This is a genomic window from Solirubrobacter ginsenosidimutans (assembly GCF_027587205.1).
Genome location: NZ_JAPDOD010000051.1, coordinates 1 through 57,252 on the forward strand (window position 1 = coordinate 1; position 57,252 = coordinate 57,252).

Here is a 57,252-nt window from a genome sequence, read left to right on the forward strand (position 1 = left end):
TTCAAAGCACAGAGCGGGCGTGCGGATCGGTCTGGGACCGCTGCCGCTTGGCGCGAGAAGCGAACGTCTCGTTGTCGACGTTCTCGCGTCATTCCTATCGACCCTGCCCGGCGCGTAGGGTTCAGACGTGGCTGACGAGCGGCCTGGCGCTGGTGCGTCGGCTTCCGGGGCGGTGCTCGAGCAGGAGATCCGGTTCTGCGAGGTGGATGGCGCGCGGGTGGCGTACGCGACGGTCGGCACGGGTCCGCCGCTGCTGCTGCCGGCGCTGTGGATCAGCCATCTCGAGCTCGAATGGGGCTTCGCCGAGTTCCGCGCGTTCGTCGGCGCCCTGGCTCTCGATCGCACCGTCGTCCGCTATGACCGGCCCGGCACCGGTCTGTCGGATCGCGGCGACGCTACGCCCGAGCTGACGGTGGAGGCCGAGGTCCGCACGATCGAGGCGATCGCCGACGAACTGGGGCTCGGAGAGCTGTCGCTGCTGGGGATCTCCTGGGGCGGCTGCCCGGCGTCGGCGTTCGCGGCGCGCCATTCCGAGCGGGTGCGATCCCTCATCCTCGTCGGCGCGTATGCGCACGGCGAGGCGATCGCGCCGGCGCCGCTGCGTGCCGCGATGGTCGAGACCGTGCGCGCACACTGGGGCGCCGGCTCGCGATTGCTGACTGACGTGTGGCTGCCCGGCGCCGACGCGCACATGCGCGAGCGGTTCGCCCGGCTGCAGCGCGCCGCGGCGACGCCGGAGGTCGCGGCCGCGATGCTCGAGGCCGTCTATGAAGCCGACGTCCGCGAGTTGCTCCCCAACGTGCACGCGCCCGCGCTCGTGATGCACCGCCGTGATGATCGCGCGATGCCGTTCGCCCAGGGCCGGGAGCTCGCAGCGCGGCTGCCGGACGCGCGGCTCGTCGCACTCGACGGCGACCTGCATCCGCCGTGGCTCGGCGACAGTGCGGCGGTCGTGGGCGCCGTGAACGCGTTCCTCGACGTCCACGATCCGCGGCGGGCGACGCCGTCGCGCGACGAGAGCGCGCCGCTGAGCTCTCGCGAGGCCGAGGTGCTGCGGCTCGTGGCCGAAGGGCTCAGCGACGCCGAGATTGCCAGGAGGCTGATCGTCAGCCCGCACACCGTGCACCGGCACGTCGCCAACATCCGCACCAAGCTCGGCCAGTCCTCACGCGCCGCGGCGGTGGCCTACGCGGCCCGACGCGGGCTGATCTGACCGGCGACCGCACGGCCGCGCTCGCGACCGGCGGCCATCGCGAGCGGCGCCGTGGCCGCGCTCATCGGGTCCGGACCCATTGCTTCGCGCTCCTCGATCGAGGCGTGCACGACCACCACGTTCCGCCCGTGCCGCTCGAGGCCCGCGACCTCTTCGCGCAGCGCCGTCAGCCACAGGCGCTCGGGACCCGTCGCGGCCGGATCGGCGGCCACCGGCGTGATGATGATCGTGAGCCAGGCGTCGATGCCGGCCAGCGCATCGGCATTCGTCGCCGACCCCAACGCACCGTCGATCAACGGCCGGCCGCCGATGGTGACCGGCGCGCGAAGCACTGGGACGGCGCGCGAGGCGGCGATCGCGCGCGCAAGCGAGACGCCGGCGCTGGGGTCGAAGACCACCCGCTCGCCGCTCCGCGCGTCGACGGCCGCTACCCGCAGCGACGCCGGCCAGCCGCCGCCGGGCAGCCGGCGGGCCACACTCGCCACCGCGGCCTCCTCGCCGCCGGGCGACTGCTCGACGGCGAGTCGCCCGAACGCGCGCCGGCGCTCGGCCGTCGACGCGCCGGCCGACTCCCACGCGGCGGCGAGCGCCACGAACGTCTCGACCTGGCTCCCGTGGCGGCCCGGCGGCGCTGCGGCGATGGCGTCGGCGTCAGCACGCGGGTCCACCCCGGCGGCCACCCGCGCGGCCACCAACGCACCGGCCGACGTCCCCAGCACCGCTGCGGCGCGGCGCGGATCGATCCCGCCGTCAACCAACCCGGCGAGCACCCCGATCTCCCATGCCACGACGCGCTCGCCGCCGCCCGCGAGCACGACCGCGATCACGGCGCCACCACTGCCGCGCCCGACACGAGCGGCGCCACGAGCGCCGGCATACCGCGCCAGCGGCCATCCGAGACGCGCTCCATCCGCAGGCCCGCGGCCTCGACCAGTTCCAGCGTCGACTGGTTGCAGCGACACCCCTGGGCGAACGCCGCCCACGCGCCGGCCATGCGGTCCTGCCGGCGGGCCGGCCGCGGCGCCGCGGCGCGTACGTGCTCGATCATCAGCAACCGTCCGCCTGGGGCGAGGACGCGTCGCACCTCGCGCAGCGCCGCCAGCGGGTCGCGCACGCTACACAGCACCAGCGTCGACACCACCGTGTCGAACGTCCCCTCGGCGAACGGCAGCTCCTCCGCGCTCGCCGCCACCACGCTCGCCGCGCCTCCGGCCCGCGCCACCCGCCGCGCGAGCCGCGCGCGCATCGCCGGCTCGGGCTCGCTCAGAACGAGCTCGCCGACCCCCGTCGAATAGTGGGCGAGATTGAGGCCGGTCCCCGCTCCGAGCTCGAGCACGCGCCCGTGCGCGGACGCCAACAGCTCACGCCGGCGCGCCGCCATCCCACGCCGCTCGCCCAGGGCCAGGGACGGGTCGTAGATCCAGGCCCCCACGCGAGCCCACAGCCTGCCAGTCGTCATCTCGTGCTCCAAATCGTCGAAGAACGGCACGGACGGGTTGTACGCGCGCACCCCACGACCCGCTTCGCCTGACCGGGCCATCCGACGCCAAGATGGCCCGATCCGGCCACGCCGGCGGACGGTCGTCATCGCGTGCCATGGTCCGCATGCGGCGATGCGGACGACATCCGCGCCGGACGGCTCTGCGACACAGCGAACAGCGCCGGGACATCGCCGAGACCGGCAGCGCGACTGCTCCTTTGCGCGACCGATGAAGTCAAGTCCCGGTCGCTCGCATGCGGCTGCTGGAACGCCCAGGTCCATGGTGGCAAGGAACTCGTTCAGGATCACTTCGTCGTGCAACGCCTCGCGAGTTCGTCGCGCTCAGGCTCACCCAAGCGGGAACTCGGCGGTAGAGTCCACTTGTGGGTCAGCTGGAGTTCGATCAGCGACTCGTCGAGCGGCTGGAGCAGCTCTACGCGACACGCGACGTGTTGCATCGGCGCGAATTGGTCCGAGCGGCGCTCGGCGCTCAGACTGGCGACCGCGTACTCGACGTCGGCTGCGGCCCTGGGTTCTACGTCACCGAGCTACTAGAGGTGGTCGGGCCCGACGGCTTCGTCGTCGGCGTCGACCTCAGCGCGGACATGCTTGCTGTGGCTGCGAAGCGTGCCGAAGGGCACGCCAACGTGGCCTTCCACGAGGGGGACGCGACCGCACTCTCGGTCCCGGACGCGAGCTTCGATCGGGCGCTCGCGGTCCAAGTCTTGGAGTACATCCCGGACGTGCCGGCTGCGCTGGCGGGGATGCACCGGGCGCTGCGTCCGGGCGGCCGCGTGCTTGTGTGGGACGTGGATTGGGCCACCGTGTCCTGGCAGGCGAGCGATGGGGAGCTGATGCAACGCGTGCTCGCGGCGTGGGACAAGCACCTGACGCATCCCTCGCTGCCGCGGAAGCTTGCGCCGCAGCTGCGCGACGCGGGCTTCGACCAGATCCAGATGGACGCCTACCCGTTCGCGACGATCGAGCTGATCCCCGATGCGTACGGCGGCTCGCTCGTGCCTCTGCTCGAGCAATACGTGGCCGAGCAGGGCGGGATGAGTCAACAGGACGCCACGGCTTGGGCAAATGAGCAGCGCAAGCTCGGCGAGCGCGGGGAGTTCTTCTTCACCGTCACCCAGTTCTGCTTGACGGCAAGCCGCCGCAGCTAGCCAGATCAGAGCGTCGGTTCTCGGTGACTCGGACGCGCTTCGAGGCACCGCTCCCCTCGCTGGTGGTATCGACGATCGGCGGCAGCACAGCGCGGCGGCAGCGAACCGAACGTCGCCGCTGCTCCATCGAGACAAGCGGAGAGCGACGCGCTCTCGCCCCGGCTCACCATGACCACTAGGCCGCCATCCGCCGTGAGCCGGCCGTCTCGCGCGTCGACGCGCCGATCGCCGAGCCCGCAATCGCTGCAGTCTCCCTCGCAAGCCCGTAGCCTGCGGTGCGCGCGTGCCTTCGAGATCCGAGATCCGAGACCACAACACGTCGACGTCGCCCGCGCACGCAAGCCGGTCGCCGACGGAGCCCACGGCACCGAAGTACATCGCGCGTGTCGCCCTCAGCTGCGGGCACGGCCATCCGCCGGGCCAGGTGCTTCACGCCCTGCAGCAGTTGCAGCCGGTCATCGATGACCGCCTGCGCCGCGATCTCGGCGATCGACACCAGCGACACGCGACCGAATCCTCCGGCGCCGACAAGCTCACGGTGACGCTCGAGCTCCAAGCACCGTCCCATGCCGACGCGATCCGAGCGGCCGGAATCGCCCTCGGCATGCTCGCCGACCTGATCGCCGACGTCGCCGGAGTGGATCTCGCGGGCGTCGCACTCGTCGTTCGCGCCAGGTAGCCCGCACGGGCCGCCGGACTCCGTGTCGATTGACCTCCGTGCAAGCAAACCCTGACGCGCCCGACTGGCCCTGGCAGAAGCGCCAGACAGCGCTGAACGTCACGATGCAGAGCGACGCTCAGGCGCTGATTATGTGTACAACGCCTGTTGGCCGCGGGCTCGGGCGCCCTAGGCGAGTCTCATGCTCGCGCGCTCTCTCGAAGCGATGAGGAGCGCAGCGCCGCCGTCGTTGCGGGCCACGGCGACAGCTGGCATTCGCGCACGTATCTGCGTGGGCAGGTCGGCTAGACCGCGCGCACCTGCCACAGCTGCGCGTTCTCGCCGATGAACACCTCCTGTTCGACGGGCGTGCGAGCCGTGCCGTCGCCGTTGCGAAAGGGCTTCTGCGTCGCGGCGCGCAGCGTCCCGACGTTCTCGAACTTCCGGAACGTTCCGCCGGTGAAGCCAGTCGCCCACAACTGGCGAAACCCGCCGTTGCAGGTCTGCACGGTCATCTGGTTGGAGGCCGGCAGACCGGTCAGGCAGAGCGTCTCGTTCTTGGCCCACTTGTAGATCGCCTGGTCGGCGGCGACGTCGACCTTGATCCAGGTCCGGAGCTTCATGGACGGATCCGACGGCTGGGCGGTGACGTAGCTGGGGCCCCAGGTGATCACGCGGCCGGAGCTCTGGTTGACGATCTCGACCTTGGTGGTGGCGGCCTGCGCCTGGCCCGCAAGCGGGACGACAAGCGTGGCGGCGGTCAGGAGCGCGGTGGCGATGCGTTTGCTGTTCATGCGTGGGAAGACGCCGCCCACGTGACGGCCATCCGTGGGGAATCCCCTTCCCACAGGGATACGGGGGTCGCGCGGTACGCCGAGCGCGTCACCGACGGACGCTCGAACGGGCCGCTCGCCGCTCTGCGTTCCTGCGACACGAGAAGGACTGTCGAGCACGCGCCCAGCGAGCACGGGACCTTGCCGCGTTGGACGACGATCCCGATACGGGCGCCGTCGTCGCGGATCAGGCCGCAGAAGCGCTCGGCCGCGGGGTGCGCGGCCGAGACCGCCAGCGTGGCCGACGACGAGCGCAAAGATGAGTAGGCAAGACGGGTGAGACGGTGCATCGTGGCCTCCGATCGGTTCTCTGTCGAAGGTCGTAGGCCGGTGCGCGGCAATCTCGCCCTTATCAGCCGCCGTGCGCGCCGCGTGGACACGGTCACGCGCTGCGAGACGATCTCATACAAGCCGGCCGCCAAGGGCTAGGGAACGCTCACGCCGCTTGGAAGCACGCGAGCGCCAGCAGCGGGCCGGCGTCGCCGCCGTCGACCGCCTGCACGGACTGCGTGGCGGAGAAGACGTACGTGCGTCCGCTCACCGCGCCGACCACGCTGACGGTCGCGTACTCCAGATAGCGCAAGTTCATGCTGCTCCCCGCGGGCACCGTCACATGCGCGGCGCGCACAGGGGGCGGCGGGGCGCTAGCCGGGGTGCGCGGCCGGCTCCATGCGGATGATGTCTGCGACCTGAGCGCCGCCCGCTTGTCTCCACAGCATCCCATCGGCGATCCCTTCTCGTGTGTCGATCATCGTGCCGGCCATCGGCTCGGCGGCGATCCGCTCGAGCAGACACGCGGCGCCCGAAAGCGCGAGCCAGGCGAGCGCCGCGTCCGCGCCGCGTGGCGCGACGGTGCGGGCCAGCGGTGCCGCGACCCACACGCTCATGCAGGCGAAGCAGTCCATCAGCGCGCCCGCCGGGCTGTCCCCCAGCCGGGCCCGCGCTCGCACCACGACGTCTCCGGGCCCGTCCTCCTCAGACAGCAGGTGCGTGACCCGCCAGGTGGCGAGCGCGGCGAGGACGAAGCGGGTCGCGGAGACGTCGCGGCGCATCCGGCTCAGCCCTTCACGTCGTTGCAGATGCAGACCGGGAAGTGGTGCGAGATCCCGTGATGCCCGCCGGGACCCGACGGCACGACGGAGTTGTCGAAGACCTCCAGCGTGATCACGTACCCGCAGCACTCGCCACGCTTGAGCGTGAGGTCCGGGTGCCCCGGGTTGCACACGTCATCGAGCTGGCTGAGGTCGATCAAGGTCAGCACGCCTGACGTCTCGGGCGGGATCGGCCCCGCCGGCGGATTCGCCGTCGTGCACCGGGTGCCCGGGTCGCCGACCCGGGTGGTCCCGAGAAATGGGCCGCCGGGGCCCGGAACCGGGAGCGGAACGCCCGGGTCGGGCGCGCCGTCCTTCTTGATCCACAGGCGGTAGCCGCCCTGGATCACGCCTCCGACCGCCGCGTAGTTGTCGCTCGGGATCGCGGTGTTGCCCTCCTCGATCAGTTCGTCGAAGGCGATGCCGCGAGCCTCCGCGAGCCACGGCGTCGTGCAGTCGCCGCCGTCCGCCGCGAAGTTGCTGAGATGGACCGTGTCGCAGGCCGGGACGTTGCCGATCTGCGTGATCTTGCCGTGGATGTCCTTGTTGTCGAACCAGATCTGCTGGGTGTCGTAGTAGTGGTTGCCGGCCGTGTCCTCGACGTCGAGGCGGAGCGTGTACCGGCCCGACTGGCAGTTCAGGAACGGCAGCTGCTGGGACGTCCAGATCGTGCCGGGATTCTGTGGGTCGACCGCGCAGCTCTGCGCTCCGCTCGGCGGGCCCGAGGGCGAGTACTTGCCCGACACCCAGCACGTCGGCAGCAGCGAGTCACGCGGAATCGTGAGCCCGGGCGGGAACGGCGGGCTGGGCAACACGACGGGGGTGTACGCCCAGCAACTCGTGAGGTCGAACTCCTCCGTGCGGATCTCCTTGCGCTGCAACGGGGTGATGTAGTCGACCTGCCAGGCGGGCGTCCACGTCCCCAGCGTGGGATCCGTCACGAAGCCCGGCTGATAGGCCAGCGTGTAGCGACTGATCTCCTTGCCCGGGCAGCGCCCGACCCAGGCGCGACCGAAGATGCGGACGCACGTGCCGAAGGAGCGCACCCGCGAGCCGGACATCAGCTGCGCGGTCGGAACCAGGATGCTCGGCGAGGGCGGGACACCCTCGACGTTGGCGATCCACACCCGCTGGCGGAAGATCTGGAAGTCGACGAGGCAGCACGTCGACGCGCCGGTGCTGGCGAACACGCAGAGCCGCACGGTGACGCTGTCGGGCACGTCCTGGCTCGTCGTGTCCAGCCAGCCGAGCGTCCCGTTGATCACGCCACACGGGCCCGTGGGCGCGCCGCCGGGGTAGACGATGCCGACCTGCGTGTAGGTACTGTCGGCCCACCCCGCCGGCTTCCATTCGAGCGTGTAGTGATCGCAGAACGCCCCGACGGCGGTCCCGGCGATCTCGACGCCCAGCAGGTTCGGGCCGGAGAAGAAGTTCTCGTCGACGCATTCCGTCATCGCCGGCCGGGCGATGTCACAGGTCAGCGGCTGAAAGCACCGGCGCAGGCAGCGCCGGTAGTAGGCCAGACAGCGCAGGACGTCGGTGAAGCGCCTGGCGCGTGCCAGGCAGCAGCCGAAGCGAATCGCGCACAGGCACCAGCAGCGGCAGAACCAGAACGACGCGTCCTGGCTGTGCTCCTCGAAGGCCTTGCGCCCGAGCAGCGCCGGTGCGATGTCCATCGTGAGCAGACGCTCGAACACCGCCGCCGTGTCCTGCTCGCCCTCGTCGCAGTCGATCGCGCCGGCGATGATCTCGTCGGGCAGGCCCGCCGCGAAGTCGAGTGACGCGAGCTGGTCGCCGAGATAGGGCCGGTAGGCGCCGGCCAGCGCCTCCATCAGCTTGGCGAGGTCCGCGCGCTCCTCGTCGTGGAGCGGGCGCCGCGAGGGCGGGTCCTCCGGGTTGAGCGCATCGCGCACGCACAGCCAGTAGCGGTAGAGGTAGTAGCCGAAGGCCTTGAAGGTCCGGGCGCGCCGGCAGACGAGCCAGCCGAAGATGAAGCAGCAGCGGATGTGCCCGAGACACCAGCGCCAGCGGTCGATTGGACCGATCCGCTCACGGGCTTCGGCCGGCAACACCCGCAGCGCGACCTCCTCGGTGAAGAAGCGTCCGAAGATGCGCTGGGCGAGCTCGAACTCCTCCTCACAACTCGGCGGGCGCTCGAGCGCCTCCGCGGTGAGCTCGTCGGGCTTGCCCGCGCGTGCCAGCTCGTCCTTGAGCACCGGCTCATAGCCGGCCAGCAGCTCGGCGAGAGCGAACTGGAAGTCGTCGTTTTGCACTTCGTCGGGCTCGAGACGATCCACATCGTCGTCGCGCTCTGAGGAGGCCTTGGCGTCGTCGAAATCGGCCATGACAGCTGCTCCGTCCTTTGAAGGTCGGGACGACGATCCCAGCCCGCCGTCACGCAGCTGTCACGCATTCATCACTGATTCTATATCGTTTTGGAAACCTTGCTAGTGAGACCCTGCGGCCGGGTCGCCCGAACGCAGTGTCCTAGACGGTCGCCGTGTAGCGCAGCACCACCAAGCGCGGGCGACACCTTCGCCACGTCCACCGCGACGAGCGGCGGAAGCCTCTGTGGAGTCGTTCAAACTGGGCTGAGTTGCCGGGTGGCGCGGTCGCCGAGCACTGCGACGCGCTGGACGAGCTGGCTCGGCCGGTCAGCGGGCGCTCACCGCGTGTCGCTTCTCGCGGCGGCGGGACGTCACCCCCACTCCGGTAACACGGGATCGGCGCGGCCCGCTCGCTCGCCCAGCACCGGCGGTGTAGTGTCGCTCGTGGGCATCCGCGCAACCGTCCCGGAGGCGCCCTGGCGCGCGGCTCGACCCGGCCCGCCCAACGAAGGGGAAGCCTGATGACTGGACTTGAGCCGGTGCTGCCGGCGGCCAAAGCCGGAATGACCGCACTGGGAACGCTCGACCAGTGGCGCCGCAACAGCGAAGCCGCCGCGCGGACCAAGCAGGAGAAGACCGCGACACGGCTGCTCTACAACGCGCAGCTGATCCCGTTCTGCTGCCGGGCGCTCAACGAGACCTTCAAGGATGTCAACGTGCGTATCCAGGCGCTCCCGGCGACCGCCACCGATGAGCAGATCGACACGGTCGCCGACGCCGTCGAGAGCCTCGCCGACCGCGAGGACATCGTCGGGCGCCTGATCACTGCGGTCGCATTCCTGAACCAATACTCGGCCTCGGCACCGGGCCGCTTCGGGAAGGTCCTCCGCGCGATCCAACGCCAGGACGCGCGCAATGTCGCCGAGCAGACGCTTACCGAGATCGCCGGGCTCGGCGAGCAGGCGCTCGCGATCGTCGGCGCCCGTGCGCACGACCCCACCCCGATCGGGGTCACCGAGCTGGAGGCGTGCCTGCGCGAGGCGCGTACGCCGGCGGAGATCCGGATGGTCAAGCAGCAGGCGGGAGGAGTGCTGGAGCGCATCGACGGCGTGCTGCTGCGCGACGCGCACGAGAAGATCGGCACGCTCACCGGAGCGCTCGTCCAGGCCTACAGCCTGCCACCTCAGGGGGAGATCTACTTCTGATCCCGCCGGCGCTGCCGTTCCGTGCAGTGCGTCAAGCGCCCTACGGGACCGTGGCATCTCGAGGAACCGCCAGATGAAGAACTGCCCCGATCGTGTGCGCAGCCGGTCGAGGCGTGGCCTTCGACGGCGACGGAGACGACGTCCGGCGTCTCACCCGCGACCGCTATTCGGCGTCCTCTGCGCTGTGCTGGCGTTCGTCGGCGAGTCCCAGCGCTCCTTTGCGCGAAACAGAGAGTCTCGGCGGGCTCAGGTCGTCGCCGCTGAAGCGGGAGCGCGCGGCACAAGTCTCGCCGTGCACCTAAGGGCGCGCGGCGCCTACGGCACTCGGAGTTCGATGCGCTTGGCGTCGTGGCCGGTGTAAGCGTGCTGGGCGCGCAGCGACACGTAGCGGATCGCGTCCGCGTGGGTGAGCGTCACGGCGAACGCCCGTTGGCCGTCCCGCTCGACCTTGTGGACGCTCAACGGCTCGACGGCCGCCCCCGGCCGTGCCGCGCCCGTGACCCAGAACACCGTCCGGAGCGGGCGACGATTGGTGTGCCAGCTGACCCGGATGCGGTCGCCGCGGCGCACGGCGCGCAACCCGACGACGCGCGGGTCCGGCGGCGCGGCCCGGAGATCCAGGTTCAGCCTGACCGTGCGTTGCCGCAGCTTCAGCGCGTTCGGCGCGCCGTAGCTGATGCGGACCCGCACCGGACCGGGACGGCCGAGCGTGGCCGCTCGCTGCCCGCCGATGATGTTGAGCCGACCACGCCCGGCGCGATCGAGCAACAGCGCACCCTCGCCGGCTGCGTCTGTCACCAGAACGTGCGCGCGCACGAAACACGGCCCGCTGCACGTGACGGCGAGATTCACGTCGCCGTCGGGGGTCAGCGCGTCGGCGGCCGCGCGCAGGTGCACGGCCGGCGACGGCGGTTGTGGCCCGGGGGCGGCACCGTCCGCCGCCAGGTGCAGACGGAAGTCGACATCTGGGAGGTCCTCTGCCCACACCACTGCCGGGCGGCCGTCGGCGAGCACGAGCGCGAGCGGGTTGCGGATGTCCGCGAACGCGCCGCCGGCGAGCGTGGTCTGCGCGGCGCCGCCGGCCAGCGCCATGGTCGCCGTACGCACGCTGCGCGTCGGGATCCCCCCGAGCGTGCGGCGATACTCACGTGTGAAGACGACGCGGCCGTCCGGGGTCAGCGCCAAGTCCTGCGCGTCACCGAAGAAGCCCGGCCCGACGTCCCCCAAGAGGGCGACCCACTCGGAGGCGTAGAACGGGTCGCCGGTGTACGGCCGCGGCGGATCGACGGCCACGGGGGCGCCAAACGCACCCGGCGCCGTGCGCGTCGCCATCCGCAGGCTGCCGTCGCTGTTGCCTGTCCAGCCGATCGCCGCGCGGCCGCCGCTGTCGCTCGCCACCTCCACCTGGTACGCGACCGGGTCCACCGCCGTGGTCAGCGGCACCGGCGCGCCGAACGGCGCGCCCGGCGCACGCTCGGCGACCAGCAGCGCACCCTTGGCCGGCAGCGCGACCAGCGCGCGACCGTCCGGGGCGACGCTCAGCGCCGCGCGGCCACGCCAGGCGATCGTGCCGAGCGACGTGCTGGTGAACGGCGCGCCGGGCGCGGCCGTGGCGATCTGGACCGGCACCTGCACCGGCACGCGAGCGCGATCGGCCGTCGCCCACAGCACGAACGCCTCGCCGTCGCCGCTGAACCCGGCGCTGAGCGCATAGGCATATTCCGTGGCAGCTCCGAGCGCCTCCGCGGCGCCGAAGCCGCCACTCGGCGAGCGCCGCGCCACCTGCAGCCGACGGGCCCCCGTCCCGTCGCCGGCCCACCAGGCGACCAGCCCATCGCCGCGGTCTGAGACCGAGACGGTCGGCTCGCCGTCAAAGGAGCCGAGGTTCTGGGCCTCGCTCCAGGAACCGCCGGGATCGCGCACGACCACCATGAGGTAACCGTCCGCGTCCACAGCGGCCGCGACGGCGGCGCCGTTCGGCCGGGCGGCGACGGCCGGGCAGCTGCGACCGGCCATCAGCGGCACGCGCTCCCCACGCGTGAACCCGGCGACCGCGGCCTGCATGAGCTGCGCCTCGTCGCGTTCTCCCAGGGTCACGAGCTCGCCCGGAACGCCGGTGGCCGCCAAGCAGCTGCTCCCACCGCCGAGCCGCAGCGGCGGCGCCTCGCTCCCCCAGGCCCGACCCGAGAGCACGAGCAGCGCGAGAAGCACGAGCAACGGCAAAGGCCGGGACAACACGCGCCCCAGCATAGTCGGGGATCCTTCACAAGCAGAAGCCGCCGGGGTCCTTCCGGTGTTCCGCAACGCCGACCCTGATGGGCTTCGGCCCGGCGAAGACCACCTGGTCGTCCTCTCCGACGCCGGCGACCCGGTCAAGATCGTCGCGTTCTGGCGCGACGCGATCCCCGCCGACGCCCGGACTGTGCCCGGGGCCCTGTCAGCTCGCACGGCCGCGGCGGTCACGATCGACTTCCCACTCGGCTGTCCAACAACCGATCAAGCGGAGTCCGGGGCCGCGTCGGGTGGTTGCTTTCGCCAGCGTGGAGCTCAGGGGATGAGGCGGCTCGGACGGCGAGCACCATCCGAGCCGCTGCGAGCGGTCACTTCACGGGGATGTTGATTCCCTCGGTGTAGATGTTCTGGTCGTTGGCCTGGGCTGCGTTGGGTGCCGAGGCGGTGCAAACGCCGGGTGGTTGAGTGACGTTGCCGGCGGAGTCGCGGCAGACGAAGAGGTCTGGGTCGCGGGTGTCCATCCAGGCCGGGTGGGCGACATCATCAGCGCTGAGCCCGCTGTAGTCACCGAAGAAGGCGCCTTCGAATTGCGTCGGCGGGGCCATCGAGCTCGTTGTCACGCGCGTCGTGCCGAAGGTCGAGCCGTCGCGGGTGCCGGACAGGCTCACATCCGAGAAGCCGGTCTGCTCGTCGTTTCCGTAGGCGCGGTCATAGAACGAGACGGCGAGTCGGCCGCGGGTGTCGAAGGCCGCCCACTGCCAGAACTGGTCGGCGCGCTCGTCGCCCTCGCGCGCGTCCGGCAGGGTCCGCACGTCGGTCGACCCGCCGGTGAATGACCTCCCGCCGTTGGTGGAGCGGCTGATCAGGATGTCGTTGTTGCATGCGCCTGGGGTCTTGACGCCGCTGTAGAGCGCTTGGAAGGTGTCGGGGTTGTAGCCCTGAGGCACGCACGGGGTGCGCTGGCGCTCGTTGGAGTGCCGGTTGATGTAGGAGCCGAAGGTCACGTCGATCTCGCGCGGGTCCCGCGGGTTGACGCCCGCCGACGGGTAGTTGACGGCGCGGAAGTACGAGTTCGCCGTCTCGCCCTTCTCGGGCACGCACGCGACGCCGGGGTCCTTGCCCTGGTAGGTCTCGCAGTCGGGCAGGTCGTAGTAGTCGGCGACCTTGACCGGCGGCGCGAACGTGTTGCCACCGTCGGTCGACTTGGCAAGCAGCACCTGGGCGCGGTTGTCGATGCCCACCGGCGGCGCGGCCCGGCGATCGCCGCCGTCACCGCCTTCGTCGCCCTCGCCCGGACGCACGCCGGTCAGGTTGTAGTTGTCCCAGACCACATACAGCGCGCCGTCGGGGCCGGTGAACGGTTGCGAGAACTGGTTGGTGTTGCACGTGCCTTGCGGTGTCGCCCCGCCGAGCGTGTTCGAGCACAGCGCGCTGGTCGTGCTGACCAACTTCGGCGCGCTGAAGCTCTCCGCATAGTCACGGGAGTACGCCTCATAGATGTAGGAGGTCCCATCGGGCGCGAACAGCGTCCACGTGACGTAGATCCGGTCCTGGAACGGGCTCCCGCGCTGGTCGTCGACGGTCATGTACTGCTTGTCCAGGAGCGCGTCGCCGGCCCCGGCGACGTCATTGAGCTCGGCCACCGGCCGCGCCGGGAAGTTCCATGACGCGCCGCCGCTGCCTGTCGAGCGGAAGACGTAGAACGCGCTCGACTGGTCCGGGTTGTTGGCGACGGCCTCGCCGCGCATGAACATCTGGCACGACAGGTAGGCGTTGCCCTTGGTGTCCCAGGCGACCGACGTGTCCCCGGCGGCCTGCCAGTACTCGCGCGCCACACCGCCGAAGTTGTCGCCGCGCGTGAAGCCCATCGGCGGCGTCGAGTCCTGCCAGCTGCGGCCTCCGTCGACGCTGTAGTCCGAGTAGCAGTTGGCGTCGCCGCGGCGATAGTCGTTCGCGGAGGACACCATCCGCCGCGGATCGCCCGAGTCTTGCGCGATCGCCGTCTCGTTCTGGGCCTGCCCGCGGCCCTGCAGGTCAGGGTCGGTGAGGTTCAGGCAGTTCTGGTTGACGCGCACGTTGGAACCGCGATTGGTCGGGCAGCCAGTCAGCGAGCTGCGCTGCAGTGACGCCGTGGGCTGCTGCGTGCGGGCGTTCGGGGCCAGGCCCGCGGACTGCTCGAGCGCAGCGCGCGCGAAGCCCGACACGAGTCGCTGCTGGATCGGCGTCAGCGCGGCGAGCCGTGTGGCCTGCGCCTCCGAAGTGGTCCCGCCGGAGCCGACGCCGGCCAGAGCGGCGGCCGCTCCGGCGACCACGAGTATCGAGGCCGGTAGTAGGAAACGCCGCATGCACTCCTCCTCCGTTGGCACCGCACCCGCCACCAGACCCGGAGACGGGCTACGACATGGCGAGCGTGACGCTACGCCTCCTGCACCGGCGAGCGTCACTCGCGCGGTCCGAGGCATGACCGACAACGCGGCGTACCATCCGGCCGTGGCCCAAACTCGCGTGACGCTCGGCGTCTGTCTCGCTGTCGCCATCGTCGCCGCGGCACCAGTCGCGGCTGCGCCGCGGCCGATGATCGCGCTCGTGCGGACCAAGCCAGTGCAGGTGCGCGCCAGCGGCTTCCAACCAGGTGAGCGTGTCCGGGTGACGGTCCACGCCGACACCGCGAGCTACACGACCGCAACCGCCGGGCGAGACGGCCGCTTCGACGCGCGCGTCCGCGGCGCCGCGATCTCTCACTGCCACGCGTTCGTGATCACCGCCGCGGGCGCGCACGGCGGCCACGCCGTCCTGCGCCGGCGTCCGCAATGCCCGGTGAGAACGAGCAGTTAAGCCGCTCGAACGATCGGCGGACCGTAGGCCGGCGTGCGTGGACCGGATGCATCAGCTGGTCGGCGAGGGCCACGTGGGGTCATCTCCACCGATCGCTCGGACGCGGACGCAACACGGCGAGGCCTGAAGCCCGGGAACACCGGCCGGAACGCTTCGCGACGTCCTATCGACCGGAATGGGACTTCCAGGACGCCGACGCTGAAGTCGACCGAACGGCTCAGCGGCCACGACAGGACACTTCGCGAGGCCCGCGGGCACTTCGACGCCCGCAATCACCGCCCGCGAATCGCACCGAGGCACCCCGTGCCTCGATGTGCCGTCCGCCTTCGTCGTGCAGGGCGAGACATCGGGCGACGGACCGGCGTGATCTCGGGTGAATGCCCGATGCGCAGGCTCTCAGGGCTGCCTAGCGTGGCGGTATGTGGACACGCTGGCTCGCTGCGGCGCTCCTGCTGGGAGCGCTCGCGTCGCCCGCCGCGGCGGCGCCGTTGGACCGCTTCTACCTGCCCTCGGTGGCGAATCAGGACCTGAGCGCCGTCGCCGCCGGCGGTGACGGGCGTGTGTGGGTGGCGTTGCGCGGGGCGATCGGTGCCGTCGATCGCGACGGGATGGTGACGACGTACGCGACCGGTGGCTTGACGCCGGACGCGATCGCCGCCGGACCGGACGGCGCGGTGTGGTTCGCCGCTGGCGGGACGGTCGCGCGCGTGGCCGGCGGCGTGACGGCGATCGTGGCGCGAGGGCTCGTCGACGCGGAGTCGATCACCGCCGGGCCTGACGGCGCGATGTGGGTGGCCGAGACGTCCGCGGGCGACATCGCGCGGGTGACCGCCGACGGCGAGGTGCAGCGGTTCCGGCTCGGGAGCGGGGTGAGCGCGTGGTCGCTGACCGCCGGCCCGGATCGGAACCTCTGGTTCGCGGGTGCTCTGGACGCGCAAGGGCTGGTTGGGCGGCTGACACCGAGTGGTCAAGTCACGACGTTCCGTTTTCCGCTGCTGCTGTCCGCGCGGGCGCCGATCATCGTCGCCGGGCCTGACGGCAACTTGTGGGTGGCGAGTGGACTCCCCAACGCCCTGCTGCGCGTCACGCCCGCCGGGGTCATCTCGACCGTCGACGTTGGCAGCCCGCCGCGCGCGCTGGCGCTTGCGCCCGACGGTGCGCTGTGGTTCTCAACCTTCGACGGGATCGTGCGACGCGCGCCCGATGGCACGCTCAGGCGCTTCGAGGACGCCTTCGGCGTCAGCTCGAATTGCGACGACTTCGCGTTCGCGCAGCCGGCGCTCGCGGTGGCCGGCGACGGGACCGTCTGGGCCTCGTATCCGCAAGGCGCGCTGGACCGGTTCGCGGTAGGCGCGGCGGCGCCGGCGCCGGTGCGTCCGGTGCTGTCGGCGCGCGGGCCGTTGCGGGCGCCCGACGCGATGGTACGCGCCACCGACGGCAGTGCATGGATGGCGATGCGCTCCGCACTCGTCCGCGTCGCCGCGAGCGGGCGGCGCACGGTGTTTCATCCCTGGCGCGGTCGTCACTTCGCCTCGCTGACGACGGCCGCTCACGGTGGTGTGTGGTTCTCCACCGCCAATACGAAGCTCTCGTCGCTCTCGCCGACCGGGCGGGTGCGCTCCTACCGGTTGCCGCGCGGCGCGAAGATCAACGAACTCGCCCCAGGCACGCGCGGCAGCGTCTGGTACGTCGACTACGGCCTTCACTCCATCGGCCATCTCGACGTGGCGGGGAAGATCCGTGAGTACCGCCTCGGACGCCATGCGCAGCCGTTCGGGATCGCCCCGCGATCCGCCGGCGGCGTCTGGGTGACAGACGCCAACCGCGCGATCGAGCGTGTCGGCCCGGGCGGCGACATCACCCGCTTTCCGCGCACCGGCACCAGCGACGTGCCGGCCATCGTCACCGCCCCCGACGACAGCGCTTGGTTCACCGACTTCGGCGCACGGCGCGTCGGACACATCACGCCGGCGGGGGCGATCCAACGGTTCCCGACGCACGGTCATCCAACGGCGATCGCGCTCGGCCCGGACGGCGCCGTCTGGTTCACCACCACCGCGGGCCCAGGGGCCCAGGGCGGGCTCGGACGCATCGACGCCGCCGGCCACGTGCGCGAGCTCCCCGTCCATCTGACCTGCACCGCGTCCTACCTCGGGCTGATCACCGGACCCGACGGCAATCTCTGGTTCGCCCAGGACGGCAGCCCGGTGGCGGTCGCCGAGCTGGACCCGCGCCGCCTCGCAGAAACTGGAGCGATTCCGACCGCCGCCGGAGATGCCTAGGCGAGCCGTCGCTCGTCACCGGAGAGCCTGCCGTCGGCCGACTCGCGCATCGGGCACCGGTCCACCCCGCCGCCACGGCGGCCAGTGACACCGAGTTGATCGCGCCGTAGCGACGTCAGGCGGCATTGACGAGCTTGCCGCACTCGGCCTCGTCGAAGATCTCGGTCACGCTCGGGTGCATCGCGAGGCGGCCGAACAGATTCGCGCCGAGCAGCCCGGCAAGTCCGATGTCATGCGCGGCACGACCGACCTGGCTGAGCAAGACGGGCGGGACGGGAACCGGGGGAAGCCATGCCCGCACACTGCCCACGCGGGCGCGGCTGTGAAACCGCTCGCCGCCCCGCCGGGCGCCCGAGCGCGATCAACGCGGCTCGGACCGGCGGGCCATGACATCAACCCTCACGCTCCGGCCGGTTGAGCGTGTCGTGGTGCGCGACGCCTTCGGCGAGTTCCTTCTGGCGCTCGATCTCGGCGTTGAGCTCCGCGCCGAAGAGCAGCGCGACGTTCGTCAGCCACAGCCAGGCGACGAGCACGATCGCGCCGGCGAAGGCGCCGTAGATCGCGCCGACGTCCGCGATCCTCGAGAGATAGAGCGAGAAGCCGTACGACGCCGCGAGCCAGAGCAGCACGCCGACGATCGCGCCGGGCGTGATCCAGCGAAACGACCGATGCTGGACGTCCGGGGTCACGTAGTAGATGAACGAGAACACGAGCATCGCGACCAGCACCGCCGCGGGCCAGCGCAAGTCGTTCCAGGCCCGCGCGACGTCCTCACCGAGTCCGAGGAAACCCAGCAGATCCTGCGCGAAGCCGCCGCCGACGAACGCCAGCACGAGGCTGACGAGGATCAGCGCCATCAGGATGACGGTCGAGGCGATGTCGATCGCCTTGCGACGCAGGAAGCTCCGCCCGCCGCTGATCTCGAAGACCACGTTCAACGCGCGGCGCGCTGCCTCGAGCACGCCGGTCGTGCCGTAGAACGCCAACACGACGCTGATGACGAGCGCCGTCGTCGCTGTGCCCTTCGCCCGAAACGCGCTCCGCAGCGATTGGTCGAGCGGCTCGAGCAGCGAAGCCGGGACGACGTCGCGCAGATAGCCGATGATCGCGTCGTAGGTCCGGGGGTACTCGCCCACCAGCCCCAGCAGCGAGATCGCCAGCAGCAGCGCCGGGAACAGCGACATCAGCGAGTAGTACGTCAAAGCCGCCGCGTGGTGCGTCATCTGGTCGTCGTAGAACGACTTCAGCGTGCGGGAGACAACTCGGCCAATCCGACGAAGCGCGGTTGGTGACTTCGCCGGCGTGATCACTCGATGAGCGGTCGCGGAGTCGGGTCCGAGCTCGCGCGGACCCCGAGGGCGAGCAAGACACGAACCGATCTAGATGGACGCCGCACGCATACCTCCGAAACCGCTCGACAGGTCGATGTGCGAAGTCAGGAGCCGATGCCGTCAGCCGACCGCAGCTCGCGGTGCCCTCTCGTTCAATGGTAATACGCCGAGGGAGCGGTCAGGCCTGCTGACGTGCACCGCCCGACGCCTGGACATCAGACTGGTCTCCGTCGGACTCGGGACGGCTCAACGACGGCGCGTCGGTGATCACGGAGATGCGACAACGAGGCGTCCGGCTCCCCGAGAATTACGTGCTGCTGAATCTCGCGCTGCGACTGCGAGACGATGGCCACCTCGAGCACAGCGTCTCTTTTGGCGGCGAGTTCGAGTCGACCGGTCTGATGTCTCTGCTTGGGTCAGCTCGAACGGATCAATTTCCCGGGCTTCCTCGCGACCGTACTCCGTCACCCCCGCGGCCGCCGGCGGCGTCCCGACCACGATCATCGCCGGCGCGGTCGACGCCGACCACGACGGCGTCAGCCCACCGACGGACTGCGACGACGCCAACGCGAGCATCCACCCCGGCGCCACCGACATTTGCGGGGACGTGAGGGTCCGCACTCGCGCATGAGGCGGCCCGGACGCGGCGCGCGCCGTGGACGCCGATGACAACGCCGCTCATGGCTGAGAGACTCGGCGTGGATGCTGGTGACGATCGTCGTGCCGTGCCACGGGCAAGCGCACTTCCTGCGCGAGGCGCTGGAGTCGGCGCTGGCGCAGACGTACTCGCACATCGAGATCGTGGTCGTCGACGACGCCGCCCCGGATGGAGCGCTGGCCGAGGCGATCAGCGGCGAGTTCGGGGTGCGCTTCCTCCGCACGCCGCGCACCGTCGGGCCGGGCCCAGCGCGCAACACGGCGATCGCGGCGACCGCGGGCACGTACGTGCTCCCGCTCGACGCCGACGACATCATCGCTCCCGACTTCGTCGAGCGCGCGGTCGCAATCCTCGTGGGTGCGCCGGAACTGGGCGTCGTCTACTGCGATACGCAGGGTTTCGGGCCGGACGGCGGCTGCACGTGGGAGCCGCCGACGGGCTGGACGGTTCGCGACCTGATCGCCGGCAACAGGCTGCCGAACTCCTCGCTCTACCGGCGCGCGTGCTGGGAGCACGCGGGCGGCTACCCGACCGACCTCTTCCTGTGCGAAGACTGGGACTTCTGGGTCCGGATCGCGCGCGCTGGATGGGGCTTCACGCGGATCCCCGAGTACCTGTACTTCAAGCGCCATCACGACGCGAACCTGACGCACCAGATCCACGTCCGCTACGGCGCCTACGCCCGGCAGATCCGGTTCCGGCACCGCGGCGCGGTGGGCGCGGACCGGGTCGTGGCGTTCGACACGCACGCTGCTAGCTCCGGTTCTCGATGAGCGCGAGGCCGAGCCCGCGCTCCTCCTCGACGGCCCCGGGGCCGAGCAGCCGCACGATGCCGTAGCCGGCAGCGGCGATGCGGTCGAGCGCGCGCTGGATGCCCTCCAGCCAGCGCCAGTCGTGCGCGAGGATCGGCGCGCCCGGCCGCACGAGCTGAGTGGCCAACTCGAACTCCGCCCACAGGTGCTCCTCGGTGTGGACGGAGTCCAGCAACGCGGCGTCGTAGCGCTCGCCGGCGTCGAGCGCGGCGCGCAGACCGGCGAGCGAGTCGCCGCGGCGCGGCTCGAGGGCGCCGCGCATCGACTCGGGCAAAGCGCTCCAGAGTTGCTCCGCGCCCGGGTAGACGTGCGTGTCGTAGGTCACCACGCGACCGCCCGGGCGGTGCGCGACCGCCGCCGCCATGCAGGCGGCCGAGACGCCATTGGCGGTGCCGGTCTCGAACACGCGCACGCAGCCGGACGCGCGGATCACGTAGTGCAGCAGCGCGAGCACGGGGAACGTCGACGGGTCGCGCGGCGGCGCGCCCTGCCCGTCCTGGGCGCCATAGAACGTCTGGGCGAGGCCGGGCACGCCGTGGCGCCCGAGCCACGGACGCAGCGCGGCCAGGAACTGCGCGTAGCCGTCGCCATCGCCTGGCCCCACGATCGGCTCGGCGACGTCGCCGTAGAGCCCGCGTAGCTGCGGATGGCGGTGACGGCCGTTCCCGCTGGAGTGGAGGATCCGCACACGCCGCCCCTGCCAGCGCACCTCCGGACGCAGGCTCAGGTCGTGCACCTCAACCTCCGCGGTGTGCGTCTGCAAGTTGTTGGTCGGGTCGAGCTCGACGCCCGAGCCGAGCCGAGCCAGCGCGAGGTTGAACAGGAACTGGTTGCGCCAGGTGATGTCGGCGCGCTCGTTGAGCCACTGCACCGTGCCCGGCATCGCGCGTAGGGTCGCGTCGAGCGCGAGCAGCGCCTCGCGCGTGCCGGCGAAGACGCCGTCGTTGAGGACGAGCGGATAGCTCCCCTCGCCATCCGCTTCCCCGAGGATGCGCTCCACGTCGCCCGCTTGGCCGCCGTAGATGCGCTCGAGGGCGTCGGTCAGGTCTCGGAAGGCATTCGCCTCGTGGCTCTCGCGGCCCACGAGGATGGCGTCCGGGCGGCACACGTCGAGCGCGCCGAAGAGTGGTCCGAGCTCATCGAGCACGAGCGTGTCCGCGTCCAGACAGAGAATCCTGCGAGCGGGCAGGACGCGCGCGGCGGAGTACAGGATCGCCTTGCTCCCGATGATGATCGGCCGCACCGGCCGGCAGCGAACGGGGATCGCGCGGTACTTGCCCACCACCTGCTCGCAGGCGGGGCTCGTGCCGAGCAGGAACACGACGATCTGCGCGTCCGGGCAGCCACCGTTGGCGACCACCGACCCGAGCATGTCGTCCAGCAGCTGCTCGTAGCCGGGCGAGACGAGCGTCGCGATGCAGCGCTCGGCGACGGGCAGCGCGGGCGGCACGCCGATCTTGGAGAACCCCAGGCAGTCCACGAGCGTGTCCGTCGGGAGCTCGTTCAACGTGCCGTCGACGCGCGGCTCCAGCCACAGCGTGTGGCAGCTGTCCCAGTGGGTGGTCGTCACGACCAGTTCGAGCAACTGCGCGCCCGCGATGTTGGCCGCGAGCGCGCGCGGCGGCTCGCCTGCGCACACCCCGCGCGCGGCAGCGATCTCGCGCCCGTCGGCGACCACTGCGAAGTCCGCCCACGCGCTCGTGTGGGCGACGTCGTCGTTGAACGCGACGCTGCATTGGAACCGGGTACTGGCGCCGCCGAGGTGGTAGAGAACTCGCGCGGGTGCGTGAGTCGAGAGGGCGTGCTCGAACGTCTGCCCCCAGACCACGACGTCCTTGCCCTCATAACCGAGCCGCCCGCCCACGCCGAGCGTCCCATAGCCGACCCGCGACTGGAGCGCTGCGTGAGCGTCGAGGAAGGACGTGGTCATGGGGCTCCTGTCTCCGCCGGAAGGTCCAGGACTGGTTGAGGCCACCGAGGTCGAAGATCGCGCGGCTGGAGGGAACGGTCAAGGGAGCCGCGAGCCGGCAGCCGATGTCGAGCCAAGGAGACAGGCATCACTCATCGCAGCACGAGCTGCACGAGCGTGCCGGAGAGCGCCTGAGTGCCGGCCGGCGGCCGTTGCTCGCTCACCCGGCCGCCGCGGCCGCCCGTGGCGATCGTCGCGACGCCGAGCCCCACGGCCTGCAGCTTGCGCTTCGCGAATGCGTGCGTGTAGCCGCGTACGTCGGGCACCACCACAGGTGCACCGGCATCGACGTTGCCGCCGCTGCCGTCGTAGTGCAGATCCACCGCGCTCCCGCCGGCCGCGGTGTCGAAGTCGAGGCCGACGGCGCCGTCCAGCACCACCGCGGCGCCCTGCAGGCGCAGCGCGAGCCCGGCGAGCCGCATCCGGCTCGCGCGGGTCTGCAACGCGGCGTCGGCTGATGCGAGCTGGGCGCCAACGCTCGCTGCGATCTCGCCGAGCTGCATCTGGCCGCTCACGCGGTCGTCACCTCGACAGTCCCTTCGGGACCGAGGATCGTGCCGGGCGCGGGCGTTTGCGACTTCACCACCGCGGTGCTCTCAGCGTCGGTACGGGCCGTGGCGATGCCGAGCAACGACAGTCGCGCACGCGCCTCCCCGAGCTGCAGGCCCACCAGCGACGGCACGACGCGGATCGCCTCGGCGGCGGAACTCGGCGGCACCGGCACGACGCGGAACTTCAACCGGCTCGACGCGGTGAGCGAGAAGTTGTAACGCGACGTATAGCTGGCATCGACCGGCGCGGCGTACAGCTTGAGCTTCGCACGTCGCGGGAGGATCTCCGCGCTCGGCGTCGTGGTCTCGATGCCGCTCACGCTGAGCGCGATCTGAATATCGCCCTCGGCTTCGGGGATGTGGTACCAGACGGGCCGGTAGCCGATCGCCTGCAGCTCGCGGAAGAGGTCCTCGTCGCTGCCGTAGATCTCACGCAGCGCCGCCATCGATGCCGAGTCGAGCGCGCGCTGCGCATCGGCGACACCGTGTCCCACCGAGGCGATCAGATCGCCGAGTGGCGCGGAGAGGACGTCGAGTAGCTCGTCGTCGATTGCCATCACGAAACTCCTGCGGCTTTGCCGATGAAGATCTGGACGGGCACCTCGGGATCGCCGGGACGACCGGCCGCCGGCGTCTGCCGAACCACCCGGCCGACCGCGCGTGGTTCGGTCACCACCTCACTGGCGACGGTGACCGCAAGCCCGGCCGCGGCGAGCTTGCGCGCCGCGAGATCGCGGGTGTACCCGGTGAGGTCGGGCAGCGGGTTCGTGGTCTCCGGCGTGACCGGCGTGTCGATCCGCCCCGCTCGGTCTGGGCGCAGCGCGAACGACAGCTCGGACAGCCCGTTGACGTTCTTTGCCAGGTCGGCCTCGGGAAACGACAGGCTGAAGTCGCTGCCAGAGCCCGACGGCAGGCCACGCACGGTCACGGTGGCGCCGGTGAGCTGGAGCCGATCGGCGGCCGTCGCCACGCCTCCAAGCTGCTTCGTGCTGCTGTCGAGCAGCACCCGCAGCGGCACCGCCTTCGCGAAGTCGATCGTGGTCTCGTGTGGTTGCTCCTCGACAGGCAGCTCCTCGACGGGCGGCTCCTCGACGGGCTGGGGCTTCAGCTCCGTCAGCGCCCGCGGCAGGCCGAATACGCGCCCTTCCGGCGCATGGAACGCGGGCACCCGCCATCCGTCCGGCGACGTCACGATCTCGCCGAGATCGATGGCGTCGGCGCTGGCCTTGACCGGGAAGGCGAGCACCGGCTGTCCGTCAAGCGCTAGCCCCCACGCCGCCGGCAGCGTCTCGTCGAAGGAGAGCGTGAGCCTGCCGCTCTTGACGACACCTGGGGCCAGCGAGCCATCGACCGTGACCACCTCGACCTTGACGCCGGAGACCGGCTCACCGCCCATCGTGATGATGCGCGCGACGATTCTCATGCCGTCACCTCGTACACGATCGCATCGGTCTGCGACAGCGCGTCGATGGCGATCACCAGCAGCCCTTTGGCCTGGCCCGCGGCGATGCGCAGCACGGTCTGCGCGGTGCCGCCGGCGTCGGTGACCAGCACGCCCTCATCGAAGGCGGTGCCGGCAGCGACCGCGAAGCCGACGCCTACGGCCTGGTTGAGCGCGACGCTCTCCTCGCGATCGACATTGAGCTGTACCTCGACCCCGGACATCGCCTCACCGGCGGCGTTGCTCACCGTGACGCGCACGGTCGGCGCCCGCGGATCGCTCGGGTCGATCAGGGTGCGCATCATCGGTGCCGGCAGGCCGTTGTTCGCGGGCACCGCGACGAACGCACCCTTCACTGTCGCCGCGATCTCGAGGGTGGAGCTCGCCTCTTCGGTGGTCAGCGGCTTGAACAGCAGGTGCTTGTCGTTGGGCCGGGCCGCCCGCAGGTAGCGGTAGCGCTGCGAGAGCCCCTGATCCTGCACGACCGTGAGGTTCATCTTCAGTTCGAACTCGACGCGCGGGAGCTGATAGAGCACCTGAGCGCCTGGCGGCCCGGAGACACCCGCGCGCGCGAGCTCGGCCTGCGCGTACGAGACGCCCTCGGCCAGGCTGAGCAGGAAGTCGTCGATCGTCGAGAACGCGTCCGTCGCGTCAGGCATCAATCAATCCTCGCTGCCGTCGAACGCCGCTGACGACCGTTCTCGGCGCGCCGATCGAGGTGCGCCTGGACCTCCCGTTCCTCACGCCGGCGGGCGTTCGACGCCTCCGCGGCGAGCCCGCGCAAGCGCTCGCTGCGTTCGTCGAACAGCGTCCACTCGGCTCGTCGCGCGGCCTCGCTGGCCCGTAGCGCGGCCCGGCGCTGCGCCGCCCAGCGCCCTCGGATGCCCTCCGCGACCCGACGCGCGCGCCCGGCGGCCTCGCGGGACTCCTGCCGCCTGCGCGCCTCGGCCTGCTGCAGCGCGTCGCGCTGGATCGCCGCGCGCTCCTGCAGCCGCTTCTGATCGATGCGCCGCGCCTCGTCGCGCGACTGCAGCCGCACACGCTCGAGGGCTCGCTTGACGGCCGCGCGCGCACGCTGCTCCTCGAGCGCGAGCCGACGATCTTCCATCCGGGATTCGGCGGTGTGGATCGGCATCGGGAAGCGGGCGTTCTCCCGCATCTCGTCGTCGGAGGCCGGCTCGCGACCGAGCAGCCGGTTGAGCTCGCGCTCGAGCCGTGCCCGCTCGGTGAGCAACATCGCCAGCCGTTCGTTGCTCGGCACCGCGACCGCGGACACCTCAGGCTCGTCGAGCTCTTCCCAGCCGATGTAGGCGTCCGCCATCGATCAGGTCCTCGCCGCGATCAGCGCCTTGATGCGCTGCTCGAGGATCGACGGCGGCGGCACCGGCGCGATCTTGGTTCGGATGAGGCTCGAGCCCTCGGCGCTGTAGTTGTACTTGTTCGCGTACGAGGCGCTGACCGAGCTACAACTCGCACCCGCCGCGAACAGTGCGAAGTAGCTGTTGAAGCTGCCGCTGAAGGTGCTCAGCGACGACGAGATCTCGGTCGACATCGTGATCGAGATCTTCACCTCGATGATGGTGTCGACGAAGTGATAGAAGGACGGCGTGAAGCCGAGCTCGAGCATCGACAGCTCGTCTTCGCCGAACTTGACGAGCAGATGCTCCTCGTGGGTTCCGTCGCCGTCGGCGTCCGGCACGTCGTAGCCCTCGCCCGCCATGATCTGGGCGATCCTCATCGAGGTGGTATCGAGCTGCAGCTGGGCCTGCGAGATCGCCTGCCCAAGACTCGACACCATCTCGCCGAAGGGCACATTCAACAGTTCCTGACCGATGGCCATGGTGATCCTCCTTTCGCCTTATGGCGTGGCGGGCTCGATGAGACGGCGAATCCGCTCCTCGAGGATCGTGGGCGGGGGCACCGGGGTGAGCTTGGTGCGCAGCAGGCTGGACCCCTCGGCGGTGTAGTTGTACTTCGAGCTGTAGGTCGCATCGACGGGCGTGGTGGTCACCGAATAGTCGATCCGCCCGTTGCCGAAGACGAGCCGTTGAGTCTTCTGCTCGCCCTTGATCGTCGTCGACGACGCAATCTCAGAGCTGATCTTGATCGCGATCTTCACCTCGATGATGGTGTCGACGAAGTGATAGAAGGTCGGCGTGAAGCCGAGCTCGATCATGCTGACCTGTTCGCCGTCGAACGTAACGCGGGTATCGGTTACTGCGCCGGTCGCTACGCCGCTGTCGTTGCGTTCCCTCCGGGTGCCGCTCATCATCTCGGCGACGCGCAGGCTCGATTCGTCGAGCTGAAGCTGAGCATCGGCGATGGCGAACGCCATCTGCCGGATCATGTCCCCCATCGGGACATTCAGCAGGTCCTGTCCAATGGCCATATGTCCTCGCTATCTGCCCGATATCAGGTGCGTTGAGGAAGGGTCGAGCGCAGAACTTCGTTGAAGATCGAAGGCGGGGGCACGGCGACGAACGTCGCGCGTATCGAGCTCGATCCGCTCGCGTCGAACGAGTATCGACTCGAGTAGTGCGCATTCACGGAGGCGGCGACGAAGTACACGGCGACTCCGATCGATGCGGCGACGCCCCACTCAGTGGTCTCACTCGAGCTGAACGCGACGCGGGCCTCGATCACCGCCTCGGTGATCTGAAAGAACGTCGGCGTGAAGCCCAGCTCGAGCAGCGAGCGTGCACCCTGGCCGAAGTCGATGCCTTGCTCGCTGTCGGCCAAGAGCTGCGCGATCGCCACGGAGTTCTTGTCCATCGCGAGCTGGGCCTGCGAAATCGCCACGCCGAGCTTCTGGACGAGCTCGGGCAGCGGTGCTTCCTGCAGCGCGGTCGTGACGCTGGTCGGCATGGCGGGCTAGTGACCGCTACCGATGCCGAAATTCGTCCGCAGCGCTTGTAGGAATGCGGGCGGCCCCGGTACCGCCACCAGCTTGGTCGACACCTTCGACGCCGCGCTGCTGTCGAATGCGTAGCGGCGGGTGTAGTCGGCGTGGAGTGTGACACCGAACATCGTCGAATTCGCCGCGCCGGCGAGGGCACCGCCGAGGACTGAGGTGCCCAGCGACGCGGCGCTCGATGGCGACCCAGCGGGCCCAGCGGGGCCAGCCGGGCCGCTGCCGCCCACCGGTCGCGTGCCGGTGCCGCCGATGCCGCCGATGCCGCCGGTGCCGCCGGTGCCGCCGGTGCCGCCACTGCCGCCGATCGGGGTGCCGAAGCTGATCGTGCCGCCGACGTTGAAGTCCTCGCTGGTGCGGATCGACAGCGCGACCGAGACGTCGATGGTGGTCTCGGTGAATGAATAGAACGTCGGCAGAAAGCCCAATTCGAGCAGCGAGCGGGTGATCACGGCACCGCTTGCATCGTGCAGATCGAGCGTGTTGAAGCCGAGCTCCATCGCCGTCTCGATGCTCAACACGTCGAGCGAACGTTGCGCGTTGGCGATGGCTCGCGCCATGCGCTCGACGATGTCACCCATCGGGACGTCGAGCAGTGCCTGGCCAAGCTGAGTGTCCGGCACGGATACCTCCGTTCGCACGCTGACATTCGCCTTACGGCGTCCCAGGATCTTGTTCGACGGTCTCGGGCCGCACGCAAAAGTACCTGTAGCGGCGTTGCTCCGCAAGCATTCGCTCGGGGCTTACGAAGAGCCCACGTCGCAGCCAGCCGCCGAGCGCTTCCGCGAGCGGCAGGTGTGCGGGTGCGCGTGCTGCGATGTCGATCGCCTGCTCGAAGGCGACGCGAGCCGGACCCACGTCTCCCTGCTTGAGCAACACGCAGCCGTGACGCTGGTGGATCGACGCCAGATCGAGCCAGGCCACGGGATGTGCCGGCGGATGCTCGCGATAGTGCTCGACCGCTCGCTCGCAGTACTCGATCACGCTGCCGAAATCGTTCATCAATTCGAGCGACTCCATGGTCGCCTCGAGGTAGTGGCGGAAGAACACTTCGGGCGCGCCGGAGCTCACCGCCAGGTGCATCGCCTCGCGGTAGTGCCCGAGCGCGGTGGTGTGATCGCCGCGCAACGCCGCCCGTTTGCCCGTCTCGGCGATCGAGAGATGTGCCCGCGCACTATCGAGGCTCATCGTTCGACCAGGTGCGAGGCGATGCCGTGCTTGCGCAGCTCGTGCTGCAACCATCGAGCCTGCGTCTTGGTCAGGGGACCGGACAGGGCGTGGCAGTCGGGCACCGAGAATTCGCTCGCGGCGGTCGTGCCCGCGATCGCCTCGACCCAGGGGCGTGCGGCTGTTCGGTCGCCTCCCGGCTTGAGCGCGAGCCCGAAGCTCGCGAGCGCGAGCAACGACGCGCTGGCCCGACCGCCAGAGGTGCGCACGGCCTCCAGCAGTTCGACCATCCGCGGGCCACGGACGTTCTCGGCGAGCACGAACGGCACGCGCATCAGGGCCCGCTGCGCGCGCTCTTCTGACATCGAGGTGGTCGCGGTCAGCAGCCCGATCGTCGCCGGCGTTGCGGGAGCGGCCTCGAGCCGTACGTCGAAGCGCTGGAAGTCTCGGTTGATCACCCGCACCTTGGCCGCGGTGCGCGACAGCTCGCTCCACAGCGACTGCGCGGCGGCGGCATCGAGCCCCGACGCGTGGAACACCCCGCCGTCCGCGCCGAAACGCGAGCGGTTCGCGTCGGGCAGCAACTTCGCGAGCACGCGCGTGGTCGTGTCGTCGTCGGCCTCGGCCGCAAGGTCGAACACCGCCGAGGCGTGCCGCGACGCGTCGATCTCGGCCCCGAGCGGCGCAAAGCGCCGGGCGAGGGCGTCCGCCGTCGCCTGAGACACGGCGCCGAGGAGCACCGCCGGGCTCGCGCTGACCATCTTCATCGCCGCCGCGTGATCGACGCCGAGCACCAGCATCACGACTTCGACGATGCCGAGCATGTTGTCGAAGCGCTGCACCGCCAGTGCGACCTCGAGGTCGCCGACGCCGGCCTCGAAGGCCTCGTCGGCGTCGACGAGCTCGACCTCGAGGCCGGCGGCGCGCAACACGTCGACCAGCTTCGATCCGGTGTCGTGATCGACGTCAGCGAGCAGCTCCGACGGCGCGCGATAGATCAGCGCCGCCAGCTCGGCATCGCTCCCCACACGTAGCGGTCGTAGCGAGTGCACGATCGCCGCGTCGGCGGTGCCGATCGAGCGCACGATCAGCCGGTATGCACCGGCCGAGCGGACGACGCCATGTCGGGGTCCGTCACTACGCGAAGCGGCCATCGGCGCCCTGGATCGTCAGAGTCGACACCGGCAGCAGTCGCTCAAGCGCGGTGCTCCACTCCAGCGTGAGCCAGCGCGCCTCGCGATCCTCGTGGCCGTAGCTCAGCAAGAGCCGGCCGTCGCCCAGATCGCAGAGCCCGGCCGCGTACTCGATGCCCACGTGATCGAAGTGGAACGGCCGGCTGAACGCCACGATCCCGTCGCGCTCGTCGATCTCGACGAAGCGATGGGCGTAGGCGTTGCCCTGGGGTCGAGTGGCCACGTCGTGCGTGAGCAGCAGCCAGCGGCCGGCGCGGTCGGGAATCGGCACCGGCGGCGCGGAGCCGCGAAATCCCGCGGCATGGATCGCCGGCGGGCAACGCTGAACGAGCTCCGTCGCGCCGCTGACCTCGTCCACTTTGCGCACCTCGAACGGGTCGTAGCCGTAGACGACGAACAGGTCGCCGTCGCGCGACCACGGCAGCCAGTTCTTCTCGGCATCCCGCAGCTCGTCGCGCTGCAGCGGCACCAGATGATCGATGCCGTCGAGTGTCTCGTTCATCCGGCCGAGCACGCTGTGGCAGCGATCGGGTGCGAGCGGGCTCTGGTGGGTCGCGGCGGTGAACCACACGCGGCCGGCGTGCAGCGTCCAGCGCATGTTCTCGAGGCCGAGCTTGTTGGTGGCGGTCGGCCAGTCCGCGGGCACCCCCGCGCTCTCGCGCGCCGGACCACATGTGCCCGTCCGCGGATCCCACTCGACGGTCGCATTGCGGCTGCGGAACACGCCGTCGTCGGTCGGCATGTAGCGGCGGCCGCCTTCCTGCTCATGGTTGACCAGCCGCACGTTGAAGACCACACGCTCGCCGATCCGCACGACCGTCGGGTTCGTGCCTGTGGAGTTTCCGTCGGCACCGTTGAGCAGCACTGGATCGACGTCTATGGACCCGGCACTGAGGCGAGGGATCGGCGCTTGGTAGAACGACTCGTTGGACCTGACGTAGTTGTAGAACTCGTCGTCGTGGCCGCGGCGCAGCAGCAGGCGCTCGCACGCGGCGAAGCCGAGCTCGTGGTGGCCCGGGACGTACCACGCGCTGATCATGATCTCCTCGGACACCTTGTACGCGTAGACCTCGGTCTCGACGAAGAGTTCGTCCTCGGTGGGAAACGGAATCCGCAGCGCCTGCTGAGCCAGCATCAGCGCCGCGTGATGGCGGCCGTTCTCCCGGTGGTGGCGGGCCAGCACCCACAGCGGCTCGGCGCGGCTCGGCCGCGCATCGAAGGCCTCCAGCAGCACGCCGGCACCGCGCAGCGCATCGCCGCAGCACAGCAGCGCGACGCCCTGCATGTAGCGTGCGAACCAGCGCTCCTCCTCCCAGCCGTCCAGCGCCCAGCGCCGGGCGTACCACTGCGCCGCCTCGACGAAGCGCCCCGCGTCGAAGTACGTCTGCGCCAGATAGAACGTGTGGCGCGGATTGCCGGGGTCGCGCGCCAGTTCCTGCTTGAGCAATCGATAGTCGCGCATCAGCTTATGGTCCTTGCTGCCGCCGTCGCCCGCGTCGCGGATGCGCAACGTGTCGAGTCGCTCGCCCAGTTCGCCGCCGTCGGCCTGCCAGTACTCGTGGGTCGCACCCACCGCGTGCCATTCGTGCGACAGGCACGCGAGCCGCGTGTTGAGATACGAGAGCGCCCCGGTGTCCTGCACCAGCTGGTAGTACGCGGCGTCGAGCGCCTGTTTGTCGAACTCCGGTGTCGTCTCGAGGATCATGTCGGCGTCGAGCAGCAGCAGGTAGGTGCGCCCGCGCGGCCAGCCGCACGCGTCGGCCCACGCCCGCGCCTCCTGCGCCGACAGTGTGCGGTTGAAGCCGAAGTTGCGCCACGGGTGGTGCACCATCCGGCCCGGCTTGGCCCACCGCGCCGTCACGCTGTGCACGATCTCCACCGTCGCATCGGTCGAGCCGGTGTCGCAGATCACCCAGCCGTCGGCGATCGGCAGAGCGCTGTCGAGACAGCGCTCGATGATGCGCGCCTCGTTCCTGACGTTCATACACAGCACGACGCGCACCGGCTCCGGCACGCGCGAAGGCTATCGCGCAGCTCGGTGTCCGTCCTTCGCCGAGCAGCACGCGCTGCTAGGGCGCGAACGGTCCCGCCGGCGGGACACGGGGTGAGCTAGGAGTCCGCATGCTCGAGCAATGGCTCGGGGCCCTGGACGGCGTTGCTCGCGGCCGCGTCCCCAGCCTCACGCACCCACTCGTCGAGCTCTTGGGAAGCCGCGGCCGCCGCTTGCCGCCAAGGAGTTCGCGCGCGTGGCCGTGGCTCTGAGTTCAAGGTCAGTGTCTCGTGACCGATCAAGGGATTGTGAACTCCGACCTCGGCACCCTTGGCTTCCCGCGCACGCCCGTCACCACGACTGCACGTGGTCCGTGGCTTGAGCATTGGCTCGAGACCTGCCGCGACTTGTCGGTGTTGCGGGCCACGCATCCGATGATGGACGCGGTCATCGACGAGGTCGACGGACGCATGATCAGGGTCGGCGGTCATTGGTTGGCCGATTTCGCGTCCTGCAACTACCTCGGTTTCGACCTCGACCGCGAGATCATCGAGGCCATCCCGGCCTATCTCGACGCGTGGGGGACACATCCCAGCTGGTCGCGCCTGCTCGGGAGTCCGGTCCTCTACGAGGACATCGAGGACCGCCTCACGGCGTTGCTCGGCAGCGAGGACTCACTGGTGCTGCCGACGATCACGCACATCCACATGTCGGTGATCCCGCTGCTGGCGGCCTCCGGGACGATCTTTCTCGACTCGCGGGCGCATAAGACCGTCTACGACGGTTGCCAGGTCGCGCGAGCGCGAGGTGCCGCGGTCCGCCGGTTCCGCTTCGAGGATCCCGCCCACCTGGACGAGCTGCTCGGTGCCGAGGCCGACCCGACGCGCCTTGTCTGCATGGACGGTGTGAACAGCATGACCGGAAACGCTCCCGACCTTCCGGCCTTTGCCGAGGTGGCGCGTCGCCACGGCGCGCTCCTCTATGTCGATGACGCCCACGGGTTCGGCGTGATCGGCGAGCGGACGAGCGACGAGTCCTCCCCCTACGGAATGCGCGGCAACAGCGTGATCCGCCATGCCGGGGAGACCTACGACGGCATCGTGCTGGTCGGTGGCTTCTCGAAGGCCTACTCCTCGCTGCTCGCCTTCATCGCGTGCCCGACCGAGGTCAAGCAGCTGCTCAAGGTGGCGGCGGCGCCATACCTGTATTCGGGGCCGTCACCGGTCGCGTCGCTGGCGACGGTGCTCTCCGGCTTCGACGTCAACGAGCGCCGCGGCGACGCGTTGCGCGCTGACCTGTACGCGCTCACCGCCCGAGTCCTCGACGCCCTTCGCCGGCTCGATGTCGAGACCCCGAACCGGTCGGGGCTGCCGATCATCGAGATCCCGCTCCGCGATCACACGCAGATCGACGCCGTGGGACGCTTCCTGTTCGAGCGCGGCATCTATGTCACGCTCGCGGCCTATCCGCTTGTGCCCAGGGACGAGGTCGGTTTCCGCGTCCAGCTCACCGCCGCCAACACCGTCGAGGAGGTCGACCGGCTGATTCTGGCGCTGGAGGATCTCGTCGATCGCGGCGAGCTGCGCAGTGCCCGCGTTGCGGCCGGGGCGCTCGAGAGCGCCGCATGACCTCCGCCCGCCCCGGAGGCGGGAGGCCGCCGCTTCCTCTCTGGGGCGCCTACCTTCTCGTCGGGGCGCTGGTGTGTGCCGTCTACCTGTTCGCGCCGCCGCTGAAGGGCAACGGACCGGTGATGAACCTGGTCGGGCTCTCGCCGGTGGTCGCCATTCTCGTCGGAGTCCGCCTGCATCGACCGGCGTCGCGCCTGCCGTGGCTGTTGCTGGCCGCCGGCTCGGCGCTGTTCTGGCTCGGCGACCTATATACGTACAGCTACCCGCACCTGCTCGGGGCCGAGGTGCCGTTTCCGTCGCCGGGCGACGGTCTCTACGTGCTGATGTACCCGGTGATGATGGCCGGTCTGATGCTGCTGGTCCGGCGGCGCAGCGGCGGCCGGGACCGCAGCGGCCTGATCGACGGGCTGATCCTCACCGTCGGGCTCGCGTTGCCCTCCTGGATCGCGTTGATGGCGCCGTATCTGCACCAGGACGGGCTGTCGGTCACGGCCAAGCTCGTGTCGGTTGCCTACCCGCTCGGGGATGTGATCCTGATCGGCGCCGCGCTTCGTCTGGCGCTCGACGCGGGCCGGCGAGAACCCGCGTTCTACCTGCTGACGGCCAGCATCAGCCTGCTGCTCGTGACCGATTTCGCCTACGGGCTGCTGACGCTCTACGGCCTCTACGATCATCAACTCTGGCTCGACGCCGGCTGGATCGGGTCCTACCTGCTCTGGGGCGCCGGCGGTCTGCACCCGTCGATGGCGCGGCTCGAGCAGCCCGTCCCGGGACGCGAGGTCGTCCTCACGCAGTTCCGGCTCGGGCTTCTTACCTGCGCGTCGCTCGTGGCGCCGGTGATCGGCATCATCCACGACCTGCACGCCGGCGACCTCGACTTTGTCGTCGTCCGCTCCGCATCGATCCTGCTCTTCGGGCTCGTGGTGCTGCGGATGGCCGGGCTCGTCCGCCAGCAGGAGCGTTCGCTCGAACGTGAGCGCGTCCTCAGTGGAGCGGGAGCAGAACTCGTCGCGGCTACCAGCCGAGAGGAGATCGACCGCGTCGCCGTCACCGCTGCCAGCGCACTGGCGTCTCGCGGGTCCGCCGCCGCGCTTTGTGTGCCCGACGCCCAGGGGAACCTGTGGATCGCCGCCTCGTCTGACGGCTGGGACCTCGCCCCGGGAGAGAGCGTTGACAGCGCAGGGCTTGCCGCCGCGGCGGCCGCGGGCGGCGGGGCCGAGCGCTTGAGCGACGCCGAGGTCCTGGCGGCGGGCCTTCCCGCTGGTCACCACCGTGTCCTCGTCGTGCCGCTTGCCCCCCGACGGGCGCAGCCGGCCGTCCTGATCATCACGGGCGACGCCGTCGCCTCCAAGTCCGAGCACGCCGCGGCGCGCGCCTTGGCCACGCAGGTCGCGCTCGCGCTCGACAGCGCCGTCCTCAACGAGGAGGTGCACCGCCGCCGCGGCGAGGCCCGCTTCGGCTCGCTCGTACGCCACGCCAGCGACCTGATCACGGTGATCGATCCCGACACCACCGTCACCTATCAGAGCCCGTCGATCGAGCGCATCCTGGGCTATAACGCCGAGGCCATGGTCGGGCAGCGTTTCGACCGGCTCGTCGCCCCCGGCGACCGCGCCCGCCTCGCGGGGCTCATCGCCGCGGCCACGGCCGGTGAGGACGTCCAGCCGATCGATTGCGCCCTGGTGCACGAGGACGGCAGCACCGCGCATTTTGAGATCCTGTTGACGAATCTCATCCACGACGAGCACGTCGGCGGAATCTTGCTCAACGCCCGTGACGTGAGCGAACGCAAAGTCTTCGAGGCCGAGCTGACGCACCAGGCGTTCCATGACACGGTCACCGGCCTGGCCAACCGCGCGATGTTCTCCGAGCGGGTCCGTCACGCGATCGCGCGTAACCGCCGTGAGGGTCTCAGCCTCGCGGTGATCTTCCTGGATCTCGACGATTTCAAGACGATCAATGACTCGCTCGGTCACGCGGCCGGCGACGAGGTGCTCGTCGAGGTCGCGCGCCGTCTCGACGCCAACACCCGCGGCGCGGACACCGCGGCCCGGTTCGGCGGCGACGAGTTCGCCATTTTGCTCGAGGACGTTGCCGGCAGCCACGAGGCAGCCGATACGGCGCAGCGGATCCTGGAGATGCTGGCCCGGCCGATCCGGGCGGGCCATCGCGAGATCACCCTGCGCGGCAGCCTCGGTATCTCGGTGGCCACCGTCGGCGATCCCCGCAATGCCGATGAGCTGATCCGGGACGCCGATGCCGCGATGTACATCGCCAAGCGCGGCAAGGGCGGCTATCGCCTCTTCGAGCCGGCGATGCACGAGGGCGTCCTCGCGCGTCTGGAGTTGCGCACCGACCTGCAGCGCGCGATCGCCACCGACCAGCTCGAGCTGCATTACCAGCCGATCGTGCACCTGGCGGACGGGTCCGTCTCGGGCTTCGAGGCGCTGCTGCGCTGGCATCACCCCGAGCGAGGCATGGTGTCGCCCACGGAGTTCATCCCGATCGCCGAGGAGACCGGGCTAGTCGTCCCGATCGGCCGTTGGGTGCTGCGCGAGGGCTGTCGGCACGCCCGCCGTCTCGTGACTGCAAGTCAGGGTGCGGCGCCGCGCATGAGCATCAACCTGTCGCTCAAGCAGATCCAGCACTCAGACATCGTGGCCGACGTCCGTGACGCCCTGGCCGAGTCCGGGCTTGCGCCGGAGCGCCTGGTTCTCGAGATCACGGAATCGGTGCTGATGGACGACACCGACCTCGCCGTCGGGCGTCTGCGCGACCTCAAGGCCCTCGGCGTCGGCCTGGCCCTCGACGATTTCGGCACGGGCTACTCATCACTGAGCTACCTGAGCCGGTTCCCTGTCGACATCCTCAAAATGGACCGCTCGTTCTTGAGCGAAGGGTCCTCGCCCGACGTCCGCAGCCTCGCCACGGCGGTCGTCGGCCTGGGGGCCACGCTGGGGCTCGAGGTGGTCGCCGAGGGCATCGAGCTCGCCGAGCAGTGGGACGCGCTCCACGACCTCGGGTGCGGCTTGGGACAGGGCTTCCTCTTCGCGCGGCCGATGGACGCCGAGGCATCGCTCGCGTTCCTGGCCCGAACGCCGTCCCGGCTCGCCAGTGCACCATAGTTACGAGTCCCTTGACCGCGTCGGCGGGGTCGCGCGGCACGGCCTGCTGGCTCCCCTGCGCCACCGCGAGTTCCGGCTGCTGTGGCTCGGCATGTGCGTCTCGCTGCTCGGCGACGGCGCCTTCATCGTCGCCCTCGCATGGCAGGTCTACGCCCTCACCGACGCACCGACCGCGATGGGCATGGTCGGCATCGCCATGACCGTCCCGACGATCGTCTTCCTGGTCATCGGGGGCGTGGCCAGCGACCGCTTCGATCGCCGCCGCGTGATGATCGCCGCCGATGCCGCGCGCTTTGTCGCCGTTGGCGCGCTCGCGGTTCTGTCGCTCACCGGCATGCTCGAGATCTGGCACGTGATCATCGTCGTCGCCGTCTACGGCACCGGGCAAGCGTTCTTCGCTCCCGCCTTTGACGCGATCGTCCCAGAGCTCCTCCCCGAGCGCCAACTCGCCCAGGCCAACGCTCTGGATCAGCTGGTCCGCCCGATCGCGCTACGCATGGCAGGCCCCGCGTTGGGGGGAATCCTTGTCGGCGTCCTCGGCGCCGGAGCCGCGTTCGCACTCGACGCCGCGTCCTTCGCCGTCTCCGCGGCGGCGCTGGTGCTGATGCGGGCGCCCGCGCGCTCGGCCGGCGGCGCAGCATCGTCGATGCTCGTCGATCTTCGTGAGGGCTGGCGCTTCGTGCGCGGGCGGTCCTGGCTCTGGGCCACGTTCGCCAGCGCGGCCGTCGCGTACCTGCTGTTCATGGGACCCGTGGAGGTCCTCGTGCCCTACGTCGTCAAGCACGATCTAGGCGGCAGCGCGACGGACCTCGGGCTCGTGTTCGCCGCCGGCGGCCTTGCCTCGGTCGCGGTCGCCGTCGCCCTGGCCCACCGCGGACTGCCGCGCCGGAATATGACCTTCATGTACCTCGTCTGGGTGATCGCCACCCTTGCGGTCGCCGGCTACGGGCTCGGCACCACCGTCTGGCATCTCATGCTCGCGAGCGCGGTGTTCAACTCCCTCGAGACCGCCGGCACCATCGTCTGGATGACGGCCAAGCAACGCCACGTCCCCGCCGCCATGCTCGGTCGTGTCTCGAGCCTCGACTGGCTCATCTCCATCGGCCTCCTGCCACTCTCGTTCGCCCTCACCGGGCCGGTCAGCGGAGCCGTCGGCGCCCAAGCGACCCTGATCGGGGCCGGTCTGCTCGGCGCCGCCGTAACCCTCGCTGCCCTGTTCGTCCCCGGCGTACGGGCGATCGAGGGCGCCAACCCGCGCCGACCGGCGCCGAACCCGGAACCGATTTCGGTCTAGCTTGGTCGAAGCCGCAGTTTGACCATTGTGCGTTCGATGACACGACGCTCTGGCATCAGCCGAGCAGGTGCCAAACCGGCGCGAATGTGCCGCTTCTCGACGGACTCGTGACTCTGGCTTGGGATCGGACGCAGGATGGTGCTTTGTATGAAGGCAGCAGTCGCCGAGCCGGGTCAGCGACATGCCGAGGCTCGTGTCGGTGTGTGCGGGACACGGAGCCCTTCTCAAGCGCGCGCGGGCGGTGGGATCGTCGCGGTCACGACTGTGCCGCCGCCGGGCGGGCTGTCGACGGTCAGCGTGCCCTCGAGCGTCGCCACCCGGTCGCGCAGCCCGATCAGTCCGCCGCCTTCGGTCCGCGCCCCGCCCCCGCCGTCGTCGCGCACCTCGATGCGCAGCGCGCCGTTGTCCACCCGACTCGTGACCGTCGCGTGCTGCGCGCAGGCGTGTTTTGCGACGTTGGTCAGCGCCTCGGCCACGACGAAGTAGGCGGTGGCCTCGATCTGTTCGGGCAGACGGGGCGTGGAGACATCGATCTCGACCGGAACGGTCATCCGTGAGGCCAGCGAGCGGATTGCCGCCGGCAACCCGCCGCGTGTGAGAACGCCGGGGAGGATGCCGTGGGCGAGCTCGCGTATCTCGGCGCTGGCGCCCTGGGCGTATCCGAGGGCCTCCTTCACCAGCTCTGACGCTCGGCCCTCCTGGTCCTGCAGCTCGCTCTGCGCGAGCTTGAGCGTGATCACCGTGTGCACCATGCGCTGCTGGGCACCGTCGTGTAGGTCGCGCACGACGCGCCGGCGCTCCTGGTCGGCAGCGGCCACCAGGCGGGCACGCGAGGCGGCAAGCTCTGTGCGCGCCTCGGCGTTCGAGATCGCGGTCGCGACGAGCTCGGTGAAGTGCTGGAGGCGCGACTCGGTCTCGGCAGGGAACGGGTTCGGCCCCTTCGAGGTGGCGATCATCACGCCCCACGGCCGGCCCTCCACGGAGATCGGGACGCCCACGGAGAAGCGGATCCCGATCTGCCGGATCGTGGCCGCGATGACGCCGGGCGCGTCCTCGTAGCTCTCCATGCGTGCCGCTTGCCCAGTCCGCAGCACCCGTGCCGACACGCTGTCGCCCTCGAGCGGAAATCGTGCCCCGACCCGGACGCCCGCGTGGCTGCCCCACTGCGCGACGCTGACGACCGTGCCGTCTGTGTCGTAGCGTCCCAGGTGCGTAGCGTCCACGCCGAGTACCTCGCCGACCTCGCGCCCCACCGCGGCGAACACGGCGTCGGGCGAGGTCTCACGAGCGACCAGCGTGGCCACCCGCCGCAGCGCGGCCTGCTCCTCGGCGAGCACGCGCAGTTCGTCGCGACTTGCTTCGAGCAAGCGCTGCGCCTCGCGCAGCTGGGCCTCGGTGCGCCGGCGCTCGGTCGTGTCTCTTGCGACGCCGTACACGACCCCCCGCTCCGGCATCGTCCGCGTGTTCCACTCAAGCCACCGCACCGAACCGTCGGCGCACACGACGCGCGACTCGAACCCGACCACATCGTGGCCCTCCCCGAGCTGCGCCAGCGCGTCGAGCGACGGCTGCACGTCGTCCGGGTGCGTGATGTCGAAGACCGACCGCGAGAAGAGCTCGGCCTTCGGATATCCCAGCGTGCGCTCGAGCGACGCGTTCACGCGCTTGAAGAAGCCGTCAAAGCCGACGATGCACAGCAGGTCGACCGACAGGTCGAAGAACTCCTCCAGCTCGGTCCCGGACTGCGGCAAATGCGGCAGCCTGTCCACGTCGACACGCTCCTTCTGCTCCCTGCGAGTATGCCGCAAGAGGAGCAGACGACAGTGCCGCACGGGCACGCCACTGGCGAGACCCATCTGCGCGTTACGCCAGCCCTGGGCGACTGATGACGGGTCCGCGGCTGAGCGCTGGGCTCGCTACGCGCGTCCCTGGTCTATGCCTCGTCGTAGCACTCGAATGTCCCGGCCCAGATCGTGTGATCACGAGCCGCTTGAAAGCTGCGGGTCGCCTCGACCTCCGCCCGCCAATTCGATCCCTCCGAGCTCGAGTTGGCGCTTGAAAGCCAAGACGAAGGCTGGCCGGTCCTCTCGGTACTCCGAAGGAGGAGCAAGATCGAGAAACGCCTCAAACAGCAGGAGGTCGCCGACGACGGCCTCCTGAGCCCCGGTCGGCGAGAGTCGCGTCTCGGGCCTGGTCGCCGGCTTAGCCGATCTCGGACTGATCCCGTGATCCGGGAGATCGCTCGCTGGCATCGATGGCAAGCAATTCGATGTGGTCGATTGCCGCACCGAGCGAGGCTTCGAGAGCGCGCGCGTCTCGATGCGCCTGCGTGAGGAGGTACCCGCCCTGCGCAGCAGCGAGCAGCGAGTAGGCGAGCGCGTCAGGGTCCGCGTCGGGACGGAGGTCGCCGCGCTGTTGCATCGTCAGCAAGCCTCGACGCAACAAGGATTCCCAGCGCTCAAAGCCGGCTGCGAAGTCCGCTTGTAACTCGGCGTCTGACTCCACCAGCTCGGCGGCGAGCGATCCGAGCCGGCAGCCCCCCTCGAAATTCTGCGCGCGTTGCTGCTCGACGATCCGCTGCGCCCACGCGCGCAGCGCCGCGACGCTGTCCAGATTCCCGACGGCCGGGTCGTGGTGGTCGGCCATGACGGCGTCGGCCTGGTGGGCGATCACGGCACGGATGAGGCTCCGCTTGTCGGCGAAATAGTGCGACATCTGCGAGCCACTGGCCTTCGCGGCCTTGCGGACGTCCTCGAGGCTCGTGTTCGCGGCGCCGTTCTCGTACATCAGCCGAGCCGCCACGTCGACGATCCGAGCACGCGTCGCACGACCCTTCACGGTCAACCGCGAGCTCGATGACGCGGCGCGGGCCATGTGACGCAGCGTATCGACGTCGCGACCGCCGTCTGGACCCGAACGCCCGCGTCGGACGTCGGCATGCTCTCAGGCGGTCGGCAGACCGTCAGGCAGCATTTCTCGCTCGAAGGATTCGCGTCCCGACTCGTCGAACCGCGCGCAGAGCTCCTGTACCTCGTCCTTGAGAAGTACGAACTGAGAGAAGCCGACCAGTTCGCCGTTGACCCGGATCGGTGAGACCGTGACCAGGATCGTGGTTTTTCCGTAGGGCCTGGCGACGTAGCGCACCGGCTCGTCGCGGCCCTCCTCGAAAAGCCGGAGCATGGCGTCGAAACGGGGATTGGTCACCGCTCGGCGATGCCGCTTGCGGACGTCGTTTCCGATGTGTTCGGGCTTCCGGTCGAGGTGCTCCGAAGCCCACTGGTTGTAATACATCACCGTTCCGTGGCGGTCCAGGATGGTGACTCCGACGCCGGCCTGCTCGAGAATCCGGTCCGCCCACTGGTCCAGGCCCCAGTCCGTGGCGGTGCGGCTTTCGGCGACTTCGGCTGGCTCGACCTGAGATGACATTGATACCTCCGAAGCGGGGATTGGTGGATACCTGTCGTACTGCCGGGAACTCCCTGCGTGATTGCGAAGCAAAATGGGCTGCTTATACCCATATCCTACCGACCCTTACTGCCGCTGCTGTCGCCAGGCGACGCTGAAAGAGCGACACAGCACCGCAAGTCGGTGGGACCAGTACATCATCCGAGTTGGGTATCGATGACCCACTCGGCTAGCCTTGAAGGATGGCTTCGCGCTCACGTGGCTTGTGCGGGCGCCCCCGCGACGACGTCGATCCGTCGCGGATCCCGCCGGTAGAGGACGACGAGCGCGGCTGCGGCAGGAACGTTCTCGTGACCGGCTGCCGTGCAGGTGAGAACGCAGAACAGGGAGGGTGCCGGATGAAGGCAATTGTCGTGACTGACCAGGCTGCGGGAACGGCCGGGGTGACGCTGGTGGAGCGGCCCGAGCCGCGGCCGGCGATAAACGACGTCGTCGTTGAGATTCACGCGTCGGGATTCACCTCGGGCGAGCTGACGTGGCCCTCGACCTGGACCGATCGCCTCGACCGTGACCGCACACCGTCGATCCCCGGGCAGGAGCTGGCCGGAGTGGTCACCGCCCTCGGCTACGGCACGACGGGGCTGTCGGTGGGACAGCGGGTGTTCGGTCTCACGGACTCGTATCGCGACGGCGGGCTGGCGGAGTATGTGACGATCGAGGGACGCAACCTCGCGCCGCTGCCAGGCGACGTCGACTTCACGGTCGGCGCCAGCCTGCCGATGCCGGGTCTGACCGCATGGCAGGGACTGTTCGAGCACGGCCGTCTACAGGCGGGGCAGCGTGTGCTCGTGCACGGCGCGGCCGGCTCAGTCGGGTCGATGGTGGCGCAGCTTGCACGTGAGTTCGGCGCCTACGTCATCGGCACCGGGCGCGCGGCCGACCGTCAGAAGGCGCTCGACTTCGGCGCGATGGAGTTCGTCGACCTTGAGAACGACGCGCTGGAAGACGTCGGCGATGTCGATCTCGTCTTCGACGTCATCGGCGGCGACATCCAGAAGCGATCCGCATGCCTGGTTCGCGCCGGAGGAACGCTGGTGACCATCGCCGGACCGCCCGAGGCGCGGCCCGCGGACGGCTTGGCGATCGACTTCGTCGTCGAGGCCGATCGTGCCCAACTGGGTGAGATCGTCCAGCGGGTCCGGGACGGACGACTGCGGACGAACATCGGCACCGTCGCGACCCTCGACGATGCCGTCGCCGCCTTCAACCCGGCCGAGCGGATCAGCGGGCAGACGATCATCCGCGTTCGCCCGTGAGCGAGCGGCGATCGATGCACCAACGAGACCAATGACCGAGGAGACAATTCCTATGAAGGCGATCGTGGTGACGGATCAGGCTGCGGGCACGGCCGGGATGACGCTGGTGGAGCGGCCCGAGCCGCAGGCCGCGATCAACGACGTCGTCGTTGAGGTTCATGCGTCGGGATTCGTCCCCACTGAACTGGCGTGGCCCTCGACCTGGACCGATCGCCTCGACCGCGACCGCGCACCGTCGATCCCGGGGCACGAGCTGGCCGGAGTGGTCACCGCTCTCGGCTATGGCACGACGGGGCTTTCGGTGGGACAGCGGGTGTTCGGCCTCGCGGAGTGGCATCGCGACGGCACCCTGGCCGAGCACGTGGCCGTCGAGGCACGCAACCTCGCGCCGCTGCCGGGCGACGTCGACTTCACGGTCGGCGCGAGCCTGCCGATCTCGGGCCTCACAGCGTGGCAAGGGCTGTTCGAGCACGGCCGCCTTCGGGCGGGACAGAGCGTCCTCGCGCACGGCGCCGCCGGCGCAGTCGGGACGATGGTGACGCAGCTCGCACGCGAGGCCGGCGCATATGTCATCGCTACGGGGCGCGCTGGGGACCGTCAGAAGGCGCTCGACTTCGGCGCGCAGGAGTTCGTCGACCTCGAGAACGACGCGCTGGAAGACGTCGGCGGAGTCGATCTCGTCTTCGACGTCATCGGCGGCGACATCCAGAAGCGATCCGCATGCCTGGTTCGCGCCGGAGGAACGCTGGTGACCATCGCCGGACCGCCCGAGGCGCGGCCCGCGGACGGCTTGGCGATCGACTTCGTCGTCGAGGCCGATCGTGCCCAACTGGGTGAGATCGTCCAGCGGGTCCGGGACGGACGACTGCGGACGAACATCGGCACCGTCGCGACCCTCGACGATGCCGTCGCCGCCTTCAACCCGACCGAGCGGACCAAGGGGAAGACGATCATCCGCATTCGTCCGTAGGGACTCGCGACGCCGAACGGTCCTGCCGCCTCCTGGATCAGCGTCAACCGCGTGGCCACGCGGTGAAGGACCGATTGGTCCGCCGCGGAGTCCGGCGTCCGCGAAACGCTCCAACGCCGCCCAGTCGGCCCTGAGGTCGACGCGGCGCGACGACGCCGCACGTGCCGGGTCAAGGCAGGTCGATGTCGGCCCCGATCGCAGCGTGATCGGATGCCTGGTCGACCTTCTCGGTGATGGTGTCGAAGAACGGCCACCGGTCGCTGGCGCCGAAGACGCCCTTCGGTCCGGCGGGCGTAGTAGCGGCGTGGTTTGCCCCGAACCTGCGTGTGCCCGGTCATGTACTTGACGCGGCCTCAAGGGCCGCTCAAAGGACCTCTAGAGAGTGCGGTAGCGAGTAGACGTCTTCGGAGGGGTAGGACCCCGTGGCGTGTTTTGGCTCTACTGCGCGGATTGTGCGATGGGCCAGGGAGGGATCGAACCTCCGCGCGTCGGATTATGAGTCCGCTGCTCTAACCGCTGAGCTACTGGCCCGATTGAACGGCACAAGGCTAACCGTGTTCTTACGCTTCTCTGACGCGACGGCGGTTGACTGGCTCTCATGTCCAACTCCGCCAAGCGTAAGTTCGCGGCAGGTGCCGTCGGTCTCGCGGTCCTTGCGGGAGGCGGTGGCGCGTACGCCGCCGGAACCTCTGGCACGATTTCCAAGACGGCGAAGCCGGCTGACCGTGCCGCCGAGCAGAAGGCGTTTCTCGACGACGTCGCCAAGCGGCTGAACGTCACACGCGACCAGCTCGACGCCGCGGTCAAGGGCGCGGCCGAGGCCCGGATCGACGCTGCGGTCACCGCCGGCACGCTCACCAAGGACCAGGGCGACGCGGCCAAGAAGCGGATCGAGAGCGGCGACGTCGGCGGGCTCGGCGGCGGGCTCGGCTTCGGCGGACCCGGTGGCCCCGGCGGCCCGGGTGGCCCTGGCGGTCACTTCGGCGGGCGCGGGTTCGGGTTCGGCGGCCTCGACGGCGCGGCCGCATACCTCGGGCTGACCGAGGACGCGCTGCACACGCAGCTCGAGAGCGGCAAGTCCCTTGCGGATGTCGCGAAGGCGCAGAACAAGGACGTCGCCGGCCTCAAGGCGGCGATGAAGGACGCGCTGACCAAGCAGCTCGATCAGGCGGTCACGGACAAGAAGCTGACCGCCGATCAGCGCACCAAGATCCTCGCCGACGCCGACAAGCGCCTCGACGACATCATCAACAACACCCGCCCCAAGGGCGGCCCCGGGCCCGGCGGGCCTGGTCGCGGGCACTGGCGCTAGGCGCTCGCCGCAACTCTTCGCGCGAGCGCCGGGGTGGGCGCGAGCACGAGCGTGACGGTGTCGCCGTGGGCTTCCACGGTGGCACCGTCGACACGCGCCACCGGCGCGGCGCGCAGCGCGGTCTCGAACTCGCGCGCGTCACGCGGAGTGTCCCACCGCCAGCGCATGACGAGGACGTCGGCGGCGCGGCACGGCGGCGGTGAGCCGCAGCTCGCCGCGCCCTTCTGCCAGAGCTCGTAGCGATCCCCTCCCCACCCGGCGGCCGCCGCCTCGGCGTTCCCTCCGAGCAGCTCGTTCGTCTGCCACTCGCCCCACGTCCCGCTCAGCGTCCGACGCCAATCGTCGTGCAGCGGCACCGCCAGGCGCACCGGCAGGGGCGTTTCCACCGCCACCCACTTCTCGGGGTGCATGACCTGCTCAGTGCTGTCGGGCACCCGCACGCGGTCGGCGAGATCGACCAGCTTCCAGGTCCCGGCGCCCTGCTGGCGCAGCGCCTGCGCGAACTGCATGCCACCGACGTAGGGCCAGAGCAGCTGATCCTGGAGGAACTTCGGGAGGTCCGGCCCGGTCTCCAGCGCGGACGCCAGCGCGCCGGAGAGCGCCTTCTCGGCCCCGATGTAGCGCAGCAGGTACTGCTGCATGACGAGCGTCGCGGTGCCTTCGACCAGGGCGAGCCGGGCCAGCGCGGCGTCGTCGCTCTCCCCCTCGCTCAGCGCGAGCCCGAAGCGCTGATCCTCCAGCGCGTGGGTCAGCTCGTGGGCGAGGACCATTTCGCTCAGCGCGTCGGGTGTCGTCCCGGAGACGATCCGCAGCCGCTTGGAGCGGGGGTCGTAGTAGCCGGCGACGCCTTCGCCGAAGACCGACGCCGAGATCGCGCGCAGGTCGACGCGCGGCTCGATCAGGCCGAGCAGCTTGAGCACCTCCTCGTCGGCGCGGCGGCGCGCCTCGGGGTAGGAGCGATCGAGATCCTCGAGGCCCTCGCGGCGCGCCTGTGCGGGGGAAACGGACTGCGGGACCGGGCGCGAGCGGAACCGCAGCCCGCGCAGCACCTCGACGCGCGAGGCGATCGTGGCGACCGACGCGGTCTTGGCCGCCGGGCGGGGCGCCGGGGTGTCGTCCTCCAGCACGAGGAGCCCGATCAACCCTGCAAGAACGATCGCAAAAGCGGCCCAAAGCGTGCGCATTCGCGCGAAAGCGTAGGACCCTGTCAATCACAGCAAGATCCCGCAGCGCGCTGCGTTGGAGTGCTCAGTAGGCTAGTTCGAGCGTTGGCGGGCACCGATGGTGAGGAAATGAGCGCCGGAACCGGTGAGGAGACTGTTCCCCTGCTTCGGGCACGGCTCGAACGCACGGAGCAACAAGCAGCATCCCGTCAGCGCCAATTGGAGCGCTACGCCGCCGACCTCCGAGAGGTCTTCAAACAGGAGCGCGCCCGCGCGCAGGAGCTCCGGCGCTCGTATCGCGCGACCGTTCGGGCACTTTCGAACGCCGTCGAGGCGCGCGATGCGTATACCGGCAAGCATGCCGAGCGCGTCACCGCCTATGGGATGGAACTCGCCCGCGCCGTGGGGATCTCCCTCGAGGAGTCGCCGCAGATCGAGTTCGGCTTCCTGCTGCACGACATCGGCAAGGTCGCGGTGCCGGACGCGATCCTGTTCAAGACCAGCCGGCTCACGGATGAGGAGTACACGCTGATCGCCCAGCACCCTGTCGTCGGCGCAGAGATCCTGCGCGACGTCGACTTCCTCGGCGAGGGCAAGCTCGTCGTCCGCCACCACCACGAACGGTGGGACGGCACCGGCTATCCGGACGGGCTCGCCGGCGAGGAGATCCCGCTCGCCGCCCGTGTGTTCTCCGTCGCCGACACACTCGACGCGCTGACCACGGACCGCCCCTACCGTCCGGCCTCGGACTGGGCGCACGCCCGCGAGGAGATCCGGCGCGTCACCGGCACGCAGTTCGATCCCGCGGTCGTCGCAGCGTTCGACGCGATCCCCGACTCCGAGTTCGAGCGGCTCCGAGCGGGGGCGATGTGACCCGGACGATCCTGATCGTCGACGATGACCCGATGATCCGCAAACTGATCGCGACGACGCTCGAGGACATCTCGGGCTATCGCCTGCAGGAGGCGGGTGACGGGGTCGAGGCGATCGAACGCGCGGTCACCACGAAGCCGGAGATCGTCTTCCTCGACGTCGACATGCCGCGCCTGAACGGGATCGAGACGTGCCGGCGCCTGCGCTCTGACCCCGCGACGGCGGGCGCGACGATCGTGATGCTGACCGGCGATTCGGGCGACGTGGTCGAGCGCGGGGCGCAGGACGCGGGTGCGGACCTCTTCCTGACCAAGCCGTTCTCGCCGCTGCACCTGCTGCGGCTCGTCGATCGGATCGGCGCGGCGCGCTAAGTGAAGCTCGGGGTCCACATCGGCTATTGGGGCCTCGGCCTCACCGCGGCGCAGCAGCTCGAGCTGGTGCTGGAAGCCGAGCGGCTCGGCTACGACTCGGTCTGGACCGCGGAGGCCTACGGCTCCGACGCCGCGACGATCCTCGCGTGGCTGGCGCAGGCGACGACGACGATCAAGCTCGGCTCGGCGATCTTCCAGATGCCCGGCCGGTCGGCGGCGATGACGGCGATGACCGCCGCGACGCTCGACCAGCTCTCCGACGGGCGGATGCTGCTCGGGATCGGCACCAGCGGCCCGCAGGTGGCCGAGGGCTGGCACGGGCAGCGGTTCGCTCATCAGTTGCAGCGCACGCGCGAGTACGTGGCCGTGGTGCGCATGGCGCTCGCGCGCGAGCGGGTCGTCTTCGACGGCGAGACGCTCACGCTGCCGCTGCCCGACGGCCCGGGCAAGGCGCTGAAGCTGACGATCTCGCCCGTCCAGGAGCGGATCCCGATCTACATCGCCGCGATCGGGCCGAAGAACACGACCCTGGCGGCGGAGATCGCCGACGGCTGGCTGCCGACGCTGTTCTCCCCCGAGCACGTCGGCGAGTTCCTGCCGCTGCTCGAGGACGGCTTCGCCCGCGCCGGCGGCGGCAAGGGCTTCGCGGACTTCGACATCGTCCCGACGGTCACCGCGATGGTGTCCGACGACCGCGACTCCGCTCGCGACGCGATGCGCCACTACGTCGCCCTCTACGTCGGCGGGATGGGCTCGCGCAAGCAGAACTTCTACAACGCGCTGGTGCGACGGTACGGCTTCGAGGAGGCCGCGGACACCGTCCAGGAGCTGTACCTGGAGGGCCGCAAGGACGAGGCGGCCGCCGCGCTCCCGGCCGAGCTGATCGACACGCTGTGCCTGGTCGGGCCGCCGGACGTCGTGCGTGAGCGACTCGCGGTCTACCGCGACGCGGGCGTCGGCACGCTGATGATCTCGCCGATGGCGTGGACGTTCGAGGACCGGCTGGCGCAGCTGCGCGCGGTCGCCGAGCTGACGGAGTGAACCTCCAGCCCCTGACGCGGGGCAACATGGGCGCGCTGACCGAGCTCGCGCGCATGTGCGACGAGAGCTATCTGGAGTGGACGGCCCCCGGCTGGGTCGTCCCGGTCGCGCCGCTGCGGTGGGCGGATCGCTACCTCGAGGCGGATGCGTTCGCCCTGCTCGGGTGGGATGACGACACGCTGATCACCTCGGTCGCGTTTCGCTCCTACTCGGCGACCGTGGCGCATGTCGGGCTCGTGTTCGTGCGCCCTTCGCACTGGCGGCGGGGCATCGCGGGGCGGATGATGGGGCTCGCCGAGAGCGAGATGCGCTCCCGCGGCTATGAGCGCGAGCGCCTCTGGACGCCGCTGGGAGCCCCCGCGGAGCAGTTCTACCAAGCGCAGGGCTGGGAACGCGACGGCCGTCGCGAGTGGCACCCGTGGGTAGGGCTGGAGATGATCGGCTATGCGAAGGAGCTCGGCGCGTGAGGGTGCTGCTCGGGGCGTTCGGCGACCCGGGGCACGCGTTCCCGATCATCGCGCTGGGCTCGGAGCTGGTCACCCGCGGGCATGAAGTCGCGATCGAGACCTGGCAGCGCTGGCGTGAGCCCTGCGAGGCCGCGGGCGTGGTCTTCTCCCCCGCGCCGGAGTATCAGGTCTTCCCCACCCGCGAACGGCCGCTGAAGCCCTACGAGGCCGCCGTGCTCGCCGCGCGGGTGACCCAGGCGTTCGTGCGCTCGTTCGAGCCGGACGTGGTGGTCTCGGACATCCTGACGGTCGCACCCGCGTTGGCGGCGGAGCTGGAGGGCGTGCCGGTGGCGACGGTGATCCCGCACGTGCACCCGGACCTCCCGCCGGGCTTCCCACCGTTCTCGATCGGCGCCCGCAAGCCGCGGACGCGGGTCGGCGCGGCGCTCTGGAAGCAGACGGACCGCGCTGTGGCGGTCGGGCTGGACCAGGGACGACGGGAGTACAACGACTGCCGGGCGCGATTGGGGTTGCCGCCCTTGCCCTGGACGCACACGGGTCTTTCCCGCTCGCTGACGATGGTCGCGACGCTGCCGCAGCTCGAGTACCCGCGGGAGTGGCCGTCGTGGTGCCGCGTCGTCGGTCCGCTGCTGTGGGAGCCGGGCGGGCCGCTGGTCGAGCCGGTGCCCGGGGACGAGCCGGTGGTGCTGGTGGCGCCTTCGACGTCGCAGGATCCCTCTGGATCGCTGTTGCGGGCGTGCTTGGAAGGCTTGGCCGATGAGCCGGTGCGGGTCGTGGCGATCGGCGCGTCAGATGCTGTGGCCGCACCCGCGAACACCGTTCTGGCGCCGTGGATGTCCTACGCGCGCACGATGCCGCGCTGCGACCTCGTGATCACCCACGGCGGCCATGGGACGCTTGCTCGGGCGCTCGTGTCCGGCTGCCCGGTGGTCGTCGTGCCCGCCGGGGGCGATATGGCGGAGAACGCCGCGCGGGTCGACTGGGCGGGTGTGGGCGTGCGGCTCGCTCCGCGCTTCTGCACCCCGTGGGGCGTGCGGCTCGCGGTGCGGCGGGCGCTGGGGATGCCGGAGCTGCGGGCGCGGGCGGCGGAGATCGCCGCGTGGTCGTTCGCGAACCCGGGTACCGCCACCGCCGCGGCCCAGCTGGAGCGCTGGGCCGCGACGACAGGCGTGGCTACGGCGCCGGCGGAGTAGGCGTCGGGGTCGGGCCCGCGCTGGGCACGATCCGGACCTGGGCGCTGCCGGTCAGGCCGGGCGTGCCGCCCTCACCGGGGTCGGTGTAGGAGGCGACGAACACGGCGCTGAGGTTGGCCGCCCCGGTGTGTCCACCGTCGAGGAACGTCTTGATCGACCCGGTGCAGCCCGCGGTCGAGGACTGCGGGTGGCCGTGGGTCTCATGGCCGAGGACGAACGCGACCGTGACCTTGCTGCAGTCGACAGGCGTGTCGTCGATGACCTTGACCGTGTAGGTCACGGTGTCGCCGAACTGGAACGGTCCCTCGGCGGGCGGCGTCGTGGTCAGCTCGACCTTCGGCTGGGCGTTGCCCACGAGGACTAGGACCTCGGCCGACGCGGAGCGCCCGGTGCGGTCGGTGACCTTCAGCGTCGCCCGATAGGTGCCGTTGGAGGCGTAGACGTGGGTCGGGTTGGCGTCGCCCGAGTCGACCTTGCCGTCGGCCTCGAAGTCCCACGCGTAGGCGAGCGGGTCGCCGTCGGGGTCGTTCGTGCCCGCGCTGGAGAACTTCACGGTCAGCGGCGCCCGCCCGCTGACCACGTCCGCCGCGACCTTCGGGATCGGCGTGTGGTTGCCGCGGACGAAGTTGATCTTCGCCAGCTGGGCGTCCGGGTTCTCGGCGAAGTAGCCGTCGCCGTACTCGAGCACATAGAGCGCGCCGTCCGGGCCGTATTCCATGTCCATCGGGTTGTCGACGAACGTCTCGAACGGGCGGATCTCGGCGAGCCTGCGGCCGTTGAGCCGGAACTCCTTGATGTAGTCGCGCGACCACTCGTAGAAGAGCGGCGTGCCCTTGAAGTAGTTCGGGAACCGGAAGGGCGAGCTGTTGCCGGGCGTCGGGTCATAGGCCGGCCCGCCCATCGGGGCGATGCCGCCGGGCGTGTTCGCCGGCCCGAGCTCGGGGAACAGCGGCGACGTGTCATAGGAGTACCAGACGTCGGGCTGGGCCACCGCGGGCAGCTTCTTCAGGCCGGTGTTGTAGGGCGAGTCGTTCGTCGGCGCGTTGCAGTTGAACTGCTCGCCGGAGGTCTTGGTGGCGAAGTCGTAGTCGACGTACGGCATGTCCGGCGTGGCGCAGAACGGCCAGCCGTAGTTGGCGGGTCGCTTGATCAGCATCCAGCGGCCCTGGCCGGCGGGGCCTCTTTGTGGATTCGCCACGCCCGCGTCCGGCGAGTAGTCGCCGAGGTAGACGTCGCCGTTCTTGCGGTTCACCGCGAAACGGAACGGGTTGCGCAGGCCCATCGCGTAGATCTCGGGCTTGGTGCTGGCCGTCCCCTGCGGGAAGAGGTTCCCGAGCGGGATCGTGTACCCGCCGCCGTCCTTCGGATGGATCCGCAGCAGCTTGCCGCGCAGATCGTTCGTGTTGCCCGCGCTGCGGCGGGCGTCGTAGACCGGGTTGCGGTTCGGCGAGTCGTCGATCGGCGCGTAGCCGTCGGACGCGAACGGGTTCGAGTCGTCGCCGGTGCTCAGGAACAGGTTGCCTGTGGCGTCGAAGTCGATGTTGCCGCCGACGTGACAGCAGATGCCCCGGTCCACCGGCACCTGGAGGATCTTCTCCTCGGTGTCGAGCTTGAGCGTGTCTCCCTGCAGCTTGAACCGGCTCAGCTGGAGATAGCCCTTGAAGGGGGCGAAGTCCACCGCCGTGCCGGTCTCAGGCGCGTCGCCCTCGTTGGTCACCGGCGTGCTCGGATCGTCGACGGGCGTGCTCAGCGGCGGCGAGTAGTACGCGTAGACCCAGCGATTGGTCTCGAAGTTCGGGTCGACCGCAACGCTCTGCAGGCCCTCCTCGTCGTGCTGATAGACGTTCAGCTTGCCCGCCAGGGTGTTGAGCCCGGTCCGCGGGTTGTGCAGCCGCACCTCGCCCGCGCGGGTCGTGTGCAGCACCCGCCCGTCGGGCAGCACGGCCAGATTCATCGGCTCACCCGGGAAGTCGTCCAGGGTGACCTTCTCGAAGCTCGTCGCCGGTGGCGGCGACTCCTGGGCGCTCGCGCTGGTGGGCGCGGCGATCAGGGCGACGAGCAGCGCGGCCGCAAAGGCCTGCTTTCGCATGTGGTACCTCCCGCTCGATTCAGAGGCGGGTGTGCGGCTCCCGACGCACTGGACCCCCGCCTCCTTACAAGGGGGGCATATCCCGTGAACCGAGCGAACTAACGCCGAACTTCGGACAGATGTCCCCGAGATCGCTCATCTGGCCAACAGGTCGGTCCCGGCCGACGAGGTGCGGCGCAGGTCCGAAAACGACTGAAGCCGCCCGTTTGGGCGGCTCCAGTCCTAGCTCGGGGGGTGGGACTCGAACCCACAACCCTTCGATTAACAGTCGAATGCTCTGCCGATTGAGCTACCCCCGAATGTGGCCGCCGAAAGCGGCCGCGCCTCATAGTAGTAACGCGGCGGGCAATTTCGCAGTCCCGGCCTCAACTTCCGCGTGGCAGTTGGAGCAGAGCAGCACACATTTGGCCGCCTCGGCCCTCGCTGCGGCCAGTGATCGGGTCACCCCCTGGCGCGAGAGAGCGAAGGCTTTCTCCTTCGGATCCACGTGGTGGAAGTGCAGTCCGGACAGCCCGCGGTCATAGCCGCAGAGCACGCAGGCGCCGCCCGCCTCCGCGACCAACGTCCGCTTGACCTCGCGCCGGCGGCGGTGCACCGCGCTGCTTCGGCAGAGCCGGCACCGGAACCCATCCGCCCCGCGGCGGACGAACAGCGTGTGCCCATGCACGGGGCAACTCGCCTCTGTCGTCTCAGCACCGTTCGCCCGTGCAGAGGCCGTTTCTGCAAGCCGCCGCCCACGCGGCGTCGTCAGTTCGTACTTCGCCATCCAGTGCCGCACCGTCGTGTACGACACGCAGAGCCGCTCGGCCATCGCGCGGATCGAGACGCCCTCGGCCAGCAGAGCTTCGAGATCCTCCCGCTCGACCCCTCCGCGCGATGCGTGCTGCTTGGCGTGCTGTGACCGCAGCCCGTACTTGTTGACCCAGTACGCCACCGTCGACGCGGCGCGGCCCGTCTCGCGCGCGATCGACTCGATCGAGCGCCCTTCGGCGAGCCAGTCAGCGAGCGTTTCGCGATCCATGACGACACGAACACTAGTTCGTGTGCCGGACGGAAAAGCGCTGCTCAGGTGAGCTTGTGACGGATCGCGTCGAGCACCTTCTGGCGCTCCATCGCCAGGGCGCTGACGCCGGTGGTCCCGCTGATGCGGGCGTTGGAGATGTGGCGTTCGAGGCGGTGCAAGTCGAGCTGCAGGGCTTCGAGCTCAAGCTTTGCCGGTGTGGCCTCGATGCGGTTTGCGTCGACCGTCAGTTTGGCCACCAGGCGAGCGAGGTCCTCATCCCCGGTGGGAAGCTTGCTCCCGGGGTGGCGAAGGTGCTCGCGGAGATAGTCGGCCGCCTTGCGGATCGTCGCGGAGGAGAAGTAGTCGTCGATGTCGACCTCGGCCAGGCGGCGCTCGCCCTCGTCGGGCAGCGCGATGCAGTAGGCGAGGTAGGCCTCCTCGCTCTGCTCGCGGCGGGCGAGGACCGCGCGCGGGTCGATCGGGGGCGGTGGAGCGCCGGGTGTGCGGAAGCGGTCCCGCCCGCCGCGGCCGTTGTTGTCCCACCGGCCGCCGCCGTTGCGCTGCTTGCCGCCACGGTCGCCCCAGCCGTTCTGACGACCCTGCCACTGGCCATCGCCGCTCGCTCCCTGGCCCTGCGACTGCGCCTGGGCCGCCGCCCCTCGCAGCACTTCGCCCACAAGCTGCGGGCTGATGCCCAGGCGGTCCGCGGTGAGCTTCTCCAGGTCGTCGCGCAGCACGCTGGCCTTCAGCGGCGCGATGATCCTGACCGCTTCGGCCAGTACCTCATCCGTGCTCGCGTCCTCCTGCTCGAGCGCCCGCTCGACCTCGAAGCGCTCGATCGGCATCGCCGTCTGCAGCAGCCGCACCATCTCCTCCGCCCCGGCATGCTGCACGACGTCCGCCGGGTCCTGCTTGGTGGGCAGGCGCACGATCTTGAACTCGACCGAGCGGGTGCGCCACTTGTCGGACTTCATGAGCGCGGTGAGCGCGTCGAGCCCGCGTTTGGCCGACGCCTGGCCCGCGCTGTCGGGGTCCTGGCACAGCAGCGCCTTCGGGGCGAGGCGCGCGACGGCGTCGACCTGCTGCTCCGTCAGCGCCGTGCCCATCTGGGCCACGGTCTCGGGCACGCCCGCCTGATGCAGGGCGATCACGTCGGTGTAGCCCTCGACGATCACCACCCGCCCCGCCTTCGCGGCCGCGGCGCGCGCCATGTCCTGGCCGTAGACCACCTGGCTCTTATGGAAGATCTCGCCGTCGGACGTGTTGAGGTACTTCGGCTGCTGGTCGGGCTTCATCGCGCGCGCCCCGAAGCCCAGGACGTGGCCCTTCGCGTCCGTCAGCGGGAACGTCACCCGCCCGCGGAAACGGTCCATCACGCCCGCCCGGCCGCGGCTGGGCTGGATCAGTCCGGCCGCGAGCAACTCCTCCTGGCTGAACCCCGCCTTCTGCGATCCGAGGAGCACCCGGTCGTACGCATCCGGGGCGAAGCCCACGCGATAGGCCCGCAGCACGTCTTCACGCAGCCCGCGGCGCTCCAGGTACTCGCGCGCGCTCGCCGCCTCAGGCGCCTCCCACAGCACCCGCACGTAATACGCGGCCGTGCGCTCGAGCAGCGCGTAGAGCCGTTCCCGTCGCTCTCGTCGAGCGGCGTCATGCGGGTCCTCGGTCTCACGCTCCAACGTCACGCGATAGCGCTCGGCCAGCGTCTCGAGCGCTTCGCCGAAGGTGAGCCCTTCGGTGTCCATCACGAACCGGAACACGTCCCCGCCCGCCCCGCAACCGAAGCAGTGGTAGACCTTCTCGGTCGGATCGATCCCGAATGAGGGAGTGCGCTCCTCGTGGAAGGGACAGAGGCCCTGGAGGCGCCCGACCCCGGCCCGCTTGAGCTCGGTTCGCGCGCCCACGAGCTCCTCGAAGTTGACCGCGTCCCGGACGCGCTCGCGCGACTCGTCGGTGTAGCGCGGCATCAGAGCGCCAATCCCTGCGGGACGAACCGCACCGTCCAGGCACGGATCGCGAACCGATCGGTCATCCCGGCCAGGTAGTCGATGACCCGATCGGCCTCGTCCGCCCCCGGAACCGGCTCGGGCAGGTCCTCCGGGTGCGTGCAGTACCACTCGAACAGCCCGCGCAGCACCCGCTCGATCTTCGCGTGCTCGGCCCGTGCCCGCGGCCCGAGATAGACGCGTTCGAACATGAACGAGCGCAGCGCGTACATCGCGCGACCGACGCTCTTGCCCTGCGCGATGTCCCCCGCCTGCTCGGAGTGCTCGACGAGGTCGTTGACGAGCGTGTCGATCCGCGCGGGACCCGTGGGCCCGAGGATCGCGATCTCGTCCACCGGCAGGTCACCCGGATGCAGCACGCCCGCGCGAACGGCGTCGTCGATGTCGTGGTTGATGTAGGCGATCCGGTCCACCAGCCGGACGATCTTGCCCTCCAGCGTCGCCGGCTCGCCGGCGCCGGAGGAGTGGCGCAGGATGCCGTCCCTCACCGGCTCGGTGAGATTGAGGCGCTCCAGGACGTCCACGACGCGCAGCGAATGCTCGTTGTGGCGGAAATGGCGCCCGAAGCGCTCGCGTCCCGCGCGGTCCAGGACGTCTTCGCCGATGTGGCCGAACGGCGGGTGCCCGACATCGTGCCCGAGCCCGATCGCCTCCGTCAGGTCCTCGTTGAGCCGCAATGCCCGGGCGACCGTGCGGCTGATCCCCGTGACCTCGAGCGTGTGGGTCAGACGGGTGCGGTAGTGGTCGCCCTCGGGCGCGACGAACACCTGCGTCTTGTGCTTGAGCCGGCGGAAGGCCTTGCAGTGAACGATCCGGTCGCGGTCGCGCTGGAAGGGCGTCCGCACGCCGCTGTCGACCTCCTCGCTTGCCCGGCGCGCGGGGTAGGACGGCATCGCCAGCGGGGACAGCCACGCGGCCTCTCGCGCCTGCTGGGCGGCGGCGAAAGCGCTCGTGGTGTCGGGCGGTGCGGTCACCCCTCCCATTCTGACTGGCCGCACCGACGCGACCAGCAGAATTTGCAAAGTTGGTGCAAAGTCCTCAGGCGTCCGCCCAGGAGCGGTCGTGGGCGTGGATGATCGCCGCCTGTGCCGCCGCGACCCGCGCGATCGGCACCCGGAAGGGCGAGCAGGACACATAGTCGAGCCCCGCCATGTGGAAGAACTCGATCGAGTCCGGGTCTCCCCCGTGCTCGCCGCAGATCCCGAGCTTCAGATCCGGTCGTGACTCGCGTCCGACCCACGCGGCGAGCCGCACGAGCCAGCCGACCCCGGGCTTGTCGATCGTCTCGAACGGCGAGCGGTCGATGATCTTGCGCTCCATGTAGGCGGGCACGAACTTCGACTCGACGTCGTCGCGGGAGAACCCCAGCGCCGTCTGGGTCAGGTCATTTGTGCCGAAAGAGAAGAAGTCTGCAAATTTTGCGATCCGATCTGCAACAAAACACGCGCGGGGGAGCTCGATCATGGTCCCGACGGTGTAGTCCTCTACCTCGTGCAGCCCTTCCTCCTCGCCGATCCGGACCACCAGCTCGCGCATGATCTCCAGCTCCTGCTCGTAGTCGACGAGCGGGATCATGATCTCGGGGTGCGGCGGCTCATCCATCGCCTTCGCCGCCCGGAAGATCGCGTGAACCTGCATCTCGTAGATCTCGGGGTAGAGGATCCCGAGCCGGCAGCCGCGCGTGCCGAGCATCGGGTTCTCCTCGGAGATGCGCTCGGTCGTCACCAGCAGCTTCTCGAGCGTCTCCAGGTCGTCCGTGAGCTCGATCCGCGCACGCTCGACCTGCGCCGCCAGGTCCGGCAGGTCAGGCAGAAACTCGTGCAGCGGCGGGTCGAGCAGCCGGATCGTGACCGGCAGGCCTTTCATCGCCTCGAACAGGCCTTCGAAATCCTCCTGCTGCAAGGGCAACAGCTCGGCCAGCGCGTCGCGGCGCGAGTCGCGGGTGTCGGCCATGATCATCGTCCGCATCTTCGGCTGCCGGTCCTCGGCCATGAACATGTGCTCGGTGCGGCACAGGCCGATGCCCTCGGCGCCCAGCTCGCGCGCCTTGTCCGCGTCGTGCGGCGTGTCGGCATTGGCGCGAATGCCCAACCGGCGGATGTCGTCGGCCCAGCCGAGCACGGTCTCGAACGCCTCGAGGATCTCGTCGAAGGCCGGATCCTCGGTCGGGTCGACGAGCGGGATGTCGTCGAGCGTGATCTCGCCGGTCGTGCCGTTGATGGCGATGAAATCTCCGGCCTTGATCACGTGGTCGCCGACCCGGATGACCCGCTCCTCGAGGTTGATCTTCAACCCCGAGGCGGCCGTGACGCACGGGACGCCCATGCCGCGGGCGACGAGCGCCGCGTGGCTGGCCTTGCCTCCGAGGCTGGTGAGGATGCCCTTGGCGGCGTGGAAGCCGGCGACGTCGTTCGCGTTGGTGTCCGGCCGGACGAGCACGACGGCCCGCGGCGGGTTCTCGGCGGCGGCCTCGACGGCCTCCGCGGCTGTGAAGACGACCTCGCCCTTGGCGCCGCCCGGCGCGGCGGGAACGCCCTTGGAGATCACCTCGTAGTCGGCGTTGGGATCGAAGGTCTGGACGAGCAGCGCCGTGAGCATCTCGGCGTCGATCGTCATCAGCGCCTGCTCGCGATCCAGCAGTTCCTCGT

General features: G+C 70.1%; 52 protein-coding genes and 2 tRNA genes (1 of these 54 only partly in view). 19 read left to right on the top strand and 35 right to left on the bottom strand.

Features of this window, described 5'->3' with window-relative positions:
* Nucleotides 1–127: 127 nt before the first annotated feature.
* A complete protein-coding gene (locus OM076_RS35765) occupies nucleotides 128–1,213 on the top strand; it encodes an alpha/beta fold hydrolase (protein WP_270044965.1) in 1,086 nt (361 codons plus the stop codon).
* Here OM076_RS35765 and OM076_RS35770 read toward each other — a convergent pair.
* Together OM076_RS35770 and OM076_RS35775 are read right to left on the bottom strand one after the other, a co-directional pair.
* The gene (locus OM076_RS35770) at nucleotides 1,186–2,040 is read right to left on the bottom strand and encodes a patatin-like phospholipase family protein (RefSeq protein ID WP_270044966.1); all 855 of its coding nucleotides are present in this window, start codon (nucleotides 2,038–2,040) and stop codon (nucleotides 1,186–1,188) included. The genes OM076_RS35765 and OM076_RS35770 overlap by 28 nt on opposite strands.
* On the bottom strand, nucleotides 2,037–2,753 hold the full coding sequence (locus OM076_RS35775; protein ID WP_270044967.1) for a class I SAM-dependent methyltransferase: 717 nt from the start codon (nucleotides 2,751–2,753) through the stop codon (nucleotides 2,037–2,039). Before OM076_RS35775 ends, OM076_RS35770 begins: the two co-directional genes overlap by 4 nt.
* Before the next feature lie 323 nt (nucleotides 2,754–3,076).
* Here OM076_RS35775 and OM076_RS35780 point away from each other — a divergent pair, with 323 nt between their 5' ends.
* Nucleotides 3,077–3,862 (top strand): methyltransferase domain-containing protein, encoded by a 786-nt coding sequence (locus OM076_RS35780; protein WP_270044968.1) that lies wholly within the window; start codon nucleotides 3,077–3,079, stop codon nucleotides 3,860–3,862.
* A 283-nt stretch (nucleotides 3,863–4,145) separates the two neighbouring features.
* On the top strand, nucleotides 4,146–4,541 hold the full coding sequence (locus OM076_RS35785; protein WP_270044969.1) for a hypothetical protein: 396 nt from the start codon (nucleotides 4,146–4,148) through the stop codon (nucleotides 4,539–4,541).
* Between the two features lie 284 nt (nucleotides 4,542–4,825).
* On the opposite strand, the gene OM076_RS35790 is transcribed toward OM076_RS35785, so the two are convergent.
* The 5 genes from OM076_RS35790 to OM076_RS35810 form a co-directional block, all read right to left on the bottom strand.
* Nucleotides 4,826–5,314 carry a ricin-type beta-trefoil lectin domain protein gene (locus OM076_RS35790; protein ID WP_270044970.1) on the bottom strand — a complete coding sequence of 163 codons (489 nt, stop codon included), beginning with the start codon at nucleotides 5,312–5,314 and terminating at the stop codon, nucleotides 4,826–4,828.
* A complete protein-coding gene (locus OM076_RS35795; protein ID WP_270044971.1) occupies nucleotides 5,311–5,643 on the bottom strand; it encodes a hypothetical protein in 333 nt (110 codons plus the stop codon). Before OM076_RS35795 ends, OM076_RS35790 begins: the two co-directional genes overlap by 4 nt.
* Nucleotides 5,644–5,789: 146 nt before the next feature.
* Complete coding sequence (locus OM076_RS35800; protein ID WP_270044972.1) at nucleotides 5,790–5,942, bottom strand: hypothetical protein; 153 nt, start codon at nucleotides 5,940–5,942, stop codon at nucleotides 5,790–5,792.
* Between the two features lie 55 nt (nucleotides 5,943–5,997).
* Nucleotides 5,998–6,405, bottom strand: coding sequence for a DUF1360 domain-containing protein (locus OM076_RS35805; RefSeq protein ID WP_270044973.1), 408 nt, complete (start codon nucleotides 6,403–6,405; stop codon nucleotides 5,998–6,000).
* 5 nt (nucleotides 6,406–6,410) lie between these two features.
* On the bottom strand, nucleotides 6,411–8,789 hold the full coding sequence (locus tag OM076_RS35810; RefSeq protein WP_270044974.1) for a hypothetical protein: 2,379 nt from the start codon (nucleotides 8,787–8,789) through the stop codon (nucleotides 6,411–6,413).
* Nucleotides 8,790–9,292: 503 nt separating this feature from the next.
* Here OM076_RS35810 and OM076_RS35815 point away from each other — a divergent pair.
* Nucleotides 9,293–9,976, top strand: coding sequence for a hypothetical protein (locus OM076_RS35815; protein WP_270044975.1), 684 nt, complete (start codon nucleotides 9,293–9,295; stop codon nucleotides 9,974–9,976).
* Between the two features lie 315 nt (nucleotides 9,977–10,291).
* Here the strand turns inward: OM076_RS35815 and OM076_RS35820 are convergent, their stop codons facing one another.
* The gene (locus tag OM076_RS35820) at nucleotides 10,292–12,214 is read right to left on the bottom strand and encodes a hypothetical protein (RefSeq protein ID WP_270044976.1); all 1,923 of its coding nucleotides are present in this window, start codon (nucleotides 12,212–12,214) and stop codon (nucleotides 10,292–10,294) included.
* Nucleotides 12,215–12,576: 362 nt separating this feature from the next.
* Nucleotides 12,577–14,553 (bottom strand): hypothetical protein, encoded by a 1,977-nt coding sequence (locus OM076_RS35825; RefSeq protein WP_270044977.1) that lies wholly within the window; start codon nucleotides 14,551–14,553, stop codon nucleotides 12,577–12,579.
* Nucleotides 14,554–14,698: 145 nt separating this feature from the next.
* Between OM076_RS35825 and OM076_RS35830 the strand changes: the two genes are divergently transcribed.
* Nucleotides 14,699–15,043, top strand: coding sequence for a hypothetical protein (locus tag OM076_RS35830; protein ID WP_270044978.1), 345 nt, complete (start codon nucleotides 14,699–14,701; stop codon nucleotides 15,041–15,043).
* Nucleotides 15,044–15,462: 419 nt separating this feature from the next.
* Nucleotides 15,463–17,325: a Vgb family protein gene (locus tag OM076_RS35835; RefSeq protein ID WP_270044979.1), complete on the top strand. Its 1,863-nt coding sequence runs from the start codon at nucleotides 15,463–15,465 to the stop codon at nucleotides 17,323–17,325.
* A gap of 115 nt (nucleotides 17,326–17,440) precedes the next feature.
* On the opposite strand, the gene OM076_RS35840 is transcribed toward OM076_RS35835, so the two are convergent.
* Together OM076_RS35840 and OM076_RS35845 are read right to left on the bottom strand one after the other, a co-directional pair.
* Nucleotides 17,441–17,587, bottom strand: coding sequence for a hypothetical protein (locus OM076_RS35840; protein WP_270044980.1), 147 nt, complete (start codon nucleotides 17,585–17,587; stop codon nucleotides 17,441–17,443).
* Between the two features lie 130 nt (nucleotides 17,588–17,717).
* A complete protein-coding gene (locus OM076_RS35845) occupies nucleotides 17,718–18,635 on the bottom strand; it encodes a YihY/virulence factor BrkB family protein (protein ID WP_270044981.1) in 918 nt (305 codons plus the stop codon).
* A 115-nt stretch (nucleotides 18,636–18,750) separates the two neighbouring features.
* Here OM076_RS35845 and OM076_RS47020 point away from each other — a divergent pair, with 115 nt between their 5' ends.
* Nucleotides 18,751–19,287, top strand: a complete 537-nt coding sequence (locus OM076_RS47020) for a putative metal-binding motif-containing protein (RefSeq protein WP_372518122.1) — start codon at nucleotides 18,751–18,753, stop codon at nucleotides 19,285–19,287.
* 71 nt (nucleotides 19,288–19,358) lie between these two features.
* Nucleotides 19,359–20,087, top strand: coding sequence for a glycosyltransferase family 2 protein (locus OM076_RS35850; protein ID WP_270044982.1), 729 nt, complete (start codon nucleotides 19,359–19,361; stop codon nucleotides 20,085–20,087).
* Here OM076_RS35850 and OM076_RS35855 read toward each other — a convergent pair.
* The 13 genes from OM076_RS35855 to OM076_RS35915 form a co-directional block, all read right to left on the bottom strand.
* Nucleotides 20,068–22,056 (bottom strand): NPCBM/NEW2 domain-containing protein, encoded by a 1,989-nt coding sequence (locus tag OM076_RS35855; RefSeq protein ID WP_270044983.1) that lies wholly within the window; start codon nucleotides 22,054–22,056, stop codon nucleotides 20,068–20,070. The two genes, OM076_RS35850 and OM076_RS35855, sit on opposite strands and share 20 nt — an antisense overlap.
* A 131-nt stretch (nucleotides 22,057–22,187) precedes the next feature.
* On the bottom strand, nucleotides 22,188–22,610 hold the full coding sequence (locus tag OM076_RS35860; protein WP_270044984.1) for a PASTA domain-containing protein: 423 nt from the start codon (nucleotides 22,608–22,610) through the stop codon (nucleotides 22,188–22,190).
* The gene (locus OM076_RS35865) at nucleotides 22,607–23,203 is read right to left on the bottom strand and encodes a PASTA domain-containing protein (RefSeq protein WP_270044985.1); all 597 of its coding nucleotides are present in this window, start codon (nucleotides 23,201–23,203) and stop codon (nucleotides 22,607–22,609) included. Before OM076_RS35865 ends, OM076_RS35860 begins: the two co-directional genes overlap by 4 nt.
* Nucleotides 23,203–24,069: a PASTA domain-containing protein gene (locus OM076_RS35870; RefSeq protein ID WP_270044986.1), complete on the bottom strand. Its 867-nt coding sequence runs from the start codon at nucleotides 24,067–24,069 to the stop codon at nucleotides 23,203–23,205. Before OM076_RS35870 ends, OM076_RS35865 begins: the two co-directional genes overlap by 1 nt.
* Nucleotides 24,066–24,746, bottom strand: a complete 681-nt coding sequence (locus OM076_RS35875) for a hypothetical protein (protein ID WP_270044987.1) — start codon at nucleotides 24,744–24,746, stop codon at nucleotides 24,066–24,068. Before OM076_RS35875 ends, OM076_RS35870 begins: the two co-directional genes overlap by 4 nt.
* Entirely contained in the window at nucleotides 24,746–25,408 is a 663-nt protein-coding gene (locus OM076_RS35880; RefSeq protein WP_270044988.1) for a hypothetical protein, read from the bottom strand. The genes OM076_RS35875 and OM076_RS35880 overlap by 1 nt, the downstream gene beginning before the upstream one ends.
* Nucleotides 25,409–25,411: 3 nt before the next feature.
* On the bottom strand, nucleotides 25,412–25,927 hold the full coding sequence (locus tag OM076_RS35885) for a hypothetical protein (RefSeq protein ID WP_270044989.1): 516 nt from the start codon (nucleotides 25,925–25,927) through the stop codon (nucleotides 25,412–25,414).
* An 18-nt stretch (nucleotides 25,928–25,945) separates the two neighbouring features.
* Nucleotides 25,946–26,476: a hypothetical protein gene (locus tag OM076_RS35890; RefSeq protein ID WP_270044990.1), complete on the bottom strand. Its 531-nt coding sequence runs from the start codon at nucleotides 26,474–26,476 to the stop codon at nucleotides 25,946–25,948.
* Between the two features lie 23 nt (nucleotides 26,477–26,499).
* Complete coding sequence (locus OM076_RS35895) at nucleotides 26,500–26,952, bottom strand: hypothetical protein (protein WP_270044991.1); 453 nt, start codon at nucleotides 26,950–26,952, stop codon at nucleotides 26,500–26,502.
* Between the two features lie 6 nt (nucleotides 26,953–26,958).
* Nucleotides 26,959–27,621 (bottom strand): hypothetical protein, encoded by a 663-nt coding sequence (locus OM076_RS35900; protein ID WP_270044992.1) that lies wholly within the window; start codon nucleotides 27,619–27,621, stop codon nucleotides 26,959–26,961.
* Nucleotides 27,622–27,652: 31 nt separating this feature from the next.
* Entirely contained in the window at nucleotides 27,653–28,186 is a 534-nt protein-coding gene (locus OM076_RS35905) for a hypothetical protein (RefSeq protein WP_270044993.1), read from the bottom strand.
* Complete coding sequence (locus tag OM076_RS35910; protein ID WP_270044994.1) at nucleotides 28,183–29,319, bottom strand: hypothetical protein; 1,137 nt, start codon at nucleotides 29,317–29,319, stop codon at nucleotides 28,183–28,185. The genes OM076_RS35905 and OM076_RS35910 overlap by 4 nt, the downstream gene beginning before the upstream one ends.
* The gene (locus tag OM076_RS35915) at nucleotides 29,303–31,372 is read right to left on the bottom strand and encodes a tetratricopeptide repeat protein (RefSeq protein ID WP_270044995.1); all 2,070 of its coding nucleotides are present in this window, start codon (nucleotides 31,370–31,372) and stop codon (nucleotides 29,303–29,305) included. Before OM076_RS35915 ends, OM076_RS35910 begins: the two co-directional genes overlap by 17 nt.
* A gap of 284 nt (nucleotides 31,373–31,656) precedes the next feature.
* Between OM076_RS35915 and OM076_RS35920 the strand changes: the two genes are divergently transcribed.
* From OM076_RS35920 to OM076_RS35930, 3 genes are all read left to right on the top strand, one after another.
* On the top strand, nucleotides 31,657–32,976 hold the full coding sequence (locus OM076_RS35920) for an aminotransferase class I/II-fold pyridoxal phosphate-dependent enzyme (protein ID WP_270044996.1): 1,320 nt from the start codon (nucleotides 31,657–31,659) through the stop codon (nucleotides 32,974–32,976).
* A 71-nt stretch (nucleotides 32,977–33,047) separates the two neighbouring features.
* On the top strand, nucleotides 33,048–36,101 hold the full coding sequence (locus OM076_RS35925; RefSeq protein WP_270044997.1) for a putative bifunctional diguanylate cyclase/phosphodiesterase: 3,054 nt from the start codon (nucleotides 33,048–33,050) through the stop codon (nucleotides 36,099–36,101).
* Nucleotides 36,091–37,395 (top strand): MFS transporter, encoded by a 1,305-nt coding sequence (locus OM076_RS35930; RefSeq protein WP_270044998.1) that lies wholly within the window; start codon nucleotides 36,091–36,093, stop codon nucleotides 37,393–37,395. Before OM076_RS35925 ends, OM076_RS35930 begins: the two co-directional genes overlap by 11 nt.
* A gap of 224 nt (nucleotides 37,396–37,619) precedes the next feature.
* On the opposite strand, the gene OM076_RS35935 is transcribed toward OM076_RS35930, so the two are convergent.
* The 3 genes from OM076_RS35935 to OM076_RS35945 form a co-directional block, all read right to left on the bottom strand.
* Nucleotides 37,620–39,164, bottom strand: coding sequence for a sensor histidine kinase (locus OM076_RS35935; protein WP_270044999.1), 1,545 nt, complete (start codon nucleotides 39,162–39,164; stop codon nucleotides 37,620–37,622).
* A gap of 433 nt (nucleotides 39,165–39,597) precedes the next feature.
* The gene (locus OM076_RS35940) at nucleotides 39,598–40,269 is read right to left on the bottom strand and encodes a TetR/AcrR family transcriptional regulator (protein ID WP_270045000.1); all 672 of its coding nucleotides are present in this window, start codon (nucleotides 40,267–40,269) and stop codon (nucleotides 39,598–39,600) included.
* Nucleotides 40,270–40,338: 69 nt separating this feature from the next.
* Complete coding sequence (locus OM076_RS35945; protein WP_270045001.1) at nucleotides 40,339–40,821, bottom strand: PAS domain-containing protein; 483 nt, start codon at nucleotides 40,819–40,821, stop codon at nucleotides 40,339–40,341.
* Between the two features lie 377 nt (nucleotides 40,822–41,198).
* Here OM076_RS35945 and OM076_RS35950 point away from each other — a divergent pair, with 377 nt between their 5' ends.
* Both OM076_RS35950 and OM076_RS35955 read left to right on the top strand, forming a co-directional pair.
* The gene (locus OM076_RS35950) at nucleotides 41,199–42,116 is read left to right on the top strand and encodes an NADP-dependent oxidoreductase (protein ID WP_372518123.1); all 918 of its coding nucleotides are present in this window, start codon (nucleotides 41,199–41,201) and stop codon (nucleotides 42,114–42,116) included.
* A gap of 52 nt (nucleotides 42,117–42,168) precedes the next feature.
* On the top strand, nucleotides 42,169–43,086 hold the full coding sequence (locus OM076_RS35955) for an NADP-dependent oxidoreductase (RefSeq protein ID WP_270045003.1): 918 nt from the start codon (nucleotides 42,169–42,171) through the stop codon (nucleotides 43,084–43,086).
* A gap of 458 nt (nucleotides 43,087–43,544) precedes the next feature.
* Here the strand turns inward: OM076_RS35955 and OM076_RS35960 are convergent.
* Nucleotides 43,545–43,617, bottom strand: a tRNA-Ile gene (locus tag OM076_RS35960).
* 67 nt (nucleotides 43,618–43,684) lie between these two features.
* Here OM076_RS35960 and OM076_RS35965 point away from each other — a divergent pair.
* Complete coding sequence (locus OM076_RS35965; RefSeq protein ID WP_270045004.1) at nucleotides 43,685–44,398, top strand: hypothetical protein; 714 nt, start codon at nucleotides 43,685–43,687, stop codon at nucleotides 44,396–44,398.
* On the opposite strand, the gene OM076_RS35970 is transcribed toward OM076_RS35965, so the two are convergent.
* Complete coding sequence (locus tag OM076_RS35970) at nucleotides 44,395–45,540, bottom strand: hypothetical protein (protein WP_270045005.1); 1,146 nt, start codon at nucleotides 45,538–45,540, stop codon at nucleotides 44,395–44,397. The two genes, OM076_RS35965 and OM076_RS35970, sit on opposite strands and share 4 nt — an antisense overlap.
* 240 nt (nucleotides 45,541–45,780) lie before the next feature.
* Between OM076_RS35970 and OM076_RS35975 the strand changes: the two genes are divergently transcribed.
* The 5 genes from OM076_RS35975 to OM076_RS35995 are packed head-to-tail and all read left to right on the top strand — an operon-like array spanning nucleotide 45,781 to nucleotide 49,506.
* On the top strand, nucleotides 45,781–46,434 hold the full coding sequence (locus OM076_RS35975) for an HD-GYP domain-containing protein (RefSeq protein ID WP_270045006.1): 654 nt from the start codon (nucleotides 45,781–45,783) through the stop codon (nucleotides 46,432–46,434).
* Entirely contained in the window at nucleotides 46,431–46,805 is a 375-nt protein-coding gene (locus tag OM076_RS35980) for a response regulator (RefSeq protein ID WP_270045007.1), read from the top strand. The genes OM076_RS35975 and OM076_RS35980 overlap by 4 nt, the downstream gene beginning before the upstream one ends.
* A complete protein-coding gene (locus OM076_RS35985) occupies nucleotides 46,806–47,846 on the top strand; it encodes an LLM class F420-dependent oxidoreductase (RefSeq protein WP_270045008.1) in 1,041 nt (346 codons plus the stop codon).
* Nucleotides 47,843–48,313, top strand: a complete 471-nt coding sequence (locus OM076_RS35990; RefSeq protein WP_270045009.1) for a GNAT family N-acetyltransferase — start codon at nucleotides 47,843–47,845, stop codon at nucleotides 48,311–48,313. Before OM076_RS35985 ends, OM076_RS35990 begins: the two co-directional genes overlap by 4 nt.
* On the top strand, nucleotides 48,310–49,506 hold the full coding sequence (locus OM076_RS35995; protein WP_270045010.1) for a glycosyltransferase: 1,197 nt from the start codon (nucleotides 48,310–48,312) through the stop codon (nucleotides 49,504–49,506). The genes OM076_RS35990 and OM076_RS35995 overlap by 4 nt, the downstream gene beginning before the upstream one ends.
* On the opposite strand, the gene OM076_RS36000 is transcribed toward OM076_RS35995, so the two are convergent.
* The 6 genes from OM076_RS36000 to ppdK form a co-directional block, all read right to left on the bottom strand.
* A complete protein-coding gene (locus OM076_RS36000; RefSeq protein WP_270045011.1) occupies nucleotides 49,487–51,595 on the bottom strand; it encodes a PQQ-dependent sugar dehydrogenase in 2,109 nt (702 codons plus the stop codon). The genes OM076_RS35995 and OM076_RS36000 overlap by 20 nt on opposite strands.
* Nucleotides 51,596–51,821: 226 nt before the next feature.
* Nucleotides 51,822–51,894: transfer RNA gene (locus OM076_RS36005), tRNA-Asn, on the bottom strand.
* Nucleotides 51,895–51,920: 26 nt separating this feature from the next.
* The gene (locus OM076_RS36010; RefSeq protein ID WP_270045012.1) at nucleotides 51,921–52,616 is read right to left on the bottom strand and encodes a helix-turn-helix domain-containing protein; all 696 of its coding nucleotides are present in this window, start codon (nucleotides 52,614–52,616) and stop codon (nucleotides 51,921–51,923) included.
* Nucleotides 52,617–52,660: 44 nt separating this feature from the next.
* Nucleotides 52,661–54,565: a DNA primase gene (gene dnaG / locus OM076_RS36015; RefSeq protein ID WP_270045013.1), complete on the bottom strand. Its 1,905-nt coding sequence runs from the start codon at nucleotides 54,563–54,565 to the stop codon at nucleotides 52,661–52,663.
* The gene (locus OM076_RS36020; RefSeq protein WP_270045014.1) at nucleotides 54,565–55,578 is read right to left on the bottom strand and encodes a deoxyguanosinetriphosphate triphosphohydrolase; all 1,014 of its coding nucleotides are present in this window, start codon (nucleotides 55,576–55,578) and stop codon (nucleotides 54,565–54,567) included. The genes dnaG and OM076_RS36020 overlap by 1 nt, the downstream gene beginning before the upstream one ends.
* 64 nt (nucleotides 55,579–55,642) lie before the next feature.
* Nucleotides 55,643–57,252, bottom strand: partial view of a pyruvate, phosphate dikinase gene (ppdK, locus tag OM076_RS36025; protein WP_270045015.1) — the 3' portion only. The gene runs 1,072 nt beyond the window's last position; 1,610 of the gene's 2,682 nt are visible here — the last part of the coding sequence; the start codon falls outside the window, past its right edge; its stop codon occupies nucleotides 55,643–55,645.

Coding starts and splice junctions, on each gene's coding strand:
- OM076_RS35775 (WP_270044967.1), bottom strand. CDS start 2,753: ATGGCCCGGTCAGGCGAAGCGGGTCGTGGGGTGCGCGCGTACAACCCG.
- OM076_RS35790 (WP_270044970.1), bottom strand. CDS start 5,314: ATGAACAGCAAACGCATCGCCACCGCGCTCCTGACCGCCGCCACGCTT.
- OM076_RS35795 (WP_270044971.1), bottom strand. CDS start 5,643: ATGCACCGTCTCACCCGTCTTGCCTACTCATCTTTGCGCTCGTCGTCG.
- OM076_RS35800 (WP_270044972.1), bottom strand. CDS start 5,942: ATGAACTTGCGCTATCTGGAGTACGCGACCGTCAGCGTGGTCGGCGCG.
- OM076_RS35805 (WP_270044973.1), bottom strand. CDS start 6,405: ATGCGCCGCGACGTCTCCGCGACCCGCTTCGTCCTCGCCGCGCTCGCC.
- OM076_RS35810 (WP_270044974.1), bottom strand. CDS start 8,789: ATGGCCGATTTCGACGACGCCAAGGCCTCCTCAGAGCGCGACGACGAT.
- OM076_RS35815 (WP_270044975.1), top strand. CDS start 9,293: ATGACTGGACTTGAGCCGGTGCTGCCGGCGGCCAAAGCCGGAATGACC.
- OM076_RS35825 (WP_270044977.1), bottom strand. CDS start 14,553: ATGCGGCGTTTCCTACTACCGGCCTCGATACTCGTGGTCGCCGGAGCG.
- OM076_RS35835 (WP_270044979.1), top strand. CDS start 15,463: ATGTGGACACGCTGGCTCGCTGCGGCGCTCCTGCTGGGAGCGCTCGCG.
- OM076_RS47020 (WP_372518122.1), top strand. CDS start 18,751: ATGTGCGAAGTCAGGAGCCGATGCCGTCAGCCGACCGCAGCTCGCGGT.
- OM076_RS35850 (WP_270044982.1), top strand. CDS start 19,359: ATGCTGGTGACGATCGTCGTGCCGTGCCACGGGCAAGCGCACTTCCTG.
- OM076_RS35855 (WP_270044983.1), bottom strand. CDS start 22,056: ATGACCACGTCCTTCCTCGACGCTCACGCAGCGCTCCAGTCGCGGGTC.
- OM076_RS35865 (WP_270044985.1), bottom strand. CDS start 23,203: ATGGCAATCGACGACGAGCTACTCGACGTCCTCTCCGCGCCACTCGGC.
- OM076_RS35870 (WP_270044986.1), bottom strand. CDS start 24,069: ATGAGAATCGTCGCGCGCATCATCACGATGGGCGGTGAGCCGGTCTCC.
- OM076_RS35875 (WP_270044987.1), bottom strand. CDS start 24,746: ATGCCTGACGCGACGGACGCGTTCTCGACGATCGACGACTTCCTGCTC.
- OM076_RS35880 (WP_270044988.1), bottom strand. CDS start 25,408: ATGGCGGACGCCTACATCGGCTGGGAAGAGCTCGACGAGCCTGAGGTG.
- OM076_RS35885 (WP_270044989.1), bottom strand. CDS start 25,927: ATGGCCATCGGTCAGGAACTGTTGAATGTGCCCTTCGGCGAGATGGTG.
- OM076_RS35890 (WP_270044990.1), bottom strand. CDS start 26,476: ATGGCCATTGGACAGGACCTGCTGAATGTCCCGATGGGGGACATGATC.
- OM076_RS35895 (WP_270044991.1), bottom strand. CDS start 26,952: ATGCCGACCAGCGTCACGACCGCGCTGCAGGAAGCACCGCTGCCCGAG.
- OM076_RS35905 (WP_270044993.1), bottom strand. CDS start 28,186: ATGAGCCTCGATAGTGCGCGGGCACATCTCTCGATCGCCGAGACGGGC.
- OM076_RS35910 (WP_270044994.1), bottom strand. CDS start 29,319: ATGGCCGCTTCGCGTAGTGACGGACCCCGACATGGCGTCGTCCGCTCG.
- OM076_RS35940 (WP_270045000.1), bottom strand. CDS start 40,269: ATGGCCCGCGCCGCGTCATCGAGCTCGCGGTTGACCGTGAAGGGTCGT.
- OM076_RS35945 (WP_270045001.1), bottom strand. CDS start 40,821: ATGTCATCTCAGGTCGAGCCAGCCGAAGTCGCCGAAAGCCGCACCGCC.
- OM076_RS35950 (WP_372518123.1), top strand. CDS start 41,199: ATGAAGGCAATTGTCGTGACTGACCAGGCTGCGGGAACGGCCGGGGTG.
- OM076_RS35955 (WP_270045003.1), top strand. CDS start 42,169: ATGAAGGCGATCGTGGTGACGGATCAGGCTGCGGGCACGGCCGGGATG.
- OM076_RS35965 (WP_270045004.1), top strand. CDS start 43,685: ATGTCCAACTCCGCCAAGCGTAAGTTCGCGGCAGGTGCCGTCGGTCTC.
- OM076_RS36000 (WP_270045011.1), bottom strand. CDS start 51,595: ATGCGAAAGCAGGCCTTTGCGGCCGCGCTGCTCGTCGCCCTGATCGCC.
- OM076_RS36010 (WP_270045012.1), bottom strand. CDS start 52,616: ATGGATCGCGAAACGCTCGCTGACTGGCTCGCCGAAGGGCGCTCGATC.
- dnaG (WP_270045013.1), bottom strand. CDS start 54,565: ATGCCGCGCTACACCGACGAGTCGCGCGAGCGCGTCCGGGACGCGGTC.